This window comes from Thermococcus sp. GR5, from assembly GCF_012027535.1.
GTDB lineage: Archaea > Methanobacteriota_B > Thermococci > Thermococcales > Thermococcaceae > Thermococcus > Thermococcus onnurineus.
Map to the genome: position 1 here is coordinate 55,136 of NZ_SNUN01000008.1, position 55,300 is coordinate 110,435.

60 protein-coding genes and 1 tRNA gene (2 of these 61 cut by a window edge) are annotated in these 55,300 nt (G+C 49.8%); 32 read left to right on the forward strand and 29 right to left on the reverse strand.

Annotated features, from left to right (window positions below; genetic code table 11):
* The 3 genes in view from E3E33_RS08575 to E3E33_RS08585 are tightly spaced (at most 14 nt apart) and all read right to left on the reverse strand, a layout consistent with a single transcriptional unit that may run on beyond the window.
* A protein-coding gene (locus tag E3E33_RS08575) for a metallophosphoesterase (RefSeq protein ID WP_167710687.1) crosses the window boundary here: on the reverse strand, window positions 1-560 show its 5' portion. The gene continues 91 nt to the left of window position 1, outside the view; 560 of the gene's 651 nt are visible here — the first part of the coding sequence; its start codon is at window positions 558-560; its stop codon lies beyond the left edge, outside the window.
* 14 nt (window positions 561-574) lie between these two features.
* The gene (locus E3E33_RS08580) at window positions 575-1,432 is read right to left on the reverse strand and encodes a M48 family metalloprotease (protein WP_167710688.1); all 858 of its coding nucleotides are present in this window, start codon (window positions 1,430-1,432) and stop codon (window positions 575-577) included.
* Window positions 1,433-1,434: 2 nt separating this feature from the next.
* On the reverse strand, window positions 1,435-1,977 hold the full coding sequence (locus E3E33_RS08585) for an adenylate kinase family protein (protein ID WP_012571521.1): 543 nt from the start codon (window positions 1,975-1,977) through the stop codon (window positions 1,435-1,437).
* Between the two features lie 139 nt (window positions 1,978-2,116).
* Between E3E33_RS08585 and E3E33_RS08590 the strand changes: the two genes are divergently transcribed.
* The gene (locus tag E3E33_RS08590; protein ID WP_048055038.1) at window positions 2,117-2,332 is read left to right on the forward strand and encodes a hypothetical protein; all 216 of its coding nucleotides are present in this window, start codon (window positions 2,117-2,119) and stop codon (window positions 2,330-2,332) included.
* Window positions 2,333-2,377: 45 nt separating this feature from the next.
* On the opposite strand, the gene E3E33_RS08595 is transcribed toward E3E33_RS08590, so the two are convergent.
* Window positions 2,378-3,595 carry a methionine adenosyltransferase gene (locus E3E33_RS08595; RefSeq protein ID WP_012571519.1) on the reverse strand — a complete coding sequence of 406 codons (1,218 nt, stop codon included), beginning with the start codon at window positions 3,593-3,595 and terminating at the stop codon, window positions 2,378-2,380.
* A gap of 334 nt (window positions 3,596-3,929) precedes the next feature.
* On the opposite strand from E3E33_RS08595, the gene E3E33_RS08600 reads away from it, so the two are divergent.
* From E3E33_RS08600 to E3E33_RS08620, 5 genes are all read left to right on the forward strand, one after another.
* The gene (locus tag E3E33_RS08600) at window positions 3,930-4,547 is read left to right on the forward strand and encodes a haloacid dehalogenase (protein WP_167710689.1); all 618 of its coding nucleotides are present in this window, start codon (window positions 3,930-3,932) and stop codon (window positions 4,545-4,547) included.
* 94 nt (window positions 4,548-4,641) lie between these two features.
* Window positions 4,642-5,148: an endonuclease V gene (locus tag E3E33_RS08605; RefSeq protein WP_342764283.1), complete on the forward strand. Its 507-nt coding sequence runs from the start codon at window positions 4,642-4,644 to the stop codon at window positions 5,146-5,148.
* The gene (locus E3E33_RS08610) at window positions 5,145-5,780 is read left to right on the forward strand and encodes a DUF120 domain-containing protein (RefSeq protein ID WP_012571516.1); all 636 of its coding nucleotides are present in this window, start codon (window positions 5,145-5,147) and stop codon (window positions 5,778-5,780) included. The genes E3E33_RS08605 and E3E33_RS08610 overlap by 4 nt, the downstream gene beginning before the upstream one ends.
* Window positions 5,777-6,301: a hypothetical protein gene (locus tag E3E33_RS08615; RefSeq protein ID WP_167710690.1), complete on the forward strand. Its 525-nt coding sequence runs from the start codon at window positions 5,777-5,779 to the stop codon at window positions 6,299-6,301. Before E3E33_RS08610 ends, E3E33_RS08615 begins: the two co-directional genes overlap by 4 nt.
* 41 nt (window positions 6,302-6,342) lie before the next feature.
* The gene (locus tag E3E33_RS08620; protein ID WP_012571514.1) at window positions 6,343-6,552 is read left to right on the forward strand and encodes a PRC-barrel domain-containing protein; all 210 of its coding nucleotides are present in this window, start codon (window positions 6,343-6,345) and stop codon (window positions 6,550-6,552) included.
* Between the two features lie 2 nt (window positions 6,553-6,554).
* Here the strand turns inward: E3E33_RS08620 and E3E33_RS08625 are convergent, their stop codons facing one another.
* Entirely contained in the window at window positions 6,555-8,018 is a 1,464-nt protein-coding gene (locus E3E33_RS08625) for a DHH family phosphoesterase (protein ID WP_167710691.1), read from the reverse strand.
* 113 nt (window positions 8,019-8,131) lie between these two features.
* On the opposite strand from E3E33_RS08625, the gene E3E33_RS08630 reads away from it, so the two are divergent.
* From E3E33_RS08630 to E3E33_RS08655, 6 genes are all read left to right on the forward strand, one after another.
* Window positions 8,132-9,838, forward strand: coding sequence for a hypothetical protein (locus tag E3E33_RS08630; protein ID WP_167710809.1), 1,707 nt, complete (start codon window positions 8,132-8,134; stop codon window positions 9,836-9,838).
* A 170-nt stretch (window positions 9,839-10,008) separates the two neighbouring features.
* Window positions 10,009-10,878 carry a DMT family transporter gene (locus E3E33_RS08635; RefSeq protein ID WP_167710692.1) on the forward strand — a complete coding sequence of 290 codons (870 nt, stop codon included), beginning with the start codon at window positions 10,009-10,011 and terminating at the stop codon, window positions 10,876-10,878.
* A 287-nt stretch (window positions 10,879-11,165) separates the two neighbouring features.
* Entirely contained in the window at window positions 11,166-11,738 is a 573-nt protein-coding gene (locus tag E3E33_RS08640) for a CBS domain-containing protein (protein WP_167710693.1), read from the forward strand.
* A 165-nt stretch (window positions 11,739-11,903) separates the two neighbouring features.
* On the forward strand, window positions 11,904-13,040 hold the full coding sequence (locus E3E33_RS08645; RefSeq protein ID WP_240912067.1) for a GldG family protein: 1,137 nt from the start codon (window positions 11,904-11,906) through the stop codon (window positions 13,038-13,040).
* Between the two features lie 97 nt (window positions 13,041-13,137).
* Complete coding sequence (locus E3E33_RS08650) at window positions 13,138-15,018, forward strand: helical backbone metal receptor (RefSeq protein WP_342764284.1); 1,881 nt, start codon at window positions 13,138-13,140, stop codon at window positions 15,016-15,018.
* A 64-nt stretch (window positions 15,019-15,082) separates the two neighbouring features.
* Window positions 15,083-15,256, forward strand: coding sequence for a hypothetical protein (locus E3E33_RS08655; protein ID WP_012571504.1), 174 nt, complete (start codon window positions 15,083-15,085; stop codon window positions 15,254-15,256).
* A gap of 281 nt (window positions 15,257-15,537) precedes the next feature.
* Here E3E33_RS08655 and E3E33_RS08660 read toward each other — a convergent pair whose 3' ends face one another.
* From E3E33_RS08660 to E3E33_RS08690, 7 genes are all read right to left on the reverse strand, one after another.
* On the reverse strand, window positions 15,538-16,758 hold the full coding sequence (locus E3E33_RS08660) for an iron-containing alcohol dehydrogenase (RefSeq protein ID WP_206203329.1): 1,221 nt from the start codon (window positions 16,756-16,758) through the stop codon (window positions 15,538-15,540).
* 287 nt (window positions 16,759-17,045) lie between these two features.
* Entirely contained in the window at window positions 17,046-17,552 is a 507-nt protein-coding gene (locus E3E33_RS08665) for a 4Fe-4S dicluster domain-containing protein (protein WP_012571502.1), read from the reverse strand.
* 5 nt (window positions 17,553-17,557) lie between these two features.
* Window positions 17,558-18,616, reverse strand: coding sequence for an FAD-dependent oxidoreductase (locus tag E3E33_RS08670; RefSeq protein ID WP_167710694.1), 1,059 nt, complete (start codon window positions 18,614-18,616; stop codon window positions 17,558-17,560).
* A gap of 5 nt (window positions 18,617-18,621) precedes the next feature.
* Window positions 18,622-19,005 carry a 4Fe-4S dicluster domain-containing protein gene (locus tag E3E33_RS08675; protein ID WP_206203328.1) on the reverse strand — a complete coding sequence of 128 codons (384 nt, stop codon included), beginning with the start codon at window positions 19,003-19,005 and terminating at the stop codon, window positions 18,622-18,624.
* Window positions 19,005-19,496 carry a 4Fe-4S dicluster domain-containing protein gene (locus E3E33_RS08680; protein WP_012571499.1) on the reverse strand — a complete coding sequence of 164 codons (492 nt, stop codon included), beginning with the start codon at window positions 19,494-19,496 and terminating at the stop codon, window positions 19,005-19,007. The genes E3E33_RS08675 and E3E33_RS08680 overlap by 1 nt, the downstream gene beginning before the upstream one ends.
* A 2-nt stretch (window positions 19,497-19,498) precedes the next feature.
* Window positions 19,499-21,541: a formate dehydrogenase subunit alpha gene (fdhF, locus tag E3E33_RS08685; RefSeq protein WP_167710695.1), complete on the reverse strand. Its 2,043-nt coding sequence runs from the start codon at window positions 21,539-21,541 to the stop codon at window positions 19,499-19,501.
* 32 nt (window positions 21,542-21,573) lie between these two features.
* Complete coding sequence (locus tag E3E33_RS08690) at window positions 21,574-22,563, reverse strand: formate/nitrite transporter family protein (RefSeq protein WP_167710696.1); 990 nt, start codon at window positions 22,561-22,563, stop codon at window positions 21,574-21,576.
* Window positions 22,564-22,934: 371 nt separating this feature from the next.
* Here E3E33_RS08690 and hydB point away from each other — a divergent pair, with 371 nt between their 5' ends.
* From hydB to E3E33_RS08715, 5 genes are read left to right on the forward strand one after another with little or no spacing between them, the layout of a single operon-like run.
* Window positions 22,935-24,038, forward strand: a complete 1,104-nt coding sequence (hydB, locus tag E3E33_RS08695; RefSeq protein ID WP_012571496.1) for an NADPH-dependent hydrogenase/sulfhydrogenase 1 subunit beta — start codon at window positions 22,935-22,937, stop codon at window positions 24,036-24,038.
* The gene (gene hydG, locus E3E33_RS08700) at window positions 24,035-24,910 is read left to right on the forward strand and encodes an NADPH-dependent hydrogenase/sulfhydrogenase 1 subunit gamma (RefSeq protein WP_012571495.1); all 876 of its coding nucleotides are present in this window, start codon (window positions 24,035-24,037) and stop codon (window positions 24,908-24,910) included. Before hydB ends, hydG begins: the two co-directional genes overlap by 4 nt.
* A 10-nt stretch (window positions 24,911-24,920) precedes the next feature.
* Window positions 24,921-25,712: an NADPH-dependent hydrogenase/sulfhydrogenase 1 subunit delta gene (gene hydD, locus E3E33_RS08705; protein WP_167710697.1), complete on the forward strand. Its 792-nt coding sequence runs from the start codon at window positions 24,921-24,923 to the stop codon at window positions 25,710-25,712.
* Window positions 25,709-26,998, forward strand: a complete 1,290-nt coding sequence (gene hydA / locus E3E33_RS08710; RefSeq protein ID WP_167710698.1) for an NADPH-dependent hydrogenase/sulfhydrogenase 1 subunit alpha — start codon at window positions 25,709-25,711, stop codon at window positions 26,996-26,998. Before hydD ends, hydA begins: the two co-directional genes overlap by 4 nt.
* Window positions 26,999-27,046: 48 nt before the next feature.
* On the forward strand, window positions 27,047-27,496 hold the full coding sequence (locus E3E33_RS08715; protein ID WP_012571492.1) for a hydrogenase maturation protease: 450 nt from the start codon (window positions 27,047-27,049) through the stop codon (window positions 27,494-27,496).
* Window positions 27,497-27,509: 13 nt separating this feature from the next.
* Here the strand turns inward: E3E33_RS08715 and E3E33_RS08720 are convergent, their stop codons facing one another.
* From E3E33_RS08720 to lonB, 4 genes are all read right to left on the reverse strand, one after another.
* Entirely contained in the window at window positions 27,510-27,803 is a 294-nt protein-coding gene (locus E3E33_RS08720; RefSeq protein ID WP_012571491.1) for a hypothetical protein, read from the reverse strand.
* Between the two features lie 113 nt (window positions 27,804-27,916).
* A complete protein-coding gene (locus tag E3E33_RS08725; RefSeq protein WP_167710699.1) occupies window positions 27,917-29,254 on the reverse strand; it encodes a SufD family Fe-S cluster assembly protein in 1,338 nt (445 codons plus the stop codon).
* Window positions 29,247-29,993, reverse strand: coding sequence for a Fe-S cluster assembly ATPase SufC (sufC, locus tag E3E33_RS08730; protein ID WP_167710700.1), 747 nt, complete (start codon window positions 29,991-29,993; stop codon window positions 29,247-29,249). Before sufC ends, E3E33_RS08725 begins: the two co-directional genes overlap by 8 nt.
* A gap of 114 nt (window positions 29,994-30,107) precedes the next feature.
* Entirely contained in the window at window positions 30,108-32,015 is a 1,908-nt protein-coding gene (gene lonB, locus E3E33_RS08735; protein ID WP_167710701.1) for an ATP-dependent protease LonB, read from the reverse strand.
* Window positions 32,016-32,133: 118 nt separating this feature from the next.
* Here lonB and E3E33_RS08740 point away from each other — a divergent pair, with 118 nt between their 5' ends.
* The 7 genes from E3E33_RS08740 (at window position 32,134) to E3E33_RS08770 (ending at window position 35,955) form a co-directional block, all read left to right on the forward strand.
* The gene (locus E3E33_RS08740) at window positions 32,134-32,937 is read left to right on the forward strand and encodes a DUF2666 family protein (RefSeq protein WP_012571487.1); all 804 of its coding nucleotides are present in this window, start codon (window positions 32,134-32,136) and stop codon (window positions 32,935-32,937) included.
* A 76-nt stretch (window positions 32,938-33,013) separates the two neighbouring features.
* Window positions 33,014-33,397 carry a RidA family protein gene (locus E3E33_RS08745; protein WP_167710702.1) on the forward strand — a complete coding sequence of 128 codons (384 nt, stop codon included), beginning with the start codon at window positions 33,014-33,016 and terminating at the stop codon, window positions 33,395-33,397.
* A gap of 32 nt (window positions 33,398-33,429) precedes the next feature.
* Entirely contained in the window at window positions 33,430-33,801 is a 372-nt protein-coding gene (locus tag E3E33_RS08750; RefSeq protein ID WP_167710703.1) for a Mov34/MPN/PAD-1 family protein, read from the forward strand.
* 56 nt (window positions 33,802-33,857) lie between these two features.
* Entirely contained in the window at window positions 33,858-34,235 is a 378-nt protein-coding gene (locus tag E3E33_RS08755) for a helix-turn-helix transcriptional regulator (RefSeq protein ID WP_012571484.1), read from the forward strand.
* 5 nt (window positions 34,236-34,240) lie between these two features.
* Window positions 34,241-34,543: a MazG nucleotide pyrophosphohydrolase domain-containing protein gene (locus E3E33_RS08760; protein ID WP_012571483.1), complete on the forward strand. Its 303-nt coding sequence runs from the start codon at window positions 34,241-34,243 to the stop codon at window positions 34,541-34,543.
* Between the two features lie 171 nt (window positions 34,544-34,714).
* Window positions 34,715-35,164 (forward strand): Lrp/AsnC family transcriptional regulator, encoded by a 450-nt coding sequence (locus tag E3E33_RS08765; protein WP_012571482.1) that lies wholly within the window; start codon window positions 34,715-34,717, stop codon window positions 35,162-35,164.
* 77 nt (window positions 35,165-35,241) lie between these two features.
* Entirely contained in the window at window positions 35,242-35,955 is a 714-nt protein-coding gene (locus tag E3E33_RS08770) for a DUF92 domain-containing protein (protein ID WP_167710704.1), read from the forward strand.
* A 127-nt stretch (window positions 35,956-36,082) separates the two neighbouring features.
* On the opposite strand, the gene E3E33_RS08775 is transcribed toward E3E33_RS08770, so the two are convergent.
* From E3E33_RS08775 to E3E33_RS08810, 8 genes are all read right to left on the reverse strand, one after another.
* Complete coding sequence (locus E3E33_RS08775; protein ID WP_012571480.1) at window positions 36,083-37,138, reverse strand: SPOUT family RNA methylase; 1,056 nt, start codon at window positions 37,136-37,138, stop codon at window positions 36,083-36,085.
* Between the two features lie 90 nt (window positions 37,139-37,228).
* On the reverse strand, window positions 37,229-37,831 hold the full coding sequence (locus E3E33_RS08780) for a 30S ribosomal protein S3ae (RefSeq protein ID WP_012571479.1): 603 nt from the start codon (window positions 37,829-37,831) through the stop codon (window positions 37,229-37,231).
* An 18-nt stretch (window positions 37,832-37,849) separates the two neighbouring features.
* Window positions 37,850-38,101 carry a KEOPS complex subunit Pcc1 gene (locus E3E33_RS08785; protein ID WP_167710705.1) on the reverse strand — a complete coding sequence of 84 codons (252 nt, stop codon included), beginning with the start codon at window positions 38,099-38,101 and terminating at the stop codon, window positions 37,850-37,852.
* Window positions 38,091-39,521, reverse strand: coding sequence for a DHHA1 domain-containing protein (locus E3E33_RS08790; protein ID WP_167710706.1), 1,431 nt, complete (start codon window positions 39,519-39,521; stop codon window positions 38,091-38,093). The genes E3E33_RS08785 and E3E33_RS08790 overlap by 11 nt, the downstream gene beginning before the upstream one ends.
* Window positions 39,522-39,550: 29 nt before the next feature.
* Window positions 39,551-40,006 carry a 30S ribosomal protein S15 gene (locus E3E33_RS08795; RefSeq protein ID WP_012571476.1) on the reverse strand — a complete coding sequence of 152 codons (456 nt, stop codon included), beginning with the start codon at window positions 40,004-40,006 and terminating at the stop codon, window positions 39,551-39,553.
* Window positions 40,007-40,089: 83 nt separating this feature from the next.
* Window positions 40,090-40,626, reverse strand: coding sequence for a lamin tail domain-containing protein (locus tag E3E33_RS08800; RefSeq protein WP_206203327.1), 537 nt, complete (start codon window positions 40,624-40,626; stop codon window positions 40,090-40,092).
* A gap of 280 nt (window positions 40,627-40,906) precedes the next feature.
* Window positions 40,907-40,984: transfer RNA gene (locus tag E3E33_RS08805), tRNA-Met, on the reverse strand.
* Window positions 40,985-41,070: 86 nt separating this feature from the next.
* Window positions 41,071-41,775, reverse strand: coding sequence for a hypothetical protein (locus E3E33_RS08810; protein WP_167710707.1), 705 nt, complete (start codon window positions 41,773-41,775; stop codon window positions 41,071-41,073).
* 576 nt (window positions 41,776-42,351) lie between these two features.
* Here E3E33_RS08810 and E3E33_RS08815 point away from each other — a divergent pair.
* Genes E3E33_RS08815 through E3E33_RS08825 form a run of 3 tightly spaced genes read left to right on the forward strand, consistent with a single transcriptional unit; the run spans window position 42,352 to window position 45,208 of the window.
* Window positions 42,352-43,512 carry an aconitase X catalytic domain-containing protein gene (locus tag E3E33_RS08815; protein ID WP_167710708.1) on the forward strand — a complete coding sequence of 387 codons (1,161 nt, stop codon included), beginning with the start codon at window positions 42,352-42,354 and terminating at the stop codon, window positions 43,510-43,512.
* 9 nt (window positions 43,513-43,521) lie between these two features.
* A complete protein-coding gene (locus E3E33_RS08820) occupies window positions 43,522-43,914 on the forward strand; it encodes a DUF126 domain-containing protein (RefSeq protein ID WP_012571472.1) in 393 nt (130 codons plus the stop codon).
* A 43-nt stretch (window positions 43,915-43,957) separates the two neighbouring features.
* On the forward strand, window positions 43,958-45,208 hold the full coding sequence (locus E3E33_RS08825) for a site-2 protease family protein (RefSeq protein WP_167710709.1): 1,251 nt from the start codon (window positions 43,958-43,960) through the stop codon (window positions 45,206-45,208).
* Here the strand turns inward: E3E33_RS08825 and E3E33_RS08830 are convergent.
* Window positions 45,198-45,620 carry a hypothetical protein gene (locus E3E33_RS08830; RefSeq protein ID WP_148202359.1) on the reverse strand — a complete coding sequence of 141 codons (423 nt, stop codon included), beginning with the start codon at window positions 45,618-45,620 and terminating at the stop codon, window positions 45,198-45,200. The two genes, E3E33_RS08825 and E3E33_RS08830, sit on opposite strands and share 11 nt — an antisense overlap.
* Before the next feature lie 258 nt (window positions 45,621-45,878).
* Here E3E33_RS08830 and E3E33_RS08835 point away from each other — a divergent pair, with 258 nt between their 5' ends.
* Together E3E33_RS08835 and E3E33_RS08840 are read left to right on the forward strand one after the other, a co-directional pair.
* Window positions 45,879-46,055, forward strand: coding sequence for a class III signal peptide-containing protein (locus E3E33_RS08835; RefSeq protein ID WP_167710710.1), 177 nt, complete (start codon window positions 45,879-45,881; stop codon window positions 46,053-46,055).
* A gap of 77 nt (window positions 46,056-46,132) precedes the next feature.
* Entirely contained in the window at window positions 46,133-46,309 is a 177-nt protein-coding gene (locus E3E33_RS08840; protein ID WP_167710711.1) for a hypothetical protein, read from the forward strand.
* A gap of 4 nt (window positions 46,310-46,313) precedes the next feature.
* Here the strand turns inward: E3E33_RS08840 and E3E33_RS08845 are convergent, their stop codons facing one another.
* Together E3E33_RS08845 and E3E33_RS08850 are read right to left on the reverse strand one after the other, a co-directional pair.
* Window positions 46,314-48,566 (reverse strand): glycosyltransferase family 39 protein, encoded by a 2,253-nt coding sequence (locus E3E33_RS08845; protein WP_167710712.1) that lies wholly within the window; start codon window positions 48,564-48,566, stop codon window positions 46,314-46,316.
* A 20-nt stretch (window positions 48,567-48,586) separates the two neighbouring features.
* A complete protein-coding gene (locus E3E33_RS08850) occupies window positions 48,587-50,884 on the reverse strand; it encodes a DUF6541 family protein (protein WP_167710713.1) in 2,298 nt (765 codons plus the stop codon).
* Between the two features lie 226 nt (window positions 50,885-51,110).
* On the opposite strand from E3E33_RS08850, the gene E3E33_RS08855 reads away from it, so the two are divergent.
* The 3 genes from E3E33_RS08855 to prf1 all read left to right on the forward strand — a co-directional run bounded on the left by E3E33_RS08855 (window position 51,111) and on the right by prf1 (window position 53,262).
* Complete coding sequence (locus tag E3E33_RS08855) at window positions 51,111-51,671, forward strand: HEAT repeat domain-containing protein (RefSeq protein WP_167710714.1); 561 nt, start codon at window positions 51,111-51,113, stop codon at window positions 51,669-51,671.
* Window positions 51,672-51,680: 9 nt separating this feature from the next.
* Window positions 51,681-51,917 (forward strand): pro-sigmaK processing inhibitor BofA family protein, encoded by a 237-nt coding sequence (locus E3E33_RS08860; protein WP_012571467.1) that lies wholly within the window; start codon window positions 51,681-51,683, stop codon window positions 51,915-51,917.
* A gap of 97 nt (window positions 51,918-52,014) precedes the next feature.
* On the forward strand, window positions 52,015-53,262 hold the full coding sequence (prf1, locus tag E3E33_RS08865) for a peptide chain release factor aRF-1 (protein ID WP_012571466.1): 1,248 nt from the start codon (window positions 52,015-52,017) through the stop codon (window positions 53,260-53,262).
* Here the strand turns inward: prf1 and E3E33_RS08870 are convergent.
* Together E3E33_RS08870 and E3E33_RS08875 are read right to left on the reverse strand one after the other, a co-directional pair.
* Window positions 53,256-54,137, reverse strand: coding sequence for a dihydrodipicolinate synthase family protein (locus E3E33_RS08870; protein ID WP_167710715.1), 882 nt, complete (start codon window positions 54,135-54,137; stop codon window positions 53,256-53,258). The genes prf1 and E3E33_RS08870 overlap by 7 nt on opposite strands.
* A gap of 44 nt (window positions 54,138-54,181) precedes the next feature.
* Window positions 54,182-55,300, reverse strand: partial view of an arginine--tRNA ligase gene (locus tag E3E33_RS08875; protein WP_167710815.1) — the 3' portion only. Its footprint extends 810 nt past the window's final position; the window shows 1,119 of its 1,929 coding nt (coding positions 811-1,929); its start codon lies off the right edge, out of view — the gene reads right to left on this strand; the stop codon is at window positions 54,182-54,184.

The following is a 55,300-nucleotide window of genomic DNA, read 5'->3' on the forward strand; positions in this document are numbered from 1 at the left end:
ATGGGGGTTTCTCCAATCCTGTCTATCCCCCTGCCCTCGTGGATGTGGCCGCAGACCACAAGTGGGGGTTGCTTCTCTTTGATGAATTCACGGAGGGCTCTGCTGCCTACGTGAAGACCAGAATGAACTCTGTCCACAATGGTATTGTAAGGGGGCGCGTGAGAAAGGACTACGTCTCCATCGTGGTAGTTTTGCTCGAGAATTCCTCTAATCTCTTCCTCGCTAAGCTCCCAGACAGTGTTAAATGGCGTTATGTTCGAGCCGCCTATTCCAACAATACCAATCTCATCAAGTTCGACCCGCTTATTGTGAGCGGAGATTCCGAGTTCCTCCAGAAGCTCTGGAACATCCCTTCCATCGCAGTTGCCGTGGACGGCTATTATCGGTTTTCCAAGGTTCATGAGGGGTTCAAGTACCTTCTCAGCAGTCTCAGCGCCAGTGAAGTGTGTGAGGTCCCCAGCTATGAGAAGAGCATCGAAGTCCTCATTTTGCAGCGTTTCAGCGAGTTTTTTTGACATCTTACTGTTTCCATGTATGTCCGTTACAGCGAGAAGCCTCATGAGATCACCCTCATTTATGTGTATGTATCCATCTGCTCCGCGAGCTTCATAAGTCGTTCAATTCTCTTCTCGGTTGGAGGATGGGTCGATACCAGCTTGGCTAGACTTCCTCTGAATGGGTTCACAATAAAGATCGGCGCCGTTGCAAGGTTTCCCCCCTTCATGGGCCTGAAGGAGACAGCTTTATCTATTTTAAGCAGTGCACTCGCAAGTGCCAGGGGTTTGCCGCTTATCCTGGCGGCGCTCTCATCAGCCAAGTACTCCCTTGATCTGGCCAGACCAAGCCAAAGGATTCCAGCGGCGAATGGTGCCAAGAGCCCTAAGAGCAGACCGTTCTGAGAGTCTTCCACTTTTCCATCGGAGAAAAACCTTGGAATGCCCCCAATCAAATAAGCAACTCCCAGTATTGAACCTGCTATCACAGAGGCCACCGTCTGCACGAGAGTATCACGGTGTTTAATGTGGGCAACTTCGTGGGCCATGACACCCTCTATCTCCTCTGGGTCAAGTATCCTTAAAAGCCCATAAGTCAGTACGATAATGCTGTGTTTGGAACTCCTACCCGTAGAAAATGCGTTGGGTGTCCCTACAGGTGAGAGTGCCAGTTTAGGTGTCGGAATCCCAGCTTTGGCCGAGAGTCTGCTCAGCATCTCATAGAGCCTTGGGTAATCTTCGCTAGTAACGACTCTGACCCGATACCACTTCAGTACGATTCTATCGCTGTACCAGTATACCACAAAGTTCAGAAGAATGGAGAAAATCAGTGCAACAATGAGACCAATCCACTCACCCAGAAGATAACCCAATGCCACCAAGAGAACGGTAACGAGACCCATAACTATTAGGACCCCAAACCACATAAGGGCCTCCATACTTAATCATCCCCCAGCATCAGGTACTGAACCACCTTGTCGTATTCCTCACTCCAGTCCACGATTCCAACACGTTTCTTCGTTCCGCTTTTGAGAAGTGTTAGGATCTCCTCTACTACCTCTTCGGGGGATTTACCTGTTGTATCCACCTCAAGAACCCTTTCGTTCTCTTCGAGGGCCTCCACAAGGATTACATCAACCAGCTCAGCCTCGACATTCTCGGCCAGCTTCTTTTTGGAGTACCCTCGAGCTTTGAGCCTTTCGGCGATGAGTCTGGGATGGGCCCTCAGGATGATGACAACGTCTGCGGGCACAAAATGGCTGAGATGGCCATCCAAAACAACGTTTCTACCCGAGAACTCCTCGCGCACAACCCGAGCAAGCTCATCAACGTCTATCTCAATCTCGTCACTAACCCTCTCACCTATCCCTCTCGAGAGGGCCAGCTCCTTCACGCTCACGTATTCGTAACCCAGCCTCTCGCTCAGGAGCTTTGAGACCGTAGTTTTACCTGCACCGGGAGTGCCACTTACTGAGATTATCATCGATTTACCCCCGAGAACTTATCGTAGCTTCTGACCCGGAGTTTATATGCTTGTTCCTCGTTAATCGTCGAAGTTTAGTATGGCATTCAGCGAAAACCTTTTAAGGTCTGAGGGTGCTATAGACTTTAGGTGGGTCAGAATGGAAAGGCTCAAATTACTCCAGAAGAAGTTGCATGTTGTGAAGAAGCAGAAGGAGCTCCTCATGCTTGAGGAGGCCAAGCTTATTAGACTTGCGCGCCAGAAGAAGGCCGCCGCAAAGCAGCTTACCAAGGTCAAAAAGGAAAAAGCCATTCTCATGGCCGAGGAGGCCAGACTCGTTAGGGTTCTCAAGCAGAATGGATACCCAGTTCTCTGACAATTCCTTCACTTTAAAAACTTTTGAAGAAAAGAGAGGGTGAGCTCAGAAGACGTTAAGCTTGTCCTCGAGGATCATCTTCTGTATCTTGGTTATGTCATCAAGCCAGGCATTAGCTATCTCGTAGGCCGGCTTCTGGATGGTATCAATGGAGTACCCCTTCTTTGGTATGACCTGAACGCTGGCGACAAGCGGCTGGTCGATGGGCTTGCCTATCTGGCTGAGTATCCTGACGTAGACCTCTTCAACTCCCTCGACCTGCTCGGCAATGTCGTTAGCGATGAGCATTGAGAGGAGGTTGTATATCTTTCCGACGTGGCTGACAGGGTTCTTTCCAGCGGCAGCCTCCATGCTCATGTGTCTGTTCGGAGTGATGAGACCGTTTACGCGGTTGCCCCTTCCAACGCTTCCGTCGTCACCGGCCTCGGCTGAGGTTCCGGTGACGGTGATGTAGTAGATCCCCTTCTCCGGGTCGTCAGCGGTGTTGACGTAGATGTTGACCTTCCTCTCAGTGTGGGCCTCAGCAACGTCCTTGGCGGCTTCATAGATTGCCTCCTTGACGGCAAAGTAGTCGTCCAGATTCTGGACTTCGCTGTCGACTATGGCAGCGGCGATGGTGATGTCTATCTCGTCGCCCTTCCTGAGGCCCATAACCTTGATGTCCTCGCCGACGGCCGGCCACTCCTTCTTAAACTCCTCGCTGTTGAGAAGCTTCTCAGTCTCAAGGACTATCCTCTCGGTCTCGCTGAGCGGGGCGTAGCCAACACCAAAGGAGGTGTCATTGGCGAGCGGAATCGGGTTCTCTTTGGCCTTGTTGAAGACTCCAACGAGGTCAACGCTTCCCTGGCCTATGCGGGAGTCAATGATGACGTGGTGGTCGAGATCAAGGTGCCTGACGGCATTCTTCAGGTACTCCCTGGCAGCCTTTATTGCGACCTCGTGAACGGGGAACATCTCCCTATCAACTATCTCGACAGCCCTACCGGAGAGGAGAATGTAAATTGGCTTGATGACCTCACCGCCACCGAAGCGCGGGTAGGCCTTACCGCCGACGACCTCGACCTGGTCGGTGTTGTGGTGGAGGATGATGCCATAGCGCTTTATGTACTCCCTGCTCAGGGCTCTGCTGACGGCCTCGGCTATGCCATCGGCTATGCTATCCGGGTGGCCTATACCCTTTCTCTCGACAAGCTCGACCTTCTGCATCTCAACCGGTGTTCTAACGAGCTCCTCAACAACTATGTTCCTAACATTCTCAGGCATAAGCGTCACCTCGAATCTTGTCGTCTTGGGCGGGTCTGTTCACCAGCTTATATAATTTTCGGCATGAATTAGGTAGACTAATATTCCTATCAGTCATAAAATCCGAAACCCTTAAAATTTTCTCGAAAATTCTCCACAACGGGAGCATCCGACACGCCCGGTGGCCCGACCGTGGGAGCGCCCCGACGGGGTGCCGTGAGCACGAGGGACGATGCCGGGCGGACAGGGCTTGGCCTCCGGACCGCCGGAGATTGCCGCGGGGCACTCCATGAGGGCGGGGGATCAGCCAAGCCCACATTTTTAAGGTCTTTCTCGAACTCTCCTCGGTGAGATTATGGGACTGAAGGAGATTATTGACAGGATTAGAGAAGTTCTTGACGAGAAGGACTCGCTTCGGGAGAATGCCCTAAGGATAACAAGAGAAATCGTCCGCTTGAGCGGAGACACAATAAAAGCCCTTCACAGGGGAGATGCTAAGACTGCTGAGGAAAAGCTTAACATGGCGCGCGAAAAGGTTAATTATCTGAGGGAGAAGCTGAAAGACCATCCCGACCTATATTTTACGGGCTATGTTCAGAGCGCCCATCAGGAGTTCGTGGAGGCAACTCTGTTCTACAGCTACATAACCGGAAAAGACTTTCCCTCTCCGGAGGAGCTTGCCGTACCTCACGCTGATTACGCGCTTGGCATAGGCGACTTCATAGGCGAGTTGAGGAGACACTTTCTGCTTCTGCTCCTCGACGGAAATATTGAAGATGCCGAGAAAGTTTATCGCTTCATGGAAGAAACTTACGAAGAGCTCATGACGCTCGAGTATCCAAAAGGCCTGGTGAACGTGAGGCAGAAGCAGGATCAGGCGCGACATATACTCGAAAGAACCCTCGAGGACCTGACGAGGGCGAAGCTCAACAGGAACCTTGAGGAGAAGCTCGGAAAGGTGTTAAATGATTAACGAATTACATAATTAGGTGATTCGGTAATTATGGAATTGGGAAAAAAGCTCAAAAAAAATTGAAGAAACCCAGCGAAAGCTTGCCCTGAGAGTGGTGGAGAGCCCGCTCGAGATCGAAAAAGTGCAAACTGTCGCGGCTGTGGACGTTTCATACAGAGAAAACACAGCCAGAGCTGCCTTTCTCCTCTGCTCCTTCCCAGACTGCGAGGTTCTAAAGACAAAGGTCGTGGAAACTGAGGTAAGCTTTCCCTACGTACCCACCTTCTTTTTCCTGCGGGAGACGAGGCCAATTCTGCTGGTTCTCCGTGGTGAGGATTTTGACCTCCTTCTTATTGATGGTCACGGAAAGGCCCATCCACGGGGCTACGGACTGGCTTCCCACGTCGGCTTGCTCATCGGAAGACCAACCATAGGAGTTGCCAAGAAGTTCCTCCGCGGTGCTCCTGAGAGGTCCTTCGTGAGGGTGGGAAAAGCTTATGTAAGCGTCGGATATTTAATCGATTTAGACTCTGCGGCCAGAATAGTTGAGACCCTGCTGGAGCGAGACTATCCAAAACCACTGAGGCTCGCAGACAGACTGTCAAAGAGGGGAAGCTTATGAAGAGGCTCAAACTGCTCATCCTGCTAGCAAAGAAAGGAGCGATAGGAGAAAAGGTCAAAATAACTCTAAGAGAGCTTGCAAACGAGCTTGGTGTATCACCCCAGTCGGTTCTAAGATTGCTCGATGAAATGGAGGAGGAAGGACTCATATCGAAAGACGTTAAGGGAAGAAAGACATACGTGGAAATAAGCCAGGGGGGATTAGCTTTCCTTGAGAATCTTTGCGACGCCATCTCAGAGGTTCTCTACAACGGGATAATTATCGGAGAGGTCATATCGGGAATCGGTGAGGGAGCCTATTACGTCAGACAGTACTCCCACCTGATAAGGGAGTACCTCGGCTTTGACCCTTACCCTGGAACGCTGAACGTCAGGGTCCTGTTCCCGAGAACTGTCTTTGATGCACTCTGCGGGGTTAGACCGGTCGTGCTTCCGGGCTTCGCTAAAGATGGGAGGACTTTTGGCGATGTCAAGGCATATCGCGTCAGAATCGGCGACGTGGAGGGTGCCATAGTGATACCCTCGAGAACTGTTCATCCACCGAGAATAGCCGAGATAATCGCCCCGGTATGCCTCAGGGAGGAGCTCAGCCTTGAAGATGGCTCTAGAATAACCATAAGGGTTGTGAAATGATGAAGGACTGGAAGTCGATCCTGACATGGTCTGGTTTAGGCTCGTTCATCGGATTTGCCATGGCTGTCGCCCTATACTCCCCAACGGGAAGCGAGAATTTCATCTACCTTATCTATGCCGGCATGCTCCTGGGGGCTTTCCTTGGCTTCAGGCACCCTTTGGAAACAAGGGCCGCAGCGTATTCCTTCCCGCTCGGCTTTCTTGTTACCTCCATGCTCGCAGGGCTGTGGATGGTCAGGGATGTAAAGCCAGATGAGGTTTACATATTTCTTGCCGCGGTGATGGTAACACTCGTTCTGATTGAATCTAGAAACTTTCTCGACATGTTCCTCGTTCCTCTGACCTACTTCGGCGGCTTCGCCGTTGCAATGCTGGTATTTAAGGGCTATCAGCCTCTACAGCGCACGGAGGGAGCCGTTACAAGCCTTTTCGTGGTGGGCGTCATGGGAGCAATTTTAGCTTTCTTCGCCGTCTTCGCTAGATGGACCTTCACGAAGGCCAAAAACATCCCGAGGAGGTAACGTTTAAATACGTTCACCGATAACCTACCCTGGTGGTTAAAATGGTGATGCGTCTCTCGAGACTTTACGGAAAGCAGATCTACAACACCAAAGGCTATTACGTCGGCTACGTTGACGAGATACTCATAGATATAGACAGGGGACGCGGAAAGGTTCTCGCGCTTGGACTGCCGGGAGAAAAGGTCGGTGTTCCCTACGACAGAGTCACTGCAATAGGCGACATAATACTTGTAAAGGCAAAAGAAGAGTGATGCTAAGCCTCTTTAACTTTTAGCGCCTCTAGGAACTTTTCTGTTATTGCCTCTTCCGCCAGCCTCAGGAGGGAGCTCTTGTCCTTGGCTAGCTTGAAGATTCCTAGCGGAATTCTGGCACCGCCGGACTGAGCATGACCGCCACCGCTTCCTATGTCTCCGAAGGCCTCCCTGAGGACCGCACCTATGTTCACCCTAACGTCGCGCGTTCTGGCTGAAATCTCTATCCTGTCGTCAACGATGCCGAAGACGAGGACCGTGGTTATTCCCTCGAGCCTCAGGAGGAAGTCCGCCGATTCCGCTATGGCGTCGCGGTTGGTGATGAATCCGACGTTCGAAATGACCACGTTCTTGTAGATGCGCCTGTTCATTATGGCCTTAGCGAGTATCTCGGCTGTCTCTGTGCTTATATCTGGGTGCTCTATCTTATCGAGGAGTTCATAGTCCACCTTTCCAGCCAAGAACTCGATGGCCTTCAAATCGACGTGGCTGAGCTTCGAGAACTTCTTGGTGTCGATGTAAATGCCATAGAAGAGTGCAGTCCCAAGGACAGGGTTGACCGAAATGTTGAGCATTCTAAGGTACTCCGCGAGTATAGCGGAGGACGAATGGACCTCTGGCCTTATGTCGAGGAACGCATCCTCCGGAAGAAGCTCCTTGAGGTGCTGGAGTATCTGGTGGTGGTCAATGAGAATCTTTATTTTTTCGTAGTCGCCTTGGTCGAGTATCGTCAGGTTTCCGTTGGGCTGGCAGTCAATGAGGGCTATGAAGGGATAGCGCTTCAGCTCGTAGGAGCCGCGGGATATCTTTCTCAGATCTATCCCGAGGAGGTTGACGAAAGCCCTGTTTTCATGGTGAGTTATCTCGCCACCATAGACTATCTGGGTCTTGAATCCGAGGGTCTGGGCTATGACGCTCAAAGCGGTCGCGCTGGCTATGGCATCGGGATCAGGATTGTCGTGTATGACGATAAGGAGAGAGTCCCCCCTGCTCTTAAGTTCCTTGAGCTTCTTAACGAGTAAATTGGCGTTCTTCTTCTCTCCGAGCATCTCGACGGTTCTCACCATGGCATCCTTGAGGGCACTTCTCGGAGAGATAGCGTAGTCCACCTTGATCTCGGCCTCAAACTCTTCGTTTATCTGGGAGACAAGCTCTTCGAGGCTCACCTCATCGGGGAGAATGGTAATGATTGGAACTTCTTTGTTGTTGGTTCTGATAACATAGACGGTCTTCTTGATTGTATCCACGTTCATGGTTGTGATTATAACCATCTCGGCCTTCTCGATTCCCGCTTTAAGAAGCGTGGCCGTATATGAGAAATCTCCCTGAATCACCTGAAAACCGCTCTCTTCTAGGGCCTTAGCACGGAGTTCGTCCTTCTCAATGATTATGATTTCAAACTCTCCCTTGAGGGACTCGGCTATCGAGCGGCCGATTGCGCCACCTCCGAGTATCAGCACCCGCATATTTCTCACCTTTTTGCACAATAATGTTTAAATACAAGCGCCGATATACTAAGACGGTGAATTCCTTCGGGATTTCTTTGGTGGAAGGATATATATAGCTAATGGTGGTGAGTATGCAGCTGCCGAACAAGCAGCCCATCATGGAAAACATGGTAGTAACATCTGCGGGGGAGCTGGGGGACCTCATCAAGAAAGCCCTCTCAGAAGGCAACGGGGCGTTTCTTAAGATATTCGCCAAAGACGCGAGCGGAAAATACTACATGACGATTCTCTTCGACAGGTCAAAGATACTCGCCGCAGAGTGTCTGTTGATAGACAAGAAACAGAGCTTGATTGGAGAAGAGGCAATCAGCGTGTTGAAGTCATTCCTCGGTAAACCTATGGTCGTTGACGTTTATACTCTAGATGAGCTAGAAATCAAGCTGTCGATAGCTGATAACGTTGATGTGTACGCTCAAACTCCAAAAATCCCACTAAACGAGCTGTTCGGAAAGGTCAAAGAAGGTCCGCCAGGAAAGACAGAAGAGAAGAAAGAAACCGCAGCCATAGCCACCGCCGAGTCCGTACCAGCACCCAAACTGGCTCTCGCCGGGGGGGTGAAAGAGAAGCCTCCTGTGATCATAAAAGAGGAGACGAAGCCAGCCCCCGCCGGAAAGCCTGAGGTGATTATAAACTTTACCGGAGGAACCCTCCCCAAGAAGGCCTTCCAGATATATGCGGAAGATCTCTTAAAGGATGCCAAGAGGATAAAAGGTCTAAGGATCAGCAGGATAGAGTTTGACGCAAATGTTGGGGAGGGTGTCGTTTACCTCAATGTCCACATCTACGGCTCCTCCGCTGGGAGCGCTAGGGACATCGAGATAGCAGAGAAGAGGATGCTCCACGCGGTCAGCAAATACGCACCGGTTCTCCTCAGGGAGGCTGAAGTCAAGCCGATAATCAGGGACGTTAGCATAGTCATCGACGGTCAGGAGGTCAAACCGCAGGAGATCGTTGACAAAGACAAAAAGAAGACTGCCAACGTTACAAAGGACGGGAAGATCTCCCTGTCCGCCCTGGAGGACGTCTGGCCTTACTTCAGCGCATACGCCAGAACTGTCATAACCGAAATCGAGAGCGCCGGAATAAAGGTCACGAAGGCATACTTCGATGTCAAAGGAAGGAGAGAGTTCGAGATAAACCTCTCGATGGTTGCTGAGACGGGAACCTCAAAGGATGCAGTCGAGAGAATAGTGAATGACGTTCTCACGAGGCACGCTAGGGAGCTGAGCAGGAGCATAAACCACTATATCACCGTCCACAACATCGACGTGGAGATTATCGCCCCAGCGATCACACCCAAGGCGGCCACTGGAGCTACCGCTGTCGCAACCTCGGGCAAGGCCGCAGAGGTACTCGCCAAGAAGAAGCTCCTCGAGAAGGAGGTTGAGCAGCTCCTCAAGCAGGCCGGAATAGATGAGCTTGCTGTACTCACTGAGGAGAAGAAGAAGGAAGCCGAGGAGACCATGCTTAAGGGCCGCATAGAGCCTGCCGTGGAGACCCTGAAAAGCAGAATACACACGGAGCTTAAGCTCGTTCCAAGGGTCACCTTCAAGTGGCTCAAGATGAACCACGAAGTCAAGGGCTCAACGGTCTATGTCGACATCGAGGCCAGCTTCCTGAGGGAGAACGTTGGAGGACTCTTTGGATCGTTCTCCGGCGTTTCAGACGAGAAGATACGCCAGGACATCGCGGAGACTGTAAACAGAATCATAAAAGAGGTCTCAAGGGAATACGGAATTGGAATGGCCCTCCGCAGGCTCAACGTTATCATCCGTTGATTTCTTTTTCTTTTCAGCACTCAAGATCGTCATCATCCTGACGTCAGTTCTGCCGAGGTCATCATCTGGACTACCAGAGTCGTATATCCTTATAACTCTTAGCAAGCCACCCACTTTTCGTCATCAATCGAAACGCCAAGTTTTTAAGCTGAAATATATTCGATGTACACATGAACACGCTGATCCTTGGAGTTCTAGCTGCCATTACCTCTGCATTCTCATGGGCGGCATCGACGATACTAATAAAGGTGGGTATGAGAAACAAAAGTCCCGTGGCGGTGAACATCTTCCGCCTCTATGCCGTTTCTATAATGTTCGCGGTTATCTTTCTCATCAACGGCACTTTTTCTCAAATAGCCGTGCTTCCGCCAGAGCTCCTTCTGGTGGCGTTCGTCTCGGCACAGTTTGGCTTTGTCGTAGGTGACTACTTCTACTTCAACGCCCTCAAGCTCATGGGTGTTTCAAGGACGGTGCCCATAACCTCAACCTATCCCCTTTGGACAATACTTTGGGCCTCCCTCTTCCTCGGAAGAAAGATAAGCCCACAGGTCATCGTCGGCGCCATACTCGTTGTTGTGGCCATAATCGTCGTCAGGAAGGCAGAGGAAGAGGAGCACATAAACCTCAGAGGATTTGTCTTCGCCCTTCTCGCACCCGTTTCATGGAGTTTCGCGATACTGACCATGGACTGGCTCACCCAGAGTATAGACGTTCTTTCTCTGGCAGGAATAAGGATGGTGTTCGCGGCAATAGGTATTTCCCTCTTCCTGCCGAGATATGGAAAAGAGCTCAGGGAAATAACCCAGAAAGAGGCCATTGTCCTTATAGGCGCCGCCATCAGCGGGCTCATGCTCGGGCAGTACTTCTTCGTCTATTCAGTCAACCTCGTGGGTTCTCAGATAGCGGCACCGGTATCCGCGATAAATCCAATAATAGCCTCTGCTATGGCAATTTTGCTCCTGAAGGAGCCTCCCAACAAGAAGATACTGGAGGGTCTCATTCTGGCTGTGCTTGGAGTCATACTTATATCCACTGCCTGAACCGCCAAGGTTTTAAGCCCTGAAGCATAGGGAATATCGCCGACAGCGAGGGTACAATTGTACCCTCGTGGGGCTCGGACGAACCCGCACCCCAGACGTATCGGGCTGGGTGATGGGGTTGTGCTCACGCCGAGCCCACAGGGCCGGGAGCATCCACCCGCGTGAGGGAATGAACGCGGGCCTCTGTGCCCGGCCCACAGCATTTCAACGCCTTTCTGAACCGTCAAACACACTTCTGGACAAAGCTTATAACCTCCCAGACTGGGATTAATAACTGGTGGTTATTTGTGGTGATAATACCCCGTCCCATCGATCCAAAGGAAATACGGCGAATTCGAAAGGAGCTAGGGATAACCCAGGAAGAACTCGCTGAAAAGGCTGGCGTGACTCAGGCCTATATTGCCAAGCTCGAGGCGGGAAAGGTCGATCCCAGACTGTCAACTTTCAATCGAATTCTTCAGGCCCTTCTTGAGTGTAAAAAGGCCCAGCTAAGGGCCAAAGACGTGATGTCTTCCCCAGTTATCTCCGTCAAGCCTTACGAGAGCGTTGAAAACGTTATCCGAATTATGAACGATCACAACATCTCGCAAATTCCGGTCATAGCTGGCAACAAGGTTGTTGGCTCTGTCACGGAGCGAACCCTTGTGAGGCAGAGCCTTGAGTATGAGGATATTTACGACAGAAAGGTCATGGAGGTCATGGAGGAGCCGTTTCCGATAGTGAACGAGGATGAAGATCTGGAGGTCGTAAAGTATCTCCTCGAGGAGCATCCGGCCGTCCTTGTTCAGGACAGAGAGGGTAGAATAAAAGGAATCATTACCAGAGTGGACATTTTCCGGATCGGCAAAGGGAGAGAGTAGTCCGTTTCACACTATTCTCTTTTAGAGGTGGGGAAAACATTTTATCATTAGGTGTCTAACTATGAGAGCTGCCGATTACTTAACGGGGGAATGGCCGTGAAAAGGGCGTTATTATTTATGATTCTGATTCTCATTGTGGTATTTTCTGAGCACGCCGGGGCAACAATGATAGCCGTTGACGTATCCCATAATGAGGGAACTGTTGCACTGGTAACCCCCATAATTGACCCTATGACAGGTAATGTTGTTGCAGAGGGAATTATCCCCACTCTGTCATGGTACGACTGGGCGTACTTTGGCTATGATTCAGAACTGGAGAAAGCAAACGTTAGACGGTTAGGTTACACTATAACCTATGAAGCCCTGAAAGACGTCGACATACTAATAATCGGCCAGCTCAGAGAAGAACTTTCCCCGGAAGAAATAGACGCAATAGTAAAGTGGTTCTCCGAGGGAGGGAAAGTCCTCTGGGTGGCCGGTGACTCAGACATCAAAGATGGGGCCTACATCCAAGACAACGTCAACAAACTCCTCTCAGCCATCCCGAACGTCAGACTCAGGATAGACTATGCAACCACTACCGACACGTTCAGCAACGCCGGGAAGAGCGTCTATGTGGCCGGCTACGTCAGAGTTGACCTTCGAACACCTGATGCATCAATACTCAATCAAGGTTATCAGTCGGAGGTCGGCAAGGTTCTCTTCCATGAGCCCGGTGTCATAGCATGGACAGACGAGAACGGCAAGTGGCACCGCCTTATGGCTGGAGAAATCCCGGAGGGAGTTTACAGGATCATCACAACGAGCGGCAACGGCATGATAGAGGACAACTACGCCCCCGAGCCAATGGCCTACAGAACCTGGGAGAAGGGGCTGTTCACACTCCTTGCGGTCGAGTTCGTGGAGCTTCCTAACGGCGCTGAAAGCCTGCTCATAGTCAGTGCCGAGAGCCCCTACGGAAGTCCTGTGCCAATATGGATAAACCGCTATGGTTCCTACCTCTTCGACGGTCAGCAATTCGTCACCAACCTGCTCCGTTGGGTGATCCTGCAGGCGTCAAAACTGACGCCAGCTGAAGAGGCAACAGCAGCCACAACGACCACGACCACTATTACTATCGACACGATCACGGAAAGCCCAAAGACGACAACCCCCAAGGTCACCCCGACGACGCACAACGCTACGCCGCTCACAACCACAACGGAAGACTCCAGGGGGATACCCCTATGGGGCCTTGGACTCGCGGGTATTTTGCTTCTTGGAGCAGTTATTCTGACGTTCCTCGTGATGAGAAAGCAGTGAGGGTTCCTTTTCTTTTTAGATCTTTCACAGATGGCCAAAATATCCAACAAACTTATATACCTCTAGCCCAACCACTAATGGACAAATAATCCAGGTGATGGCAATGAAAAAGACCGCCATCTCGCTCATGTTCCTAATGCTCGGGGCAGTCATAGCGGCCGGCTGTATAAGCTCAAACGGGTCAACCACCACTCCGACCGTGCCGAGTACCACCTCAAGCGAAACGTCAAGCCCGAGCCCTAGCCCAACGACCACTTCGGGCTCGAGCCCGAGTGAAACGACCACGACTGCAACAGAGAAGTCCTACTATCCAATTACTATAACTGACTTTGTAGACAGAGAAGTAACAATCGAGAATGAGCCAATGAAAGTCGTTACCCTCGCGCCCAGCATAACAGAAGACCTCTACTATCTCGGTCTCTTCGACAGGGTAGTCGGCGTTACAGACTACGATGACTTCCCGCCGGAGGTTGCGAACGTAACCAGGATCGGCGGCTACGGTCAGTACGCGAACCTCGAAATCATAGCTTCACTCAAGCCGGATCTCATCCTCGTAGACAGCTTCTCGATGCCAATCCTGAGCGACCTCGAAAAGATAGCCCCAGTTGTTGTCGTTGATCCCCACAGTCTGGATGACATACCGAAGGCTCTTGAACTCCTTGGGAAGGTATTTAATAAAGAAGATGTCGCCGCTTCCGCAATGGCAGAATTCCAGGCAGGGATAGACGCCATCAGCTCGGCGGTTAAGGATGAACCCAAGCTTAAGATCTTCTACGTTGTTTGGAACAACCCGCTTATGACTGCCGGCGGCGGCACTTTCATCAGCGACATCATGAACCTTGCAGGGGGAGAAAATATCTTCGCAGACGCTGAAGGCTGGCCGACCGTCAGCATCGAGCAGGTCATCGAGAGGGACCCTGACGTGATAATACTTACCCCCCACTGCGGCATGACTGTCCAAGATGTCTACAAGGGCGAGCTTGCCAACACGAAGGCAGCCAAGGAAGGAAAGGTCTTCGTGATCGAGAACGAGAACGACCTTATTCACCCGAGCCCAAGGGTTGTTAGGGGCCTGGAAACCCTCGCTAAGCTCCTTCACCCGAAAGCATTCGAGACGGCATACCCACTTACAGTTACGGACTTTGCCGGCAGGCAGGTTACTATCGAGAGCGAGCCGATGAGAATAGTCTCCCTTGCACCGAGCATTACAGAAAGCCTATTCTACATCGGAGCAGGTGATAAGGTGGTTGGAGTTACAGACTACGATGATTTCCCACCAGTCGTCAGGAACATCACAAGTGTAGGTGGCTATGGCCAGTACGCAAACCTTGAGATTATAGCATCCCTCAACCCAGACCTCATCCTCGTAGACAGCTTCTCGATGCCAATCCTGAGCGACCTCGAAAAGATAGCCCCCGTCGTCATAGTGGATCCAAAGAACATCAGCGACATCTACATAGAGATAGAGATGCTTGGAGAGATAACCAACCGTGAGGAAGGGGCGAGGGCGGTAGTTGCCGACATGAAGGCGAAGGTGAGCTATATCACCTCAATGGTCAACGGGCAGGAGAAACCTAAGGTGCTCTTCATAACCTGGTGGAACCCGCTCTATGTTCCGGGCAGTGGCACCTTCCAGGACGACCTCATAAAGCTCGCCGGTGGAGAGAACATCTTCTCTGACATGAGCGGTTGGGCCCAGGTCAGCCTTGAGCAGGTGCTCGAGAGAAACCCGGAGATAATAATTCTTTCAGCCCATGCAGGTATAACTGCCGAGGATCTGTGCAACACCGAGCTTGCCAACACTGACGCAGTGAAGAACGGTAGGGTCTACACAATCAGCGACGACAATCTCGTCTCAAGACCTGGTCCAAGAATAGTCTACGGCCTCGAGGAGATAGCCGAGTTCCTGCACCCGGAGCTCTTCAACTATCAGCCACAGCCACTCGTTTGCAATGCAGCCTCTTCAGCCTCCGGCTGATCTCCTTTTTATTTATTCTAGTAAAGGTTAAAAGTCCACCCACCCATTCCCCCCGGGTGGGAACATGGAGAGGAAAACGTTCTACAGGCTTCTGCTCGTCGTCGTTCTTATCCTTACGCTCATATACACATTGGGACTTATGGGAGTGGTTCCCTTCGAGGCGAGCTACTACATAACCCTATTTATGCTTATGTTGTTTATCTACCTCCGCCTTGATGCAAAGGCGAGGGGAGAGTGAGATGCCCTTCACTTGACGATCTAAGCGCGTTGAGAGGTCCTATTAATCCCCAACCTTAAAACTAGGAGAGAACATAACAATACCGTATTTTGCCCCAGAGGGGACGTCAAGCTTAGTAATTCCAAGAAGGACCCCGTTCTTGCTCGTGCTTGTGATTTCATGGGCAGTTCAGGATTAGAAACCTTTGTCAATAACTAAAACGGCATCATTGTTTGTGGGAACACGAAAGACCACAGTGACAAGGGAACTCAAAATTGAAAAATAGAGGTGAAGCAGATACCTCACTTGTTAAGCGGGTAGAGTGAATCGCGGTAGATGGCCGCGACGGTCTCCTTGGTAGCCTCAATCGGGGCAAGTGAAAGCAACAGGTCGAGGCTTGGGGTGGTCATGGCGAGTTCGGCGAGCTTATCAACGTCCTCCTCAGTGAAGCCAACGTCAATCAGCTTCTGAGTGATTCCGATGTTGAAGAGCCACTCCTCAACCTTCTTTGCGACGAGTTCAGCCTCTCCCGGGACTCCCTTAGCTTCTGGAACGAGTGGCCTGTAGACCTCGGCGAGTATCCTGGCGGTGGCCGGGTAGATGTGCTTGATAACTGCCGGCAGGAGCATGGCGAGGCCAAGTCCGTGTGGAAGGTCTGGCTTTACGGCGCTGAGCGGGTGCTCAAGAGCGTGGGTGAAGTGGAGCAGGCCATTGTCGAAGGATATACCCGCTATCGCGGAGGCGTAGAGCAGGTAGTACCTGGCCTGCAGGTTGTCCGGGTGAGCCAGGGCCTCTGGGAGGTAGTCGAATATCAGCCTGGCGGTCTCCTGGGCGAGAAGTATTGAGTAAGGGCTAGCAAACTTGGTGGTGGCGGCCTCTGTGATGTGGTTAAGGGCATCAATGGTTACGTAGCGAGTCTGGTCGGCCGGAAGCTTTGTCATAAGCGCCGGGTCGTCGATGGAGTAGAGTGGGTAGATACAGTCGTAGGCTATGGCCGGCTTGTACTCCTTCTCCGGAATCGAAGCCACTGCGAACCTGTCGACTTCAGTTCCAGTTCCGTGGGTCGTGTTCACGGCTATGATGGGCTTGGCCTTCGTTGGGGTGAACTTAAGCTCGTAAAGGTCCCTGGCAGTCTTGTCGGTGTACTCCAGCAGAATCGCAACGCTCTTGGCGCTGTCAATTGGACTTCCACCACCAATGCCAATAACAGCCTGGGCTCCAAACTCTTTACCGAGCTGGGTGGCCTCATCGATCATATCAACGGTTGGGTTTGGGCCGACCTTATCGTAGTGGACGTACTCAATACCGTACTCCTCAAGGGCGGGCTTGACAACGTCCCAGGCGCCACACTTCTTGTATGAACTCTTTCCAGTGACGAGAATGACCTTGGTTATGCCGCGGTTTTCCTTAAGATCCTTGGCTATGTCGTAGAACTTGTTAATGGCTCCAATACCGAAGTATGTCATGGATCTGCAGCGAAGTTCGAACACCTGATTTATGGGGATCTGGGACTCCCACAACATTGTACATCCCTCCAAATGTGTTCATTTGTAGCTATTTCGGGTAGAATAAAAACCTTTTTACAACAAGAAATGCATAACCAATAGTTTTTAACAAAATGTCTAATGAAATCCCAGTTTCTTTAACTAAAATGGTAAACAAAAGCATAAAAATATTACGGAAATTATAATACACAGATTTGTTTTCTTTTTTGAACAAACTAAAACACTTAAATTTAACACACAGAGGACTTTCAGGCCATACTTGTGAGTTCCGACAAAACGATGAAAAAGTCAAAACAGATGGGTAGTTAAAGCATCCTCCCAACACCTTCCATGTCTACGGCAGCTATCCTCTCGCGTGCTATCCTCTCGGCAGTCCTGCGTCTTATCCTGTCCTCGACCTCTTCGGGCTTTCCAAAGAATATTGCCTCTGCGGGACACATCTCGGCGCAGGCAGGTTCCATGCCAAGCCTTCTCCTGTCGGCACACATATCGCACTTCGTGACTGCCTTAGTCTTGACGTCAAAGCTCGGCACGCCAAATGGACAGACGGCAAGACACATGTAGCAGCCTATGCACTTGTCAGGGTTTATTATGATGGCTCCGTCGCTGTCGCGGTAAATTGCACCTGCAGGACAGACGTCCATACAGGGTGCCCTCTCGCAGTGGCGGCAGTTTATTGGAATCGGAAGTCCGGTGACAGTGTAGTAAATCCTTATGTTGGGCTTGCCACCGTGGAGGAAGTCACAGACTGCCTCACATGTCTCACAACCAATACAAAGGCTGTAATCAACGTGAAGGATTCTCCTCGTCATTCCCATCACCTCCCCATCAGCCACATGTGCATGGCCTCAGCAGCATACAGGCCATCCTTAACAGCCTTACCAACCTTTGACGGGCCTAAAACGACGTCTCCTGCGGCGAAAACACCTTCCCTGCTCGTCATGTGCCTTCTGTCAACCACAATCCTGCCCTTCTTATCGACGGCTATACCGATCTCTTCTGCGAAGGGTGGAGTGGGGCTCTGACCGACGGCGAAGATGACATAATCCACGTCTATCTGGAAGTTCGAACCTTCTACTGGAACAGGCCTCCTCCTGCCGCTCTCGTCGGGTTCACTGAGCTTGGTCTTCACCAGCTCCACAGCTCTGACCTTTCCGTTCTCACCTATTATCCTGACCGGCATCGTCCTCTCCAGCCACTTCACACCCCTCTGCTGGAGGAGGTTAATCTCGTAGGCCCCCGCAGGAGCCTCCCTTATCGTCCTGCGGTAACTGAGGTACACCTTATCCGCTCCGAGGAGAACGCTCTCCAATGCAGCATCGACGGCTGTGTGGCCAGCACCAACGACCAGCACTTTCTTGCCCTCCACTGGTGTGACCTTGCCCCAATCCATGTGGCCGAGCTTGGCGCTCTTTATTCTAAAGAGATACTCAAGGGCCGGGAAGACACCCTCAAGCTCCGCTCCCTCAATGTTTGGAATCCAGCACTTCCACGTTCCTGTTGCTATTAGTACCGCATCGTACTTCTCCACGAGTTCCTTGAAGTCTACCCTGTTCTCAACGAATTCGTCTCCTGATTCTCCTTCCAGATTCCCGAAGTACACTTTGGTTCTGGTGAAGAACTTGACATTGTAGACCCGTTCTAATTCTTCATAGCCTTCTCTAACGCGGTATATTGGAATCCTGAACTCTGGTATGCCAAATAGCATTAATCCTCCAGGCTCCGGCAACTTGTCGTAAACATGAACCTCATGACCCTGACAGACAAGGTAGCCAGTTGCCGCCAAACCTGCCGGTCCGGCTCCGATAACGGCTATCTTCTTCCCAGTTGGTTCTGGTCTTTCCCTACACAGGAACGCAAACCTCATCCCGCTCATACTCATCACCCCAGGTAAGCCTCATATTTGTTGGCAACGCCAAACAGCCTTTTCCTCTTGCAGTCATCACAGAGAAAGGCAATCTCAGGGTTTTCACCCAGCTCAATCAGCTTTTTTGCGAGATATTCGGCTTCTTCCTTCACGACGTTGAGCCTTTTCCCGCAGATGGCACAGTAGGCAAACTCAAAGACCAGCTTCCCTTTGTCTGGCTTCCCTTCCAGCGCCCCCGTTGGGCAGGCTTCGTTGCACTCAAAGGAGCATTCTTCGCATTTCTTCGGGTCGAAGACTATCCTCCTCACACTATCTTCAAAAACTGAAATGGCCGAGTAGGGGCAGGCCTTTGCACAGACCCCGCACCCCACACAGAGCTCCACCTTCAGCACCGTCATCACCCGAAGTAGGCGAGCGTTTCGACCGCCTTCCTCTGGGCTTCGACGATGCGCTCGGCCTTGCGCCTCCTCTTCTCTTCCATCAGCTCGTTGAGGTCAGCGTAGATTATCGCATCGGTGGGACAGACCGCAGCGCAGAGCGGATCTCTGCCCTCCTTCCTTCTTTCGGCACATAGGTCACACTTCACAGCCAGCTCCTTTATCGGGTCAACTATCGGAATCGCGTAGGGGCAGACGGCCGAACACATGTAGCAGCCGATACACTTGGACTCGTCTATCACAACTGCGCCATCTTCGTCGCGATAGATGGCCTTCGTCGGGCAGACTTCGATACACGGAGCCTTCTCACAGTGGCGGCAGTTAAGGGGAACCGCTATGTCCCTGAACTCGTAGACCGTGATGAATGAAATTCCGTGCTCCTTCTCACAGGCCACCTCGCAGGCGCGGCAGGCAATGCAGCGCCCGAGGTTTATGAACAGCTTTTTCTCCATCTTCAGCACCCCCCAATCTTCTCCACCCTACAGGCGGCCACCTTCAGCTCGGGAATCTTTGCTTCTGGATCGAGGACATCGTTCGTGAGTATATTGGCCCCCCAGTGCCACGGAACTGCGATCACCCCTTCCGAGACATCTTCAGTAACGACCGCCCTGCAGGTGTAGCTTCCACGTCTCGTAACTATCCTTATCATTTCACCATCCTGTATACCCAGCTTCTTTGCATCTTCCGGACTTATCTGGGCGTACGGGCTGGACCAGCGCTTCTTCAAGCTTTCACTCCTGTTACTCATCGTGAGTGTGTGGTACTGGCCGACGATGCGGAATGTCGTCAGTATGAATGGGTACTCCTCATCGGGCTCTTCTGCAGGTGGCTTGAACTCTACGGGGATTATGTTGGCCTTTCCGTCGGGGGTGGCGAAGCGCTCGACATGCAGCCTCGGCGTTCCAGAATGATCCTCGCTCGGGCACGGCCACTGCACACCCATAACCTCTCGCTTGAGCCTATCGGGGGTTATCCCACGGTACTGCGGAGCAACGAGGGTTATCTCCCTCGTAATATCTTCAACGTCTGAGTAGTCGAACTTTGGCAGGCCGAGAGCCTTTCCAAGCATCGTCAGTATCTCCCAGTCCGGTTTGGCTTCTCCTGGCGGCTCAATCGCCTTGAAGTTCCACTGGACGCGCCTCTCGCTCGCGGTGAATGATCCTTCCTTCTCGGCGTATGCGGCTGCTGGGAGCACGTAGTGAGCCAGCTCGGCCGTTTCGGTGAGGAATATATCCTGAACAACGAGAAGTTCGAGGTTCTTGAGAGCCTCGATAACGTGCTTCGTGTTCGGATCGCTCATGACCGGATTCTCGCCCATTATGTAGAGTGCCTTCAACTCGCCTTTAGCAGCCGCATCAATCATCTCTGGAATAGTAAGGCCCGGCTTCGAGGGCAGATCTTCAACGCCCCAAATTTCCGCCACGTGCTTCCTCTTCTCGTCGTCAGTTACCTTCTGATAGCCTGGAAAGACGTTTGGCAAGGCTGCCATGTCACATGCTCCCTGAACATTGTTCTGACCGCGCATCGGGAAGAGACCTGTTCCTTCTCTTCCGACGTAGCCACAGATCAGAGCCAGATCAGCGAGGGCCTTAACGTTGGCCGCCCCAGTGACGTGCTGCGTCAGTCCCATTGCCCACATCACGATGCCCCGTCCGGCAGTAGCAAAGGTTATAGCGGCTTCTCTGATGAGCTTGGCGGGAACACCGGTTATTTCCTCGGCGTATTCTGGCGTGTACTTCTGGACAGCTGCTATGAGCTTCTCAAAGCCCTTCGTCCGGTTCATGATGAACTCCCTGTCATAGAGCCTTTCTTCAATGATGACGTGCATCATGGCGTTGGCTAGGACTATGTCCGTTCCAGGCTTAAGCTGGAGGTGCATATCGGCGAACCAGACAGTCCTCGTCTTCCTCGGATCTACGACGATTATCTTGGCCCCGTTGTCCCTCGCGCGGAGGATGTAGCGCATGAGAACCGGGTGGGTTTCTGACGGGTTGTATCCCCATATCAGGAGTACCTTAGCCTTGGGTATGTCCGTGTAGGAGCCGCTCTGAGCGGCAGCGCCAACCGTCTGAGCAAGACCGACGACCGTTGAGGCGTGACAGAGCCTCGCGCAGTGGTCGACGTTGTTGGTGCCCAGAAGGCGGGCTATTTTCTGCAGGAGGTAGTTCTCCTCGTTGGAACAACGGGCACTTGAGAAGAAGCCTAACGTATCCGGCCCGTACTTCTCGCGTATCTCCAGAAGCTTTTCAGCAATCTCCTTTATCGCCTGTTCCCAGCTTATCTCGACGAAGCCGTTTTCAGTTCTCTTGAGCGGCTTTTTCAGCCTATCTTTGTGTCTGAGGAAGTCAACGGCGGCGACACCCTTTGGACAGAGCTTTCCTTCATTAACACCACCGGGATACGGCTCTATTCCTATGGGCTGCCCGTTAAGAGTCTTTATGTAAAACCTGCACCCCATCCCACAGTATGGGCACAGGCCAATCTTAAACTCCTCCATCCGCACCACCGCCCCATCTTCATTTTGAACCTTCACAGCGCTCTCCTTACTAAATACGTCATCACAACTCCATAGACACTTATGATGAGTGGCACAAGCCATGTGGCAATGTTTCCGAGACCGCTGAGGGCGTAGGCTATTCCCGCTGGGATAAGCACTATGATAAAGACGAAGAGTGCCAGCACCTCGACAAAGTCAATCAGCTCTTTAATGGCATTTCTACCGTCAGCGAGGTACCAGTGGTAGAAGCCCACAAAGAGGAAGCCCCCGATGGCATTTCCTATCGTGACTGGGATTATGTTGTGGAAGAACTGGACCCAGCTTATCGCACCGTCCGAGGCAAATATGCTGGCGCTTATGGCCCACATGTTGGCTATGCTGTGCTCAAAACCTATGGCAACGAAGGCGAAGATCGGGAACCAGGTTACGATTACCTTCCCGGCAGTGTCTTTGGCGCGAATGTAGAGCCATATCGCCACGTTCACAAGCCAGTTACAGCCTATTCCCAGCCAGAGGGCCTTCCATGGGGTGAGCGCCACCTTGTAGTTGCCGACGCCTATCAGAACGTCCTTGAACAAACCACCTGCCATGAGCCCCGTTCCGTAAACTGCCAAGAATGCCAAGAAGACCGAGCCTATGAAATTGCCGGTGTAGCTGCCGATCCAGTTGTAGAGCACATCCTTAACGCTCGCCCTGCCCGTCATTTTCGAAAGTGTTACTATATGGGCGTTGCCTGTCCAGAGGTCCGCACCGCCAAGAAGGACGGCTATGAGACCGACTGGGAAAACTGCACCCAGAAGCAGTTTGAAGAGAGATAGGTTTGGGAAAGTGCCCAGCTCTGGATGGAAGCTTGCACTAGCGACTATGGCAAAAATGAATCCAAAGGCTATGTATGCACCAGCCATGAAACCCGCAAAGAGCAGCCTTGATGGAGTGGCCTTGGTCTTAACGCAGCCAACGTTTGAACACACATCCACGGCCTCATGAACATCATACAGCACGAGTGAATTATTCTGTGCCATACCCACCACCCTACATTAAATGTTCTAAGATGTTCATTCAGGTGTTAAATGAATTTGCTTAAAAACGTTTTTTTAACGGCCTTTTCCAAACTAAAGGTTCAACACTGCTTCATTAGTTGATTAGGAACTTTATACGACTATAGTGGCTTGGAATGGGTTATAATGGTTTATATTGTTCTCGGAACCGCTAAAAGGGACATCATTACGTCTAACATTTTTGTTATCTCTAAAATTCTAACTAAACAAAAGAGTTTTAACCTTTGGTTTACAATTTCCGGGTTTAAAAACGCTTTTTTATCTATCTACCAAGCCGAGACTGAGGGAACAAACATGAGCACGCGTAAGTTTATGTCCATTGGGGGGGTGGTAATATGAGATACGTCAAGCTTCCAAAAGAAAATACATATGAATTTTTAGAAAGACTAAAAAACCTCGGAAAGCTGTACGCCCCAGTGAAAATTTCCGATCAGTTCTATGATTTTAGAGAAATTGACGACGTCAGAAAGATTGAATTCAACTACACGAGAACCCTGATGCCGCCGAAGAAGTTCTTCTTCGCACCAAGGGAGAAGATGTTCGAGTTCAGCATCTCAAAAGCAGAGTATAGGGAAGTAATCCCCGAAGTCGAGCCCTTCGTCCTCTTCGGTCTCCACGCCTGCGACATCTACGGTCTGAAGATACTCGACAGCGTATATCTGGATGAGTACCCAGACAAGTACTACAAAGTCAGGCGTGAAAAAGGCATAATCATCGGTATAAGCTGTATGCCCGACGAGTACTGCTTCTGCAACCTGCTCAGGACGGACTTCGAGCACGACGGCTTTGATCTGTTCTTCCACGAGCTCCCTGACGGCTGGCTGATAAGGATAGGAACCCCCACCGGTCATAGGATAGTCGACAAGAACATCAAGCTCTTCACTGAAGTCGCACAGGAGGACATCTGCAACTTCAGAGAGTTCGAGAGGAAGCGCGCCCAGGCTTTCAGGTATCATGAGGAGTGGGACAACATCCACTACCTCCTTGAGCTGGAGATGGAGCACCCCCTCTGGGAGAAAGAGGCCGAGAAGTGCTTCGCCTGCGGCAACTGCAGCACGGTGTGTCCGACCTGCCGCTGCTATGAGGTTCAGGACATCGTCAACCTCGACGGAGACACGGGATACAGGGAAAGGCGCTGGGACTCGTGTAAGTTCAGGAGCCACGGACTGGTCGCGGGCGGCCACAACTTCAGGCCGACGAAGAAGGACCGCTTCATAAACCGCTATCTCTGTAAGATGTCCTTCCACTGGACACTTGGAATTAACTTCTGTGTGGGCTGTGGAAGATGTACTGCCTTCTGTCCGGCGGGCATTGATTTCGTGAAGAACCTCAGAATTATAGCTGGATTGGAGGATGCATCCTGCCCGTCAAAGCTGAGCGAAGAAATTCCAAAGAAAGGTTTTGCATATGCCAACAACATTAGAGGTGAAGACATATGAACGAGGCTCACGTCTGCATGTGTCACGACAATCCCTACGCCCTTGACAGGGTCAAGGTTCTCAGAGTGTACCGTTTAACAGAAACAGAGAAGCTATTTCTGTTCAGGTTTGAAGATCAAGAGATAGCCGAAAACTGGACCTTTAAGCCAGGACAGTTCGTTCAGCTTACCATACCCGGTGTTGGCGAAGTCCCGATAAGCATCTGCTCGTCGCCCATGAAGAGAGGATTCTTTGAGCTCTGTATCAGAAAGGCGGGAAGAGTCACCACAGTTGTTCACAAGCTCAAGCCGGGCGACACTGTCCTTGTCCGCGGGCCGTACGGAAACGGCTTCCCTGTCGATGAGTGGGAAGGGATGGATCTACTCCTCATCGCCGCAGGATTAGGAACAGCCCCACTCAGGAGCGTCTTCCTCTACGCCATGGACAACCGCTGGAAGTACGGAAACATAACCTTCATCAACACCGCCCGTTACGGAAAGGACCTCCTCTTCTACAAGGAACTTGAAGCCATGAAGGATCTCGCAGAGGCCGAGAACGTCCAGATAATTCAGAGCGTAACCAGAGATCCTGACTGGCCCGGCAGACATGGAAGGCCTCAGAAGTTCATAGTCGAGGCCAATACCAACCCGAAGAACACCGCGATAGCTATCTGCGGTCCGCCGAGGATGTATAAGGCGGTCTTCGAGGCGCTCATCAATTACGGTTACCGCCCCGAGAACATCTATGTAACGCTGGAGAGGAAAATGAAGTGTGGAATAGGCAAGTGCGGCCACTGTAACGTCGGAACGAGTACTAGCTGGAAGTACGTCTGCAGAGATGGACCGGTTTTCACGTACTTCGACATAGTATCAACGCCGGGACTGCTGGACTGAGGTGGTGGAGATGGAGGGGAAGGTTCGTATAGGGTTTTACGCTCTCACCTCATGCTACGGCTGTCAGCTCCGGTTCGCCATGATGGACGAGATACTTCAGTTGCTCCCGAACACTGAAATCGTCTGCTGGTACATGCTTGACCGTGACAGCAGTGAGGACGAGCCCGTCGATATAGCCTTCATCGAAGGAAGCGTTTCAACAGAGGAAGAGGTTGAACTCGTCAAGAGGATACGCGAGAACGCCAAGATAGTCGTTGCAGTTGGGGCGTGTGCAACCCAGGGTGGGGTTCAGAGCTGGGAGAAGGATAAGAGCCTCGAAGAGCTCTGGAAGGCCGTTTACGGCGATGGGAAGGTTAAGTTCGAGCCGAAGATGGCCGAACCCCTCGAAAACTACATCAAAGTTGACTACCGCATCTACGGTTGCCCACCTGAGAAGAAGGACTTCATCTATGCCATAGGTACCTTCCTCGTTGGTTCTTGGCCAGAGGACATCGATTACCCGGTCTGTCTTGAGTGCAGACTGAAGGGTAACACATGCATTCTCATCGAGAAGGGCGAGCCGTGCCTTGGCCCGATAACGAGAGCGGGCTGTGACGCAAGATGCCCGAGCTACGGAATAGCATGCATAGGATGTAGAGGGGCGATAGGCTACGACGTTGCATGGTTCGACTCACTTGCCAGGACGTTCAAGGAAAAGGGCCTCACCAAGGAAGAAATCCTCGAAAGAATGAAGATTTTCAACGCACACAATCCAAAGCTGGAGGAGATGGTCGATAAGGTCTTTCAGGGGGTGAAAGAATGAAGAACCTCTACCTTCCAATCACCGTTGATCACATAGCGCGTGTAGAGGGCAAGGGCGGCGTTGAAATAGTCGTTGGTGATGACGGGGTCAAGGAGGTCAAGCTCAACATCATTGAGGGTCCGAGGTTCTTTGAGGCGATAACCATAGGCAAGAAGCTCGACGAGGCTTTGGCCGTTTATCCTAGGATATGCTCCTTCTGTTCAGCAGCCCACAAGCTCACTGCCGTCGAGGCGGCTGAAAAGGCAGTTGGCTTTGAGGTACGCGAGGAGATACAGGCCCTCAGGGAGGTTCTCTACATTGGAGACATGATAGAGAGCCACGCGCTCCACCTCTACCTCCTCGTCCTGCCAGATTACATGGGCTACTCCAACCCGCTCAAAATGCTTGACAAGTACAAGAAAGAGATCAACATTGCCCTTGACCTTAAGAACCTCGGAAGCTGGATGATGGACGAGCTTGGTGCAAGGGCCATCCACCAGGAAAACGTCGTCATGGGTGGTTTTGGCAAGCTCCCCGACAAGACTACGCTGGAGAAGATGAAGAAGAGGCTCCAGGAGGCCCTTCCACTTGCAGAATACACCTTCGAGCTGTTCTCCAAGCTTGAGCAGTACGAGGAAGTCGAGGGGCCGATAATCCATATGGCCGTCAGGCCGAGGGGAGACGTCTACGGCATATACGGCGACGCCATAAGCGTCAGCGACGGTTTCGAGTTCCCGAGCGAGGACTACAAGAAGCACATGGTTGAGCGCGTTGTGGAGCACAGCTTCGCCAAGCACAGCTTCTACAACGGGGAGAAGCCCTTCATGACGGGAGCCATATCGCGCGTTGTCAACCATGCTGATAAGCTCTACGGAAGGGCAAAGGAGCTCTACGAGAGCCACAAGGACTTACTCAGGCCAACCAACCCCTTCGCCAACAACCTCGCCCAGGCGCTTGAGTTAGTGTACTTCATGGAGAGGGGCATCGACCTTATCGACGAGGCCCTCGCTAAATGGCCGATAAGGCCGAGGGACGAGGTAGATGTAAAGGACGGCTTCGGTGTCAGCACCACCGAGGCACCGCGTGGAATCCTCGTCTACGCCCTAGAAGTCAAGGACGGAAGAGTAGCTTACGCGGATATCATAACGCCCACAGCCTTCAATCTCGCCATGATGGAGGTTCATGTACGCATGATGGCTGAGAAGCACTACAACGACGATCCTGAGAGGCTGAAGCTCCTTGCTGAGATGGTCGTCAGGGCCTACGACCCGTGCATCTCCTGTTCGGTGCACGTGGCGAGGCTTTAGCCATATCTTTTTATTTCCCTCTCAGATTCTTCTTTGGAGGCCGTATTCATGGAGACCCTAATCCTCGCCCTCGGCAACGAACTTATGAAGGATGATGGTGTCGGCCTGAAAGTCGGCAGGCTTTTGGCGGAAAAAGGTTACAACGTTCTAGAAGTTGGCACAGACATATTCATGCTCCAGAGCCATTACAGTGGAGAGGAAAGGCTCATAATCATCGACGCCATACTTAGCGAAAAGTTCAAGCCGGGAGAAATAATCCACGTGAGCGGCGGTGAAGTTTTCGAGAAGCTGAAGGCTGAAATCAGGAGTGCGCACTTCATGGGGGCAATAGACGGGCTCAAACTCCTCATGGCACTCGATGAAAGGCTTGCCAACGTTGAAATCCACTTCATTGGTATTGTTGCTAAGGAAATCAACCTGGGTATGGAACTGACCGAGGAAGTTAGGGAAGCCCTTCCGAAGGCTGTTGAGCTCGTTGAAGAATTAGTCAAAAAATAAGAGTTAAATGAACTCAGCCGAAGAGGAGCTCGAGCTCCTTCTTCATTATGCTTCTGTTCATCGCGAGATGGATTATAATCAGGAACATCATTATTATGCCGTACCTGGCTCTGAGCTTGAGAAAATCCAGCTGAGTCATTCCCAAGAAGCTTCCAGTTTTGCTGGCGATTATAGTTCCAATAGTGATGAATATCACCCCAAGGAACATCACGAACAAGAGCAGCGAAAATGCCGCCTTTATTTTGAGCCTCTTCCTCATTTTCGGGTTTTTCTTTGCCTCCTCAAAGGCCTTTGCCATCGGATCCATAGCATCACCCTTCAGAAAAAACGAGACTTTAGTTAAAAATACTTCGTTGAGGGTTTTCCAGGATAAAGAGATCAAAATTAGGAAAATTTGAAAACAAAAGGGAAAATTTTCAGTTACATCCCGCCACTGACGGCAAGTTCAATTATCTTCCGTATCTCCACGAGGAACTCCATTGGTATGTCCTTGAGCATCGGCTCGAGGAAGCCTTTGACTATGAGCTGAGTAGCCTTCTCCTCGCTCAAGCCACGGCTCATAAGGTAGAAGAGCTCCTCTTCACGGATTTTGCCTATAGCGGCTTCGTGGCTCAGCTCGGCGTCGTCAACCCTGCTGACCAGGCCCGGATATGTCTCCATCACAGCTTTGTCACTCATCAGCAAGGCGTCGCAGCTTATGTGCCCCTTGGTTCTTGGCGCTTCGGCCACTATCTTTCCTCTTGTTATGACAGTGCTCTCTTCCATTATGACTGCCTTGCTCGCATTTATTCCAGCGGCTTCCCTCCCCTGGAGGTACATCTCGCCGCCAAGATCAACATACCAGTCCTTTTGACCGAGAATGATCCCATTGAGCTCGACGTAACCGTTCTCCTCAACCCAGTACTTGGGGTTTGCTATATTGCTCCTGCCGGTGCCGAGGCCAACGGTTGTGTTGATGAAACGGGCGTTCTTGCCGATTCTGGCCCGTGTCATCGGCCTCGTGTGAACGTACTCAGGCCAGTTCTGGAGGACCGTGAGCTGTACCTTTGCCCCATCGTGTATGTAAGCCTCAGTCATGTCAAGGTGGAGAGAGTGCCTAACCAGAACCGGTGCAGTACAGCCCTCTATAAGATGGAACTCGGTGTTCCTCTCAGCGATGATTATGATGTGCGGCGCCTGAGCGAGGGCGCTCTCCTGGATGAGGAAAAACAGGTGAAGCGGGAATGGAACCTTCAGACCTTCCTTGACATATAGGAAAATGCCCCCGTTCCACACTGCCGTATGGTAAGCAGCCATCTTGCTCTCATTAACGCTAAACATCTGGAGGAAGTGCCTCTTTACAACGTCAGGGTACTTCTTCACGGCCTCCTCCATAGGAAGAACAATTAGGCCCTTTTTAGCCCACTCCTGGAGGAACTGGTTGTAGATTATGCCCGTGTCCGTCTGAACAGCCAGTCCAGCGATGTACTTCTGCTCGACCTCGCTTATGCCGAGCCTGTCTAGGAGTGCCTTCATTTCCGGTGGGAGGTCATCGAGGCTCTCTATGTGCTCTGGAAGGCCTTCTATCTCGGGCTTGGCTATGAACCTCAGCAGTTCGTCCTTGCTAATGACCGGATCATTGTGAGGAGCCTTCTCGAAGGCTTCTAAGCCTTTGTACCTTATGCGCGTCATCCATTCTGGCTCTTTGTTTCGCCTCGCGAGGTTCTCTATCTCCTGCGCTATGATCTCCTTGGCCTCCTGAATGGTTATCTCACTCATCGCAACCACACTCCTCGAAAATCTTCTGGAAGCCCTTCTCCTCGATCTCCTTCACGAACTCGCCTCCGCGCTCAAGGACGATTCTGCCGTCCTTCATCACATGAACCCTAAACTTGCTTGGGTCGAGGTGCTGGAGTATCCTGCCATAGTGAGTTATCAGGAGAATCGCCGTTCCCTTCTCGTGAAGCTCATCTATCTTCCTCGAGATGACACTGAGTGAATCGACATCGACACCGCTGTCAGGCTCATCGAGGATGAGGAGCTTCGGCTCAAGAAGAAGTGCCTGGAGAATCTCAAATCTCTTCCTCTCACCGCCGGAGAAGCCGACGTTAACGTACCTCATGAGATCCTCCTCTTTGAACCAGAGCCCCTTTGCGGTCTCAACAATCATGTCGTACGCCTCGGCGAGATCAATCCCCTTAACCTCCGCAAGAACCTGCTGGAGGAATTCCATTATCCTGACGCCTTCAACCTCCTCCGGATGCTGAAAGGCCAGCATTATCCCCCTCTTGGCCCTCTCGTCCGGGGGAAGATCAGTTATGTCCTCACCGTTGAAGAGTATTCTCCCGTTCCTGATTTCATACCTTGGATGACCCACAATGGTCAGCGCCAGCGTTGACTTTCCGGATCCGTTTGGCCCCATGATTACATGAAACTCCCCGTCACCCACAGAAATGTTCACACCTTTAAGAATCTCCTTGCCTCCAACTGCGACCTTGAGGTTCTCTACGTTGAGCAATCTCTCACCTCCACGGTAACCTAGACTCACCATCTTTTAAGCATTCTGGCCAAAGATGTGGAAGGCTATAAAAAGAGTGTTCCGTGTGAGAAAGATCGGAGAGAAAAAAGCGTCTCAAAGGGAAAGGGGCAGGGTCTCCCGGATCCTCCTGAGAAGCTCCCTCTTCTTCTCGCTCTCCTCGAGGGCTATCTCAAGGACTTCGTCGATGGTCTCGACCGGGAATATCTGGATCTTTTCGGCCTTGTCCTTGCTCAGGAAGACGTCCTTCTCGTTGCTCTTGGGGATTATGACCGTCTTTATGCCAGCCTCTATTGCGGCCTCTATCTTTGGTGTTGCACCGCCTATCGGCAACACCTCGCCACGGACACTGAGCGAACCTGTCATGGCCACGTCCTGCCTTATCGGAATCTCCTCAAGGGCTGAGATAACAGCGGTGGCAACGCTTATGCTGGCTGAATCGCCCTCAACGCCCTCGTAGGTCTGGAGGAACTGGACGTGAATATCGTAGCGGCTTATGTCCTCACCTTTGTACCTCTTGATTATCGCCGAGACGTTCTGAACGGCTTCCTTCGCTATCTCGCCGAGCTTTCCTGTAACTATAATCTTTCCTTCTTCTTTGCTCGCAGCTGGGGCGACAACTGCTTCAATCGGAAGGACTATACCGCTCTGCTCGCCTATGACGGCCAGACCATTGACGCGACCTATCTCGCTGCCCTCAGTCTTGATGACTTGGTACTCCTTCTTGCGCTCGATGTACCAGTCAGCAAGCTGCTTCTCGAGGGGTTTGGCCATTTTGACTGCCTCAATGACGTCTTCCCTTTCCACGTACTTCTTGCCCTTCTTGACAGCTATGTCACCAGCAGCTCTGACGATACCGCCAAGGTCTCTGAGGCGGAGCGTGAGGTGACCTTTCCTTCCGGCCCTCTTCTGGGCCTCCCTGACTATCTCCTCCACAGCCTCCTTCGTGAAGTGGGGTATTTTTCCGTCGCGCTTGACCTCTTGAGCCACGAACTGAACGAGCTTGCGCCTGTTCTCTATCGTGTCCGGCATGGTGGTGCGCATGTAGACCTCGTAACCGTAACCCCTGATCCTCGAGCGGAGTGCAGGGTGCATCTTGTCCACTGTATCGAGGTTTCCAGCCGCGACGAGGACAAAGTCACACGGAACAGGTTCAGTCCTTACCATCGCACCGCTCGACATCTCACTCTGGCCGGTTATCGGGAACTTCTTCTCCTGCATGGCGGTGAGGAGGCTCTGCTGCATCTTGAGGCTGAGCGTGGCAATCTCATCTATAAAGAGGACTCCCTTGTGAGCGCGGTGTATCATTCCTGGCTCAACGCGCTCGTGGGCAGGAGTGCCGAGCCCACCGCTCTGGAAGGGGTCGTGTCTGACATCACCAAGGAGCGCTCCCGCGTGGGCGCCAGTAGCGTCGATGAAGGGAGCTTTGGTTCTTCCGCAGTTGTCTACAAGAAGCTTGGGAACGAGGACAGTACTCTTAAGGCGCATATTGGAGAGGGCCATTATTGTAAGTATAACAACAAAGAGCCCCATCAGGAGTGTAGTTGCACTGAATTCAATGAAAAGTGCGAGCATAACGGTAAACATGACAAAGAGGAGGATGTAGGATTTTACGCTCTCCTGGCTCTTGGCCTTCTCGCGGTATTTCTCTACAATACGCCTGCCTTGACAGGCAGGGACGGTCTTGATCCTGGGCATGTTCTCGTCTTCGGGATTGGGGAAAACGAGGATATCCTCTAGGGTTTCGGTTGGCAACAGCTCGGCCATGGCCTGACCGAGCATGGACTTACCTGTTCCCGGCTCGCCTATCAGAAGCACGTGCCTCTTCTGGTTGGCGGCAGTTTTGATAACCTCAACCGCGTGTTCTTGGCCGATGACTTGGTCAATAAGCTTCTCGGGAACTTCGATTTCCTCAGTTGTCGTAAACTCAATACCAAGCTCTAAGCTCTCTCCGTACTCCCTGGGGGCCAGGGCTTCCCTCTTAATCTTCTCGTCGTCCCCCATTTTCCTTCCCTCTTTTACTCTCTCAAACTCGAATGCTCAATGCAATTTATAACTTTTTTGAGATGGTCAAGAAAAAGCTAAAATAGGCCTTGACATCCATTAGGAGTTGGTGAAAACGATGAAGGTTGAGGATCAGATTATCTTCACTGCCCGTCACGGAAGCTGGAAGGTAGGAGACAGGCTCCGCAACATGGAAGATGAGATGGTGGCCCATTTCCTTGCGAGCATCGCTAATACCGTGAACCCCAAGATACCAGAGTACCTAACGGAGGTCATGAACATCGCCGGGATAATGAGTCTCGCCGAAGAGATAGCCAGAAAAGATCTGAGCGACGCGGTGGTGGCCCTTAAATCCCCCGGAACGGCAAGAAAGCTCGGTGCCCTCGTCTTCGAGGAGGATAAGAAACTGAAGAAACACCTCGTTGAGGTCGCGAAGGCGATCCTCGTCAGGGAGGTTCTCGAAAAGAAGGTTACCGTAGATTACCCCGAAGAGCCCCTGAGGGAGGTAAAAATAGCCCTTCCCTACAACGAGGATCACGTCAACTTCACGGCATTCCACCTCAGTGCCGAGCACGGGAAATGGAGGGTGGTGAAGAGACTGATAATCGACGAAAAGACACCGATGGCCGACGTTGCGAGGCTTCTAGCTAGCATAAACGAGACGATAACTCTAAAGCTTCCCGTTTACGCGGGAATAGACGTGAAAGGTATTGATGCCTGGTTCGCGGAGTTCAAAAAGGTTAAAAAGGCAGACATTCCAGCCGTTGTTGAGAAGTACAAGCACTTCCAGGCGGAGAATTACGCAAGGGAGGGCTTTGAGGAGCACGCCAAGGTTTACGCCCTCAGGAAGGCCCTTGAGAAGATAGGTCTTCCGCTCGACGTTCCGGCCAAGAACCTCGAGAAATACCTGGAGAAGAAATGATGAGGCCGAGGACACCCGAGCGGAGGCGATGAGGAATCTTCGCTTCGCTGATTTCTTAATTTTCGGAGGTGGGAAAATGAAAAAGGTTGTTTTCACAGAAAACGCCCCAAAACCGATAGGACCTTACAGCCAGGGGATCGTCGCTGAGGCAGGCAGGCTACTCTTTGTCTCCGGCCAGATACCAATAAATCCGGAGACAGGAGAGCTCGTGGAGGGCTCAATAGAGAAACAGGCAAAGCAGGCAATTGAGAACCTGCTAGCAGTAGTGAAAGCCGCCGGCGGAAGCGCTGAGAACGTCGTTAAAGTTACAGTATATCTGAGAGACATAAACGACTACGCCAAGTTCAACGAGGTTTACGAGAAATATTTCTCAGAGTCCAAGCCGGCCAGGGCGGTAGTCGAAGTCTCCAATCTGCCGAAGGGCGTTAAGGTTGAGATAGAGGCAATTGCCGCTCTTTGATATCCCCTTTTGATTATTTTTCGGTGAGCAAGATGGAAACCGTCAAAATTAGAAGGGAGCTCTTGGGATACCTCCTTGAATTAGCCCGCGAATTCTATCCCAACGAGTTCGCTGGCTTTTTGAGGGAGAAGGCTGGCGTTTTTGAAGAGGTTCTTATAGCCCCAGATCCTCATTTTGGGAGGAGTTCGGCTTTCTTCAACACATGGATGCTGCCCTACGACGAGAGCATAAAGGGAACCGTTCACTCGCATCCTGGCCCGAATCCATGGCCATCCCAGGTAGATCTGAACTTTTTCTCCAAGTTTGGGGGTGTCCATCTGATAATTGCCTATCCTTTTACAGAAGACAGCGTGAGGGCCTATAAAAGTGATGGGAGCCGTCTGAAGGTCGAAATCCTTGACTAACTTCATGTGAAAATTCTTAAATAGATGTGTCCCAATCTGCTAATCGGTGTTGCAGCATGAGGGTTAGGGAAGTTCTGAACGAACTAGATGAGAAGCAAAGAAGAACTGTCCTCCAGTGTTCAGAGACCTGTGGCATCCCTGACCTAGACAAGGAGGTTAACCTTCGGGTAGAAGAGGACGTCATGAAGTTCCTCAAGGCACTCTCAAACCCGCTGAGGCTCAGGATACTCAAGATCCTAAAGGACAACTGGCTCTGCGTGTGTCTGATATCAAAGATACTCGACCAAGATCAGACTCTGATCAGCCACCACCTCCGGACGCTAAAGGCTCTGGGCCTGATACTTGAGAGAAAAGAAGGCAAGATGCACTTTTACAGAACGAACACAGAGGTTCTCGAGGAATACCTCGTAAGGGTGAGAACTGGACTGGTGTGAGCTATATGAACGACCATCAGCGGAGAGTTGACGACCTTGTTAAAGAATTCGGTGGATACTGGAGTCCCTTCGAGATGCTCGCAGCTTTGATGGAAGAGATTGGAGAACTAGCTGATGAACTACTGAAAATTGAAGGGGTCAAGGGAAAAGGCAACCCGGAAAAGCTGACGGAGGAACTCGGCGACGTCATGTTTGCCCTCTCGTGTATAGCCAACTATTACGAAGTGGACCTTCTGAGTGCCCTGGAGAAGAGCATAGAGAAGTACAGGGAACGTGACAGGGATCGATGGGATAACACGGATGGATAAAATCTCCAGGATACTCACATTTTTTTGTAACATTGTGGTTTGAAATATAACCCAGTTTTAAAGTGGGATGGGTCATTTGGGATAACCTACTGGTTAGAAATCCTCCAAATTGTCGAAACATTTTTATAATTGGGAGCATAATCACAAACATAATCCCGGGAGGTGGATGTGATGGCAGATAAAATAAACGGGATTGACATAAGGATTTTGAGGCTTCTCGCCAAGAACGCGCGTTTGACCTACAAGGAGCTCGCCGAAATTCTTGGCACGACAAGACAGAGAATCTCCAGGAGAATGGATCGTCTCGAGAGAAATGGTATAATCAAAAAGTATACTATAATCCCTGACTATGATGCTCTCGGATACATTCACGTCATCCTCGGGATAACTGTTAAGCCTTCGATTGACCTTGACGAGGTAATTTCTTCTCTGAAGGATGATGAAAACATCAAGATAATTCAGCGTGCCATTGGTTCACACAATTTGGTTATCCACATCGTTGGTCCAAAGGATATGAAAGAGCTGGAGAGAATCATCGCCGATGTTTCCAAGAAGATACCAGGCATTGACAAGCTCGATATAACCTTCGTAACAGACACCGTGAAGTTTGAGGTTCTTTGATTTCTTTCACTTCCTTCGTCCATCGACGAAGGAAAGAATAATAAAGCCTCAGTTGGGGCATTTTCCAGGTGACAGAGATGCTCGAGAGAATGGCAGTGGACGTTGCAGTGGTTGCAGGGCTTGGCATAGGATCATACAAACTGAAAGCCCTTGATGCTAAGGGTGCTTTGGCAGCTGCAGCTGTCGGTCTGGTCGTTCTGGAGCTTGGTGGTTTTTATCCCTTCTTGGCGATGGTAACCTTCGTGGTTCTTGGAGTCCTTGCAACCAAGTACCGGTTCAGGGAAAAGGCAAAACTCGGCCTTGCTCAGAGCAGAAACGGTGTGAGGGGTTGGGGCAACGTTATGGGCAATGGCCTTGCCGCAGTAATCTTTTTGGCCTTTGAATACTTCTCCCATATGGACGTTTTCTGGGCAGCGACTTTTGCTTCGATAGCTACAGTTAATGGAGATACTCTTGCGAGCGAGCTTGGAAAGATTTTCGGAAAAAATCCAAGGTTGATAACCACCTTTGAGCCAGCTAGACCCGGTGTTAACGGAGCTATTTCGTGGCCCGGAGAGCTGTTCGCACTTTTGGGTTCTTTCATTATGGCCCTGTTCGCCCTTCCACTCACAGAGCAAAAGATCATAATGCTCCTGGCTGTTACCATTGGCGGATTTATCGGGGTCAACTTAGACAGTCTTATTGGAGCTACCCTTGAAAACGAGGGAATAACAAATAATAACTCGACAAACTTTCTTGCTTCACTCTTTGGCGGCTCCATCGGTGCACTTCTCTTCTACATCCTCGCGTGAAGTTTAAAAGAAAACCTGAAAAAGCCTGACTGGCGGATGATGACTACGGCGGATTCCTGAGCGGTGAGGAAGACCTTAGGGTCTGACGCCGCTGTACAATTATTGAATTAAAGAAAAATGTAAAAACTCACTCTTCCCCTTCCCTCGTTCTAGAGTATTCTTCGTAGATCTCCCACATGGACACAAGGGCCGCAGGAATGCCGTGTTCAGTTGCGAAGGTCATATACGGTGCTAAGTCAACAACATAATCCGCGAAGCGGAAGAGGCCGCGTGGTATGCCCTCACGGGAGCCGACGAAGATAACGACTTCCTTCGCGTAGTACATATCCCTGGCGAGCTTATCCTTCACCTCAGCCAGTGACGGCCCCTTGGGATCGGTGATTATAAGGAGCCTCTTGTTCCTCCGCTTATCGCGAACGACCTGGTAGAGATCCCATACGCTGACTGGAACTTTCTCGACTTTCCAGGGATAAGCCTCGCGCTGTATCTGGTATCTGCTTTCCTGGCCAATCTTGACACCCTTAATGAACTCCATTAGTTCAAAAGCGTCCATCTTCTCTTTGGGAGCTATGATGAGCTCCTTAACTTCAAAGGCCTGAGCGGCTCTCCCAATCTTCTCACCGAAAGACCTGCAGGCCTTGTAGTCGCCCCAGTAAGGCATCTGAACGAGGGTAACTTTGCGGAAGAGCTTCCTCGCGTCTATCTTGTTTGGTGTGAACTTCCTGTACTCTTCGCCTGGAAGAACAGATATGTAAGCTCTATCTCCTATTATCTCTACCTGAACGACCTTATCCGGCCAGCTGAGGTTAACGTCAGCGTTTGTCAGCTCTCTGACCTTTGCCCCAAGCTCTCTGTTCACGTCAATGCTCGAGAAGTCGTGCTTCCCTCTACGCTTGGTCTTGACTGCAAAGGTCTCATTTTCATCGATGAGTTTTGCAACATCCTCTGCCACGCTCAAGATGGCGTCAAGCCGGGCGGGAACCTCATGGAGAACTTTTATGGCTCTCTCGACTTCTGGAATTTCAAGAATCTTCTCCTCGGCTTTCTCATCTTCCGCCTCAACTACAACAAGACCCGAGTAGCCCATGGGAGACGCCCAAACTTCCGCATCCGGAAGAATCTCCCGAATGTAGTTAGCAGCAACGCTCTCCATTCCCCTCTGAGTCTTAACGAGAAACTTCACGCTCTCACCTCCAGAGAGAGAATGATTGGGCCCTTAAAAGCCTGCCGAGAAGAGAATCTGGAAGGTATAGAGAAGGAGGTTGAGAGGCCTTCAGGCCTCCGGCTCTGCGAGGACCTTTATCTTCCTTATCTCCGCCCTCTTAATCGGGTAGATCTTCCTAGCTTCCTTAGCGATCTCTGTAGCCATCTTGCCGGTGACGGCCTCGAGGATGAAGTCCTTGTAGTTAAGCTCCTCGGCCTTCTTGTAGATGATGTCCCTCATTATCTCCCTGATAGCCCTTTCCTGGCTGGTCTGTATGCGCCTGTAGGCGATGACCATACCCATAACACGGAGCTTGTAGCCGTCCTTGGTAGTGATGTTGAATATGCCATCAACCCTGGTGGTCCTTCTCCTGACAAGGCTCCTTATGTAGCTCCTGGAGAGGGTGTGGCCCTTAAACTTAGTGTAGGCGTTCTGGCCCTTGACGTCGTAGATCTGGAAGTAGAGTTTGACCTGACCCTTGGTGAAGTCGCCGGTGAGATCCTTGAGGGTGGTCTCAATGACGCGACCGATGACCTTCTCGGGGTCATCAGCGGGGGTGAGGCCTATCTCCTTGTTGCCGAAAAAGTCCGGAGCGTAAACCACGTACCACTCTTTCATCTTCCACTTATCCTTGGTAGCAGCAGCCCTCTTCCTTGGGTTACCCTTTGCCATCTTAACACCTCCAACCTTTCACGTGACATCTTCGGCGATTTTGATTGAAAACACCAAATCGTCCAGCGCTTTGATGAGTGTTTCAATCTCACCCGAGTATTTAACCTTTGTTATGACGTCCCCATCTTCCCATCGGGTTACCACATTTAAACTTTTCTTTAGGCCTTCAGGAAGGCTAGCGTTGTCCACTTCTAGAGCTTGGGCTATAGCCTTCGCTCTCTCCCCGCTCCTGTAGTGCCAGATGATTTTCGCCGTTGCTTCAATCCGCAACGTTCCTGCCCCCCTTGAGCTGTCTTCCAAGAACCTCGTTGAAATACCTGATGAACTCGTTTATTCTGTCCTTCGGAAAGCGTATGCCAGCAGCTATAGCGTGGCCTCCACCTTCACCGCCGAGCTTCTCTGCCACTTCCTTCAGAGCTTCTCCAAGGTGGTAGCCCTTCGCTAGGGCCTTCTCCGTAGTCCTTGCCGAGCCCTTCACGAGGTTTGGATCCTCGTCGCTGTCAGCCAGAACGACCACGGGCTTCTCCGGGTCAACTAGGCCCGCGTTTATCGCTATGTTAGCCGCTATGCCCACCAGAGTGTCACGGATGTTCCTGCCAGCATAGAAAACGTAGGCGTGCTCTCCTTCGTCGGCCATACTCCAGTTCTGGATGAGGAACTTTCTGGCCTCGATCTGCTCTCTCTTGTAGTCGTCGAGCATCTTTCTAGCTCTCTTGTAGGCCTCCTCGTCGCCGAGGCAGATTGCAACACCTAGCGTTCCAGCGTTCAGCCTTCCAGTGGCATTGAGGAGTGTGGCGAACTCCCTCGCTTCGTGCCTGGGGTCCCCCTCCGGGTAGAGGGGACTTATGACCACATCACCGATGAGCCTGTCTATGGCCTCCTTTGGGGCACCGTGCTTTATCAGGTGAATGACAAGGGCATCGTGGAGCCGCCTTTTTTCTTCCTCACGGAGCTGCCAGTACTTCATGTCGGGATCGAAGCCCTTAGCCCTGAGGAACTCGATGGCCTTCCTATCGTCACCAGTTATCTCGGGTATTTCTGGATTTGTTGCGTAAGCCAGCATTTGAGCGAGAGTTCTGCTTTCCCTGCCGAAGAGGCGGAGCTCCTTCCTGACCTCCAGAATGCCAAGCCTCTTCCCGTCCTCAATGATATCGAGATTCATACCGTGGAAGGTGCCGTCTATCTCCTGCATGTCGCCGACTGCCCCAACGATGGCAATGTAGGCCAAATCCCTGTTTTTCTCGTTCATCTCTCTAGCAACGAAGTAGGCAACGCCGGAGCCGCTCAGATCGCGAACGCTGTTGGCTCCAAATGGTACTGGATTGACAAGCAGGTGGGAATCAGTGGAAAACTCGTTCTTTTCCGGTGGGTGATGGTCAGCAACGACAACGGTCGCTCCCTCGAGGTACTTCTCGATGAGTTCGATTGAGCCGCTCCCGAGGTCGCTGAAGACGTATATCTTGTGCTTCTCCGCGGCAAGTTCCTGGATAAGCCCTTCGCTGAGCTGCTTGACAATGCTGAGCTGAAAGCTACCGCCCTCACGTAATATCGCCTTCGCCAGAATCGCCCCGGCAGTTATTCCGTCCGCATCGCGGTGGGAGATTATTCTTATAGTGTGTCCTAGCTCGATGTGCATCTTGATTAGCTCTGCTCCTTCACGGGCCTTCTCCAAGAAAGCGCCCTTGTCCATTTTACCACCTTATAAGAAGGAAAGGGGAATCAGCGAACCAAGAGCTTGGCCTGCTCTGGGTCGTAGCGCCACTTCGCTGGCAGCTTGCCGGTTCTCCTGTAGTACTTGACAAGCCTCCTGATTTTGCTCTCGGTGAGCTGGAGACCGCGCCTTGAGTGCTTGTCCTTCGGATGCATCTCAAGGTGCTTCCTGAGCTTGACGGCCTTCCTGATAAGGGCCATGAGGTCCTCCGGGATCTCCGGGGCGAGGCCGTTCTCCTCGAGTATCTTGGTTATCTTCTTGCCGGTGATGAGCTTGACGCTCGGAATGCCGTACTGATCCCTGAGGATGGTTCCTATCATGGCAGCGCTGTAGCCTTCCTTCCTGAGCTTAATAACGAGCCCCTCGACCTCCTCCGCCGTGTACTCTACCCAGGTCGGCGGAGCGGTCCTCGGTGGCCTCTTAGAACCAGACCTACCCCTCTTTCTCGCGTGTATCCTTGCCATATCATACACCTCCCGGTGACGGCCAGCTCCCGCCAGCCGCCCCTTCGCATCAGCCTAAAAGAAGGAGTTTAAAAAGTTTGCCATCAGTGACAGCTGACAGCTCCTCCTTCTTTTCCAGTCCAGCTGCAACTGTCCACAAGGTTTCCGCTCGCATCGTAAAGGTACGCAGTGTCCCCGTCGTTGTTCCAGACAGCCCGCTTTTCGCCCCAGTAAAGATCCGTGTCAGTGTCTGTACCCGAGCCAGTATGTACAGTTACTGTTTTTCCCGCTTTCAGAATAAATCCACTCGGGAAAATGTATGTATGCCCTTTTTCATCCATCAATCTCCATTCACCCAGGTTTTCATCTAGACATCCAAGGTTTGCAATAACTACGTACTCGTCATTTAGATTCGAATGATCCCATCCCATAGCGTCATAATGAACATAGTATATCACGATTTTAGACGTCCCGTTGCATGACTGGTTTGCAAGTTCCTGTGCTATTTCAGTTGAAATAGTTTCCATTACATCTGTGTAATCAGAAGTCATTACTACCAGCTGGTGAATGACAAACAGTACTATTACCAGTGCCACAGCAATAAGAAACAAATACTCGATACTAGAAACTCCCCGTTTCATATTCATCCCCACGAGATTTATGTGGCAAACGTAAATAAAAGTTTCGTAGGATGTCCATAAGTACTTTAGAGAGTTTAGAAAAAAATAGTCCTAGCTGTCAACAACAGTGAATGAGCTCTGAAAGCTTGGAATTCACTCCACAATACGCTTAATGTTTCAAATCAAGCGTTGCAAAATTTGCAACTGGAACTGATCCACAATCCAAAAACAGGCCAACTTGAGAAGTTGCTCGAAGTTTAGTACAAGAGACATAGGCAAGAAGATACAACCCAAAACAGTATGGTAGCGGGGGGAGGATTTGAACCTCCGACCTCCGGGTTATGAGCCCGGCGGGCACTCCTAGCTGCCCCACCCCGCTGCTCGACCCGTTAGTTAGTGAACCGTGGAGGGTTTATAAATTTTGCGGGGGAGGTATCAAAATAAGAAAACTAAAAAATCACTATGTTACTCAAAAGGTTGCACAACAACCGTAACTTTCAAGTCCTTATCTTGGGACTCGAACCGTACTGGAATGCCCCTTGAATTCACCAATACAGTCCACTCTTTTCCTGAGGGGGACGTGAACCTATACGCAAACAACCTTTCTTTAAGTCCAAGACCCATTAGAATCCTATCCGTTGTAGATAGTTGCAACTGTATCCTAGATAGACCTGTTGAGTTGAGGACAAGACGCCTGAATGCTATCATCGGAAGATTGTCTTCGAACATAGTAATGGCCTCATCCTTTTCAATACCATAGTACTGACTCCAGAATTCTGTCAAGTCCATTGTCGTTCCATTGTTCAACATGATATTCCCCTTAATCTCCCCAGTGTTCAAGTTTACTATCACCTGGGCACGTGTCAGAAGGGTTCCATTGACATAGAACTCCTCCATCGCCTTCACTGTTTCCTTTCTCATGTCAATGTGTCCTACTGTAATAACTTTACCAATATATGTGAGATCTTTCATAACTTTTCTGACCCCATTCTGCTCAATAACATGTACATAATACTGATTAAACTCGATACTTCTCGTGAAATTGTAAGCAACTAGAGTTCTCGCAGAGGTAACTAGAGTATCCTTGGATGGAGACTCAACAAGAGCATACGCTGTTCCGAGAACACTTCCAATGAACAACACAATAATGAGTGCTAGTATCTTTTTCATAGGGATCACCCCCTCTACCTCTCGTAAACATTCACATAATGCCAACCTATTTCCAACTCAGAGCGAGGGCTCCTTCATTATCTCTCGGGTAGGGGTAATAGAAACTTTCTGTAAATCCAGGCTCCGTATAAGTTCTGAATAATCTAAATCCGGCGCTATTAGTTAACTCTGCCGCCGCATAATCTAGAACATACACCCCGAGAACTGGAATAATGATGTACCCCCACCCCGACCCCTGGTACCATGAAGTCGTGTATGTCCCAAGAGTACCTTGCATTGTAAACTTGTAAGTGTACGGCCAGAAACCTATTCGTTCTCGTTGCATAAAAGTCAGGCCCGGTATCGTATAGAACCACGTCGTATATAGCCCCCATGCTCCCACTGGCTTGACTGAGCCTGCGACTATTGCCTCAAAAAAACTATTACCATTGCAACTTTTTTACTGGAGATGTCATGGTAGACACCTCCGATGATGTCACTAAAAATTAGAACTTTTTAGTATAATAATTTTACGGTTAATAAGTGTTGAAAAGAAGAGTTTATAACTCCTCTTTCCCCAGATTCTCTGGTGGTAGAATGTACCTGACCAAAGAGGAAGAACTCATCCTGGCCGGCGAATACGGCTACGCCCTCCAGAAGGCCATGGAGATACTCGTGGCTCTGGGAGAAATCTACGGTGCTGACAGGCTCATTCCAATTAAAAGTGCTCAGGTTGCTGGTGTTTCATACAAAAACATCGGCGACGCTGGAATCGAGTTCCTGAGAGACTTCGTCGAAGCTGGAGCCAAAGTCAGCGTCTACACCACCCTCAACCCAGCGGGAATAGGCGACGACGAGTTCATGGAAAAGCAGCTGGAAGTTCTGGGGCTTTACAGGAAGATGGGCATAGAAGTTACCTCCACGTGCACCCCCTACTACGGGGCAAATCTTCCAAAGTTCGGTGATCACTTGGCCTGGAGCGAAAGTTCAGCGGTAAGCTTCGCCAACTCGATTTTGGGTGCGAGGACCAACCGCGAAGGAGGACCTTCAAGTTTAGCCGCCGCGATAGTTGGTAGGACTCCCAACTATGGCCTGCATCTGGACAAAAACAGGAAAGCAACCGTCATAATCAGTGTTGATGCAAACGTCAGGACTTTCGTGGACTATGCGGCCTTAGGTTATCACCTTGGAAAAATCCTCGGCAATGACGTGCCATACATCAAAGGCCTGAAGCCCGAGATGACTGAGTATCTCAAAGAGACGGGCGCCGCTATGGCCGCGAGCGGCTCTATAGCTCTATATCATGTGGAAGGTGAGACCCCTGAATATAGAGATGCTATAACTGACAAGCTCGAAACGATAACCGTTGAGGATTCCGATATCAGAGCCGTTAGGGAGCAGTTCGCCGATGACTGGAGTGAGATAGACATGATTCTAATTGGTTGCCCACACGCTTCCCTAGCAGAGATTAAGGAAATCACCGAACTGCTGAGAATGCGCGGGAGACCCTTGAAGATACCTCTCTTTATCACTGCAAGCAGAGCAGTTAAGGCATTGGCAGATTCTCTAGGCTACACCGAGATCATAGAGCGCTACAACGGCAGGATTATTCCCGACATATGCTTCGTAGTCTCGCCGATAAAGGGCTGGTACAGAGGAGTGGCCACCAACAGCGGAAAATCAGCCTTCTACTTCCGGTCCTTTGGCTTCAAGGTTAGGCTCGACGATGCAGAAAACCTCATAAAAGAGGCACCGTGAGGTGAGAAAATGAAACTCAAGGGCAGAAAGATCGTCGGTGGCAAGGCTGAGGGAGAACTGATAGTCTCGCAGAAGCCCCTTTCATTCCTCGGCGGCGTTGACCCCAATACAGGAATAGTTACCGACGCCGAGAGCGATATAAGGGGCCAGAGCATAGCTGGAAAAGTCCTGGCATTTCCACGTGGTAAGGGATCAACCGTTGGCTCTTACGTTATCTACGCCCTTAAGAAGAACGGAAAGGCGCCGAAGGCAATAATCGTCGGTGAGGCCGAGACAATAGTGGCAACAGGAGCTATAATAGCGGGTATTCCTATGGTTGATGGCATAGACGTCTCCAAGCTCAAGAGTGGACAGAGGGTCAGGGTCAAAGCCGACGAGGGACTGGTCGAAGTTGAGGAATAGCATTTTTAAGGTCCGTTTCAATTCTTTTTAGGGAGTGCAAAAAATGTCGAGGGGCATCTACGAGTGCATCAACTGTGGACATAGGGAGATCCTAGATTCATCCGAGCCACTGCTCGAGAAAGCCTGTCCTCGCTGTGGAAGGGACATGGTTCTGGTAGGATTCTATACGGAGTCCCAAGAGCTCACAGTGCAGGTCCAGCCAAGCAGGCCTTCCCTCCCGGAGAACCTCAAAAAAAAGCTGAAGGAGTTCTATAATCTTGAACTAAAACAGATAGATGGCAACGTCTTCGTCTTTGAAGTTCAAGGGATAATGGAAAATAACTTTGAGAGAGTCCTAAGAGAGCTTGAAGAACTCGGCTATTGGGCCGCTCTCAAGAAGCGTGAGGGTAAAGTGCTGCTCTTTGTCTTCCCTGCCCAGGAAATAAAGGAGGACAACAGGTGGTTGCCGTGGATCTTCCTCATCGCGACGATTTTCACTACATTCCTGGCCGGTTACTACCTCTCGCTGGCCTACATAGATACCCTTAATTACTACGGTCTTCCTGGAATACGAAACCCTTATCTCAACGCGATTGCGTTCTCGATAAGTGTCATGGCAATACTGGGAACCCACGAGCTTGGCCACAAGATAGCCGCGGCGTATCATGGCGTTAGAGCTACAATGCCATACTTCATTCCCTTCCCTAGCATGCTGGGGACGCTTGGGGCAGTAATCAGGGTAAAATCACCACTGCCCACAAGGAATGCAGCAATAGACCTTGGTATCAGCGGACCAATAGCTGGGTTTTTGATAGCCCTCCCGGTAAGCATAATCGGACTTAGACTTTCCATTCCAGTGCCAGCGGAACTTGTCTCGCCCACAGAAGGCAGTATAGTCTTTGGGGAGAATCTGATATTCCTGCTCTTGGAGAAATACATCGTGACTTTCCCAGAGGATACAGTGATTTTCTTACATCCCGTTGCCATTGCTGGATGGGTGGGCATTCTAGTGACTTTCTTAAACCTCATTCCTGCTGCTCAGCTTGATGGCGGCCACATAGCAAGGGCCTTCCTCAGTGAGAAGACGCACCGCTATCTCACGATTGCTGTTGGTTTAGTTCTCATAGGCATGAGCTTTCTCTGGGTCGGCTGGCTCATTTGGGGCATGCTTGTGCTCCTGATGGGTTCGGTCGGAAATCCTGGAGCACTCGATGAGGTCTCCTCAATCTCAAAGAAAAGGCTCGTCTTGGTTATTCTGGCAGTGATGATCTTCCTAATTTCTGCAACACCGAGACCGCTCTGGGTCACCGGTTGATCTTTCTTTCCTTTAAGATTTGTTCGATATCATAGTATATTGAGTCCCTCGAAACACCGAACATTCTAGCGATTTCGGATATGTTAAGAACCTTCGGATTGTAGTTGAAGGACTCCAGAACACCGGCCAGCAGTTCTCTGCGTTCTTTTATCGTGAGCTCAGTGAAGGATTTTTTCTCTAGGGGTGCATTGTAAACAACAACACCAACTGCATAAGTCCTTCTGGTCACGGGAGTGGTGTAGGTACCTATTTCGAAGTTGACGACTTGTGCGTCCCTGGGCAGGAACCTGTTAATTTTTTCCAAAGTCTTGTTTATCGCGTCCTCTTTATTCCTGCCTGTGGAATACTCGGCGAGGAGGCCTTTTAACATATTACTACGCGGATCTATTAGGAGAGTTACTGTAAGGTTCATGAACGCACCGAAAGTTAGGGCTATCTTTGAGGAAGATATAAAACCTGATTTCGAGGATAGTAATTTCCGCGACTTGGATAGGATATTACTTATACAATCTTCAATGTTTGAGGATTCACATTGGAGACTTAACAACTCCACAAGACCACCCCTGATGATTCCACAGTATTGAGGGTCTTTTCCTTAAGTTTGGGGAGAAAGCTATATAAGCTTTTTCAGTGCATTAATGTATGAAGTAATCCCACGGAGGTGAAGAAAATGAAGAGAAAGGCCCAGGGTGCTATTGAGTACCTGTTTATGATTGCGGCTGCCCTGATAATAATCCTGATTGTAGTCAGGCAGCTACAGAGCAGGGGTAGTACTGCTTCTCAGACTATTGAGGGTGCCGAGACTGAGATAAGCAATGTCCTTAGCTCGATGAGTGCTAGCGGTTGAAGACAGGCTTCTATCCATTTTTTAATGTTTACCAACTCTGAGAACCCTATGAATCCATTAATAGATGGGGGAACAACATGAAATGGAAGGCGCAGAGTTCAATAGAGTATGTTTTTATGTTTGCAGCAGGTCTTTTCATAGTGCTTGTTATCTTAAGAATACTCCGAGACAGACCACACCATACAGCCACATCTCTTGCCGAGTCTGGAGATAGTCTAGTTTCAGAGGCTCTAAGAGAGTTGCAGGAAGGATGATAATTCATCCTGTCAGCTCGAATACAATTTTGGTTCCTGTTACCTCAAGCGCATTTGTTGAAATCTTTCTGATCCTAATGTCTACTCCCCTAATAATCAGATGAAAATCCCCACAGTATACATCCACTGGAGCGTTTGTTTCTTGGTCAAGTTTTAGGTGTGTTGTTCCAGCAAAAACAGTTATATCGGTAGTGAAATTAAATATGAGCGGCAAACTCACTGAGGATAAAACAATCTTGCTCCCGTTTAGAAACAGCTCAAACGTTACCTGTTCAGATGGAATATTGGAGTATTGTGTTACAAGGTAGGCACCATAGTTAGGATTGAGCCTCATCCGAGTACGGAAGTCAAAGGTTACATCATGACTAACTGCATAGAAATCCGCGATTTCTGTTGAGTTTACCCAAACAATAACCTTGCCATTGTAAGTGCTTATATAAAGTGGCCCTGTAAGATTATTAGCAAGTGATTGTGAATACATTTCCAGGACATCTTTGTTATCATAAGACTCGCCATATAATAAAGCTGAGTTCATTCTCACCGTCGATGCAAAGCTCCGAAGTTCACTTCTAAATTCTTTGTTAACCCAGTTGTAATATGCCCAAGTGCTAATGATGAAATATTCAACTCCTCCATCTTTCAAAATGCTAAGCATCGTACTGGAGTTGAGATCTTTAAGTAAAATTAAACCAAACGCGTCAATGTAATAGGGGACGGTATTTGCGCCCAAGTAATAAATATTCATTGGATTTAAGGAATAAGTTGTCCCAAGGGCAATGTCTGCGGATGAGAGGTAGTCTCTGAGATCATCCCGCATCGTTTTTGTGTGAACTGCGTAGATAAACTTTAGATTGCCGTGGGGATACTGATAAACAATTCCAAAATCAGCCACCAACAGCAATAAGACGAGGAAAAAGCCCAGAGTGCGTACGTGCCCCCTTTGAACAATGGTGGGGAGACTGTAAAGAACATCCGCAAGCAGGATATCCATCAACAATAAAAGGGGCAGGATAAATCTAGCTGTGATAATAGACGGAGACACAGCAAAATACATAAATGCTGTTATCGTTGACAAGACAACGAGGGATCTACCCAACGAAGACATGGGAACTTTCTTGGAAAATGCCCATATAGCTAATACTAAGAGTGCTAACAGAACAACCGGAAGAATGAATATCCAGAACTCCAGAGTGTTCTCGTAAATGTCCTCGAAGAGGTCGCTAACGAATATAAAAAAGTTTATTATCGGAAAGCTTCTTCCCCCCTGTATCAAATATGTCTGGGAGATATAGTCAGTGCTAATAACTATTCCCAACAATCCTTCCACGACTATTTTTGGCAAAAAGAATGCAGAAGCTAGAAGCGAGACGCGTTTTAGATTATGAAGTGAAAAGCTAATCATGTCTTTTACTTGGGGAAGATACGAAGAGTTGAATATTCTTAGAGTCAAACTACCCCAAATGACGAGAAGGATCATTATGGGGATTATCTGATCCCAGTAAGTGATTCTATGAATGCCCGGCACCACGACAACGGCCCTAGTATACCAGCTCGGCCATAGAATAATAGTAGCCATCACTAAAAGAATCATGATGAGATACGCTATTATAAGTATAAAGACCTGTCGTCTGTTAAAAATAACCCGTACTGCGCCCTGCAAGTATGAAATAATGCGCCCACTTCTGTTGAATAGTATTATGATGTACAGCGCAAGTGCATACGGAAGAATGGTGAACTTAGACGTGCTTCCAAGACCCACCCAAAATAACGCAATATATGCATATTTTTCATTTTCTGTTTTTATGTATCTGACAAAATAGTAAACAGACAGCAGAGTGAAAAATTCAATTGAAGATTCATGAAAAACCAGAGAGTTTACCTTAATTAAGAGAGGATCAAGAGCCAGCAGCCCAGAGAGCATAAGACCCAATTTCCAATCTTTAATCTCTTTACCGATGTAGTAAGCTATGATTAGTGACAGCAGACCAAAGAAAACTGATAGCATCCGTCCGGTTACATAACTGTCCCCAAATATCTTCAACCAAATGGCAAGGAGATAATAATAGAGGGGCGGATGAACTGCAAAAATATCCCTGTAAGGGAGATAGCCATGGTTAATCAGTCGGGCGATTAGAAGATACGTACCCTCGTCATAGTCGTAGTATTCGCTCATAAATGTGAATATACAGTAAATCCGCGTCAGGAGATAGACAAATAATATTGATAGCATGCCCATCCACTGATGCGCTCTCCTCATTATTATCCCTCACTCTTTGATTAGTCACTAAATTCAATGGACTTTATCAGGAACAATCCTTCGTTCCTCTCTTTCTTTATTTCTATTATGTTCAGAGTCCCCGACTGAACTCCTGCTGGCAACCCATAGACATTATCACCTGGATTCGCAATTATCGCATGAGGTATCCCATTTATCAGTATTGTTGTGTTGATTGGATCTGGAGAGAAGGAAATAAACGATATTGTTAATCTACTGTAATTTTTGCATGGTACAAAGATGATGGTGCCATTTTGGCCGAAGAGCCATGCATAATCGAGACCGTGTAAATGGAAATATTCAACCATGAAATATTTTTTCTTGAAGCCATATACGTAGTATCTCCAATCTTCATATGTGTTACCGGATATCGTGTTTTTACACAACATAATTTGAGATTTTAGGACATTGTAGTTTTCAGAGGTGTTTTTAGATGTTAAATCGAATATCCAATTTCCGTTGTTGTATCTAAGAAGCTTGAAACGAGTGTAAAAAATCAGGGGATTTAAACTTGGATAATTTGTATCTATATACGCCAACGTCGCATTCAGGGGAACTATTCCTCCCTGAATCAAGGCTTCCACGGTTTTCGGAGTATAGTTGTACACCCTACAATAGTTTACGTAAGAGAAAAGAACAGTGTTTGAGGTAAAAAATGGAATCCACTGTCCAGAATCCGAATCACAGGAGTTCATCACAGTGATGCCCGAGAACCTCTCGTTAATCCATTCAAAATCCTCCAAATTATAAGCGTCAACATAATAATTCGCCTCATCAGAAATCATGTCATATGCTATCCCCTGTGCTGGAACTATAAACAGAAACACAAGGAAAACCAGTGTAATTACTCTAATCTTCTTGGAAGAGACCAATCCACTAAGCGCGCTAAGTAATGCATTAAACCCAACTGCAATAAAGACCGGAAAGAGCGGTGTCAACCACAAAAACATACGCTCCATAGCTGCAGTTCCATAAAAGGGAATTGGAACGTTATAGGTAAGCCGGTTTAATATCAGAACTAAAACGAATAAAACAAAACTCCATAATGATGCCAACTCCTTGAGCTTATACCTCTTGGAAAGTGGAATCCCAACACTTGCTACTAAAAGAAGGGATGCAAAATAACTGTAATTTCTCAGAGTTGCCCAGTTAATCATGAACTTAAACCTGTTCCATGTGTCCATTATGTTCCTGCCAGTAAAAACAGCTAGGTTATTTACCGCAACTCCAATGTATGAAGCCCAAGGGTATTCAATAGTCACTTTCGACGCAAGTTCTGGCCACCAAAAGTACGGATTTAAAACCGCGTAAATCACAAGAGGGGGCACAATATAAAGCAATCCATTTAACATTGCTTGCTTTAACGTGAGTTCTTTGTAGTAAACACTTAACAGGAGATAGACTGCAGCAATAAAAACGTACGCTTGGAACTCATATGGATGGACAAAGATGGTGCCCGTTGTTATAAGGATCAAGAATACTATAAGAATTGCCCGATTGTTGCATTGGTTAGTGTCTTTTTTGTGAACAATTAAATAGAACAGGGACAATGTCGCCATGAAGAAATAGAAGCCTAAAAAGTTGGGATGTATGTAAATCATAAGATAGTAATTGTAGATATTGGTTACCAAGATCACCATCGTGGAGTACATGCCTACTTTGCCATCAAACCAAACTGAGGCAAACAAATAAGTTCCAAGTACTATCAAAATCCAGCTCCATACCCTAACAACAAGCATTGCATGTGGTATCAAGTCTCCAGACAATAAAACTACCCACGTTACAATGGTATGATATCCGGCAGGATATGAAAGCATGTTAAAAACCGGGACTTTTGGAGGAAATAATGACTGATATTTCAATATATACTGGACTTTATAGGCGTGGAATACACTATCCATAGTATCCGTTGGCATTTTTAGGATAAGAACTTTTATAATTGCTATCAATCCCACAATGAACATTAGTTTTCCAAGCGTTAGAGCTTCGTCTTTAGATATTTTCGCATATCTGTGAGAGTCAAATGTCAGAGCAGTTATTATTAGCGTTACATAGATTAGAGGCGACAAGCCGATACCAAGAATGCTAAGTATGTATGCCATGAGTATCAGGACAGAGAAGCCAATAGCTCCTGCAATTCCAATCCGGTATCGGAAACTATCAAAAATATACGAACTTAGATTTAAGCCTAAAAACATTAGCGGCAATATTGAGAGATAGGGACTTAGTCTAACCAGCAACAATAGAGCGATTGATATTAAACTACCAAACACGATGTTTAAAGCCCTATATTGCCTCATTAGCTTAACATTGGTTTCAAATTATTTATAAACTTATTCACCTTTGATTCTATCTTTTTACGGTCTCTCGAGGAAACTTGCATCCTGACAATATCACTAAATACCAAATAGCCCACCACTTAATTAATTTCCTGTTGACTGTAGGGTTCCTTTGTCCTCTATTCTAGACATACTAGACAAAAAACTTAATACACCAAAAAGATAATTCGACTCTAGAGGTGACATCATGGGGTTGTTCTCATTCGGCTCAAAAAAAGATAAAATAAAAAAGCTCATAGAAGAAGAGCGGTTTAGTGACATCATTACAATGGTCATGAAAGACAAAAAGGCACTCGATGGCCTCATTGAGCTCCTCGACGATAGTGTGCCGGGAATTCGCGGAGATGCTCTCCTGATTCTTGGGATGATTGCCCAGCAGAGGGGTGAAGTTCTCGAATCCCACATTGATAGAATCTTTCCAAAAGCGGTGGAACTCACGAAGAATAGAAATCCCTACGTAAAGGAAAATGCAATGGTTCTGTCCTACGAACTTGTCCGTAGATTCCAGACTAAAATAATGAAGCTTAAGGACACTATTATCAATGACCTGATAGAGGAGATTAGAGAAGGTGACAAGAACACCAAGGGCTTTGCGCTGATACTACTCGGTGAGCTCAACGCTAAAGAGACCAGGGAGTACGTTGAAGAGCTCGTAAATGTTGAGGACAAGGTTATACTCCCGTTTGAAGGGAAGAAATGGGTTCCACTCGGCCAGATAGCGATGGAAACCCTAGAAAAACTCTCTTGAGGTGGTCTCATGATTGAAACGCTGCTGTTTTTAGTCCTGCTGGTGGTTGCTCTTTACCTAGTTATTAAGCTGACAGTGGCCATTCTGAAGTACCTAGTTACCAACGCAATTATCGGCCTAATACTCCTCTGGATACTCAACACCGTCGGAATAGCACACGTTGAGTACACCTTCCTGAACATCCTTATCGTGGCCATAGGCGGCATCGTGGGAGTTATTTTGCTGGTGATACTCTCGTGGTTATAGCTCCCTCTAGATTTCGATTTTAGCCTCTATCTAAATCTTTATAAATTCCCTTTTCGTGCCCTTCTTGGGGCGAGAGAAGTTTTGGAGGGTGATGCTCATGTCTCACAAATCAGCCGAAATGTATGAGCTCAAGAAAAAAGTGGAGGAGCTGAAGAGCTATCGAGGCCGAGCGACCGAGCTTGTAAGCCTCTACATCCCAGCGGGCTACGACATAAACAAGGTCATGCAACAGCTTAGGGAGGAGTATGGAACTGCCCAGAATATTAAATCAAAATCCACCCGAAAGAACGTTCTTGGTGCCCTTGAGAGAGCCATGCAGCACCTCAAGCTCTATCGAAAAACCCCCGAGAACGGTTTGGCCCTTTTCGTTGGAAATGTGAGTGAGCAGGAGGGAGTGAGCGATATAAAACTTTGGGCCATAGTTCCACCGGAACCCCTTAAGGTTCGCCTTTACCGCTGCGACCAGACCTTTGTAACGGAGCCTCTTGAGGAAATGCTCCGTGTTAAGGACGCCTACGGTCTAATAACCGTCGAGAAGAACGAAGCCACGATAGGCCTTCTGAGGGGTAAGAGGATTGAGGTTATCGACGATCTCACCTCAAACGTCCCAGGAAAAACGAGGGCAGGTGGTCAGTCGGCGAGGCGTTACGAGAGGATTCGTGAGCAGGAAACCCACGAGTTCATGAAGAGAATCGCCGAGCACGCCGCCAAGGCCTTCCTACCGCTTCTTGAAAAGGGTGAGCTCAAGGGAATCATCATAGGCGGCCCAGGGCCGACCAAGGAAGAGTTCGTTGATGGCGACTACCTACACCATGAGCTCAGAAAGAAGGTAATCGGAGTCGTTGACATCAGCTACCACGGCGAATATGGCCTCAGAGAGCTCGTTGAGAAGGCCAGCGACATACTCAGCGAGCACGAAGCTGTGAAGGAAAGGAAGCTCATCCAGGACTTCTTCAGGCACCTCGTCAAGGACACTGGGCTGATAACCTACGGCGAGAGGGAAGTCAGGAAGGCTCTAGAGCTCGGTGCCGTTGACACGCTCCTCATCAGCGAGGGCTACGACAAGGTCAGGGTTAAGGCGAAGTGCAATGCCTGCGGCTGGGAGGAGCTCAAGACAATGAGCGAGCAGGAGTTCCATGTTTACAAGAAGAAGCTTACCCACTGCCCGAAGTGCGGCAGTCAGAACATAAGCTTCGAGAAGTGGGACGTCGCCGAGGAGCTCATAAAGCTGGCAGAAGAGAGCGGTGCCGAGGTTGAGATAATATCCCTCGACACCGAAGAGGGTCAGCAGTTCTACAAGGCCTTTGGCGGTCTTGGAGCCTTCTTGAGGTACAAGATTCAGTAAAGCACCTCCCGGAGGAGCTTTCTGATCTCTTCTTTTACTTCATCTCCGTCGATGATATACGGGGGTCTAAGGACAGGCTTTATTGAGAAGCCTCTGAGGCTCATTGCAAGCTTTATCGCCGAACCGAAAGATGAGGCCAAGTCATAAACCTTCGAGAGCCTTGCAAGCTTTTGGGCATAGATAAACGCGTCCTTAAAGCGCTTCTCCTGGAAGGCTTTATAGAGTGCAAGGTGAACCTCTGGGGCGAAGTTTGCGCACGCCATTATCCCCCCATCACCGCCAAGGATTAGGGTATTAAGGAAGTGCTGATCGAGGCCTGTGAACACCATGAAATCCTCCCGCTCACCTTTGACTTCGATGATCACGTCCCTCACGTGGTTCACACTGTCTATCGTCTCCTTGACGCCAGCTATGTTCGAGTACTCAAGGGCGAGCCGCTTAATAAGCTGAACGCTCAGAGGGTTTGCGCAGCTCGGAATATTGTAGAGGATTATCGGGATATCGGTTCTTTCGGCGACCATCGAGTAGTGCCTAAAGAGGGCCGTCTCGTTCAGTGGGCAGTAGTAGGGTGGAGCTATCACAACGTAATCGGTGCCAATGTCATGGGCATGCTTTGTCAGTTCTATGACTTCAAATGTGTTTGTGGAAGCCGTTCCCACGAGGTAGAATGCAGCATTGACAAGCTCACGCCCCTTCTCGGCCAGGAACTTTCTCTCCTCGACGCTCAAGCTCGTGAACTCGCCAGTGGTCGCGTTGATAAATATTCCATGAACGCCGGCCTTCTGGAGAAAGTCTATGTGTTCCTCAAGGGCAGGAACATCAATAGAGTAGTCTTCGTTAAAAGGTGTTACAAGGGGAACTATAACACCGCGCATAACATCACCGGAAAAGTTAGAAAAGGAAAGTATTTTAGCTTTTCTCACATCTTCTCCGGTGCCTCTATGCCGAGCAGAGCCAGAGCGTTCCTCAGCACCTGCTTCGTGGCCAGCACAAGGAGCAAGCGCTCCTCCCTCACTCCATCCTCCGCTTTGAGGACAGGGTGGTCCATGTAGAACTTGTTGAAGAGGCTCGCCACCTCGTTCGCGTACCATGGAATCAAATGCGGCTTGATGTCCTTTCCTGCTCCCTCAATTATCTCCGGGAACCTTGCAAGGAGCTTTATCAGCTCCTTTTCCCTGTTGGTGAGCTTTGAGAAGTCAGACCTCTTGAGGAGCTCCTCCCACTCAACACTAACGCCGCTTTCCTCGGCCTTCCTAAGGATTGAGGCGCAACGTGCGTGAGCGTACTGTACGTAGGGGGCGCTCTCTCCCTCGAAGTTGAGCACGTCCTCCCAGCGGAAGGTGATTATCTTGTCCGGGCTGTACTTGACAAGGTTAAAGCGAACAGCACCGACGCCGACGGCTTCCGCTATTTTTTCTTTCTCCTCCTCGCTTAAGTTGGGATTCTTCTCCTCGACGAGCTCCTTTGCCCTCCTAACCGCCTCGTTGAGAACCTCATCAACGGTGAAGCCAACCCAGGTCCCTTTCCTTCCGCTGAACTTGCCCTCTGGCCTCACAACGTGCTCGTAAGCGAGGTGGTGGAAGTTCTGAGCCGAGTCCTCAAAGCCAAGGAGCTGAAGGGCGTACTTTATGGCCATCTGCGGGTGCTTCTGCTCGGCGCCGATGACGTTAATGACTATATCCGCTTTACCAAACTTTCCGGACATCTCCTCGCCGTCGGGGGCCGTCGTCCAGGTCTCGTGGTCTTCCAGCCTGTCCCACGGTTTGTAAAGCATGTCTGAGCTAACCTTGCCAAACTTCCAGAGGTGATAGGCTATGTCCTTGCCGGTGTAAGTTGCCGTCCCATCGCTCCTCTTAAGGACGAGGAAGGGGTTTTTCATGTCAGGGAAGAGCTTTCTGAGGTCCATCACGAAGGCTCCTTTGTATTTACCTTCCTCAGCCCAGAAGAAGTTGGGATTGCTCTCGATAAGGCCGTAGGCCTCCTCAAAAATGCCGCTCCTCATTATGTCGCTCTCCCAGCTGAGGAGGTCGTAGGTGAT

Excerpts from the sequence above, each read along its gene's own strand:
- E3E33_RS08715 (WP_012571492.1), top strand. The coding sequence starts at position 27,047 with ATGGAGACCCTAATCCTCGCCCTCGGCAACGAACTTATGAAGGATGAT.
- E3E33_RS08600 (WP_167710689.1), top strand. The coding sequence starts at position 3,930 with ATGGGACTGAAGGAGATTATTGACAGGATTAGAGAAGTTCTTGACGAG.
- E3E33_RS08825 (WP_167710709.1), top strand. The coding sequence starts at position 43,958 with ATGTCGAGGGGCATCTACGAGTGCATCAACTGTGGACATAGGGAGATC.
- E3E33_RS08810 (WP_167710707.1), bottom strand. The coding sequence starts at position 41,775 with ATGAAAAAGATACTAGCACTCATTATTGTGTTGTTCATTGGAAGTGTT.
- E3E33_RS08840 (WP_167710711.1), top strand. The coding sequence starts at position 46,133 with ATGAAATGGAAGGCGCAGAGTTCAATAGAGTATGTTTTTATGTTTGCA.
- E3E33_RS08845 (WP_167710712.1), bottom strand. The coding sequence starts at position 48,566 with ATGAGGAGAGCGCATCAGTGGATGGGCATGCTATCAATATTATTTGTC.
- E3E33_RS08690 (WP_167710696.1), bottom strand. The coding sequence starts at position 22,563 with ATGGCACAGAATAATTCACTCGTGCTGTATGATGTTCATGAGGCCGTG.
- E3E33_RS08765 (WP_012571482.1), top strand. The coding sequence starts at position 34,715 with ATGGCAGATAAAATAAACGGGATTGACATAAGGATTTTGAGGCTTCTC.
- E3E33_RS08870 (WP_167710715.1), bottom strand. The coding sequence starts at position 54,137 with ATGCGCGGTGTTATAGTTCCCCTTGTAACACCTTTTAACGAAGACTAC.
- fdhF (WP_167710695.1), bottom strand. The coding sequence starts at position 21,541 with ATGGAGGAGTTTAAGATTGGCCTGTGCCCATACTGTGGGATGGGGTGC.
- E3E33_RS08760 (WP_012571483.1), top strand. The coding sequence starts at position 34,241 with ATGAACGACCATCAGCGGAGAGTTGACGACCTTGTTAAAGAATTCGGT.
- E3E33_RS08585 (WP_012571521.1), bottom strand. The coding sequence starts at position 1,977 with ATGATAATCTCAGTAAGTGGCACTCCCGGTGCAGGTAAAACTACGGTC.
- E3E33_RS08725 (WP_167710699.1), bottom strand. The coding sequence starts at position 29,254 with ATGAGTGAGATAACCATTCAGGAGGCCAAGGAGATCATAGCGCAGGAG.
- E3E33_RS08835 (WP_167710710.1), top strand. The coding sequence starts at position 45,879 with ATGAAGAGAAAGGCCCAGGGTGCTATTGAGTACCTGTTTATGATTGCG.
- E3E33_RS08680 (WP_012571499.1), bottom strand. The coding sequence starts at position 19,496 with ATGGAGAAAAAGCTGTTCATAAACCTCGGGCGCTGCATTGCCTGCCGC.
- E3E33_RS08800 (WP_206203327.1), bottom strand. The coding sequence starts at position 40,626 with ATGAAACGGGGAGTTTCTAGTATCGAGTATTTGTTTCTTATTGCTGTG.
- hydA (WP_167710698.1), top strand. The coding sequence starts at position 25,709 with ATGAAGAACCTCTACCTTCCAATCACCGTTGATCACATAGCGCGTGTA.
- E3E33_RS08780 (WP_012571479.1), bottom strand. The coding sequence starts at position 37,831 with ATGGCAAAGGGTAACCCAAGGAAGAGGGCTGCTGCTACCAAGGATAAG.
- E3E33_RS08660 (WP_206203329.1), bottom strand. The coding sequence starts at position 16,758 with ATGTTGTGGGAGTCCCAGATCCCCATAAATCAGGTGTTCGAACTTCGC.
- E3E33_RS08635 (WP_167710692.1), top strand. The coding sequence starts at position 10,009 with ATGAACACGCTGATCCTTGGAGTTCTAGCTGCCATTACCTCTGCATTC.
- E3E33_RS08850 (WP_167710713.1), bottom strand. The coding sequence starts at position 50,884 with ATGAGGCAATATAGGGCTTTAAACATCGTGTTTGGTAGTTTAATATCA.
- E3E33_RS08795 (WP_012571476.1), bottom strand. The coding sequence starts at position 40,006 with ATGGCAAGGATACACGCGAGAAAGAGGGGTAGGTCTGGTTCTAAGAGG.
- E3E33_RS08630 (WP_167710809.1), top strand. The coding sequence starts at position 8,132 with ATGCAGCTGCCGAACAAGCAGCCCATCATGGAAAACATGGTAGTAACA.
- E3E33_RS08625 (WP_167710691.1), bottom strand. The coding sequence starts at position 8,018 with ATGCGGGTGCTGATACTCGGAGGTGGCGCAATCGGCCGCTCGATAGCC.
- E3E33_RS08675 (WP_206203328.1), bottom strand. The coding sequence starts at position 19,005 with ATGACGGTGCTGAAGGTGGAGCTCTGTGTGGGGTGCGGGGTCTGTGCA.
- prf1 (WP_012571466.1), top strand. The coding sequence starts at position 52,015 with ATGTCTCACAAATCAGCCGAAATGTATGAGCTCAAGAAAAAAGTGGAG.
- E3E33_RS08670 (WP_167710694.1), bottom strand. The coding sequence starts at position 18,616 with ATGAGCGGGATGAGGTTTGCGTTCCTGTGTAGGGAAAGACCAGAACCA.
- E3E33_RS08755 (WP_012571484.1), top strand. The coding sequence starts at position 33,858 with ATGAGGGTTAGGGAAGTTCTGAACGAACTAGATGAGAAGCAAAGAAGA.
- E3E33_RS08830 (WP_148202359.1), bottom strand. The coding sequence starts at position 45,620 with ATGAACCTTACAGTAACTCTCCTAATAGATCCGCGTAGTAATATGTTA.
- hydB (WP_012571496.1), top strand. The coding sequence starts at position 22,935 with ATGAGATACGTCAAGCTTCCAAAAGAAAATACATATGAATTTTTAGAA.
- E3E33_RS08860 (WP_012571467.1), top strand. The coding sequence starts at position 51,681 with ATGATTGAAACGCTGCTGTTTTTAGTCCTGCTGGTGGTTGCTCTTTAC.
- E3E33_RS08650 (WP_342764284.1), top strand. The coding sequence starts at position 13,138 with ATGGCAATGAAAAAGACCGCCATCTCGCTCATGTTCCTAATGCTCGGG.
- E3E33_RS08770 (WP_167710704.1), top strand. The coding sequence starts at position 35,242 with ATGCTCGAGAGAATGGCAGTGGACGTTGCAGTGGTTGCAGGGCTTGGC.
- E3E33_RS08665 (WP_012571502.1), bottom strand. The coding sequence starts at position 17,552 with ATGACGAGGAGAATCCTTCACGTTGATTACAGCCTTTGTATTGGTTGT.
- E3E33_RS08745 (WP_167710702.1), top strand. The coding sequence starts at position 33,014 with ATGAAAAAGGTTGTTTTCACAGAAAACGCCCCAAAACCGATAGGACCT.
- E3E33_RS08790 (WP_167710706.1), bottom strand. The coding sequence starts at position 39,521 with ATGGACAAGGGCGCTTTCTTGGAGAAGGCCCGTGAAGGAGCAGAGCTA.
- lonB (WP_167710701.1), bottom strand. The coding sequence starts at position 32,015 with ATGGGGGACGACGAGAAGATTAAGAGGGAAGCCCTGGCCCCCAGGGAG.
- E3E33_RS08820 (WP_012571472.1), top strand. The coding sequence starts at position 43,522 with ATGAAACTCAAGGGCAGAAAGATCGTCGGTGGCAAGGCTGAGGGAGAA.
- hydD (WP_167710697.1), top strand. The coding sequence starts at position 24,921 with ATGGAGGGGAAGGTTCGTATAGGGTTTTACGCTCTCACCTCATGCTAC.
- E3E33_RS08855 (WP_167710714.1), top strand. The coding sequence starts at position 51,111 with ATGGGGTTGTTCTCATTCGGCTCAAAAAAAGATAAAATAAAAAAGCTC.
- E3E33_RS08720 (WP_012571491.1), bottom strand. The coding sequence starts at position 27,803 with ATGGATCCGATGGCAAAGGCCTTTGAGGAGGCAAAGAAAAACCCGAAA.
- E3E33_RS08655 (WP_012571504.1), top strand. The coding sequence starts at position 15,083 with ATGGAGAGGAAAACGTTCTACAGGCTTCTGCTCGTCGTCGTTCTTATC.
- E3E33_RS08590 (WP_048055038.1), top strand. The coding sequence starts at position 2,117 with ATGGAAAGGCTCAAATTACTCCAGAAGAAGTTGCATGTTGTGAAGAAG.
- E3E33_RS08620 (WP_012571514.1), top strand. The coding sequence starts at position 6,343 with ATGGTGATGCGTCTCTCGAGACTTTACGGAAAGCAGATCTACAACACC.
- E3E33_RS08610 (WP_012571516.1), top strand. The coding sequence starts at position 5,145 with ATGAAGAGGCTCAAACTGCTCATCCTGCTAGCAAAGAAAGGAGCGATA.
- E3E33_RS08615 (WP_167710690.1), top strand. The coding sequence starts at position 5,777 with ATGATGAAGGACTGGAAGTCGATCCTGACATGGTCTGGTTTAGGCTCG.
- E3E33_RS08740 (WP_012571487.1), top strand. The coding sequence starts at position 32,134 with ATGAAGGTTGAGGATCAGATTATCTTCACTGCCCGTCACGGAAGCTGG.
- E3E33_RS08580 (WP_167710688.1), bottom strand. The coding sequence starts at position 1,432 with ATGGAGGCCCTTATGTGGTTTGGGGTCCTAATAGTTATGGGTCTCGTT.
- E3E33_RS08750 (WP_167710703.1), top strand. The coding sequence starts at position 33,430 with ATGGAAACCGTCAAAATTAGAAGGGAGCTCTTGGGATACCTCCTTGAA.
- E3E33_RS08815 (WP_167710708.1), top strand. The coding sequence starts at position 42,352 with ATGTACCTGACCAAAGAGGAAGAACTCATCCTGGCCGGCGAATACGGC.
- hydG (WP_012571495.1), top strand. The coding sequence starts at position 24,035 with ATGAACGAGGCTCACGTCTGCATGTGTCACGACAATCCCTACGCCCTT.
- E3E33_RS08595 (WP_012571519.1), bottom strand. The coding sequence starts at position 3,595 with ATGCCTGAGAATGTTAGGAACATAGTTGTTGAGGAGCTCGTTAGAACA.
- E3E33_RS08645 (WP_240912067.1), top strand. The coding sequence starts at position 11,904 with ATGATAGCCGTTGACGTATCCCATAATGAGGGAACTGTTGCACTGGTA.